Source organism: Allobosea minatitlanensis (genome assembly GCF_964020775.1).
This window is the reverse complement of sequence record NZ_OZ224509.1, coordinates 4,116,245-4,172,240: the sequence shown is the minus strand read 5'-3', so window position 1 is coordinate 4,172,240 and position 55,996 is coordinate 4,116,245. Positions and strand designations below refer to the sequence as shown.

The 55,996-nt window shown below is 65.9% G+C and carries 53 protein-coding genes and 1 pseudogene (2 of these 54 cut by a window edge); 27 read left to right on the top strand and 27 right to left on the bottom strand.

Annotated features, from left to right (window positions below):
* The 4 genes from ACWH43_RS20540 to ACWH43_RS20525 form a co-directional block, all read left to right on the top strand.
* A protein-coding gene (locus tag ACWH43_RS20540; RefSeq protein WP_158445289.1) for a carboxynorspermidine decarboxylase crosses the window boundary here: on the top strand, positions 1-301 show its 3' end. The gene continues 797 nt to the left of window position 1, outside the view; the window shows 301 of its 1,098 coding nt (coding positions 798-1,098); its start codon lies off the left edge, out of view; the stop codon is at positions 299-301.
* A 44-nt stretch (positions 302-345) separates the two neighbouring features.
* The gene (locus ACWH43_RS20535; protein ID WP_158448197.1) at positions 346-1,632 is read left to right on the top strand and encodes a saccharopine dehydrogenase family protein; all 1,287 of its coding nucleotides are present in this window, start codon (positions 346-348) and stop codon (positions 1,630-1,632) included.
* A gap of 949 nt (positions 1,633-2,581) precedes the next feature.
* Entirely contained in the window at positions 2,582-2,716 is a 135-nt protein-coding gene (locus ACWH43_RS20530) for a hypothetical protein (protein WP_260349102.1), read from the top strand.
* 106 nt (positions 2,717-2,822) lie between these two features.
* Entirely contained in the window at positions 2,823-3,212 is a 390-nt protein-coding gene (locus ACWH43_RS20525; protein ID WP_158445291.1) for a GreA/GreB family elongation factor, read from the top strand.
* Between the two features lie 180 nt (positions 3,213-3,392).
* On the opposite strand, the gene ACWH43_RS20520 is transcribed toward ACWH43_RS20525, so the two are convergent.
* Positions 3,393-4,586 carry a glycosyltransferase gene (locus ACWH43_RS20520; RefSeq protein ID WP_158445292.1) on the bottom strand — a complete coding sequence of 398 codons (1,194 nt, stop codon included), beginning with the start codon at positions 4,584-4,586 and terminating at the stop codon, positions 3,393-3,395.
* On the bottom strand, positions 4,535-5,137 hold the full coding sequence (locus ACWH43_RS20515; protein WP_260349104.1) for a MarR family transcriptional regulator: 603 nt from the start codon (positions 5,135-5,137) through the stop codon (positions 4,535-4,537). The genes ACWH43_RS20520 and ACWH43_RS20515 overlap by 52 nt, the downstream gene beginning before the upstream one ends.
* Before the next feature lie 338 nt (positions 5,138-5,475).
* Between ACWH43_RS20515 and ACWH43_RS20510 the strand changes: the two genes are divergently transcribed.
* The 3 genes from ACWH43_RS20510 to ACWH43_RS20500 all read left to right on the top strand — a co-directional run bounded on the left by ACWH43_RS20510 (position 5,476) and on the right by ACWH43_RS20500 (position 9,650).
* Positions 5,476-7,230, top strand: a complete 1,755-nt coding sequence (locus ACWH43_RS20510) for a type I secretion system permease/ATPase (protein WP_158445294.1) — start codon at positions 5,476-5,478, stop codon at positions 7,228-7,230.
* Positions 7,227-8,582, top strand: coding sequence for an HlyD family type I secretion periplasmic adaptor subunit (locus tag ACWH43_RS20505; RefSeq protein WP_158445295.1), 1,356 nt, complete (start codon positions 7,227-7,229; stop codon positions 8,580-8,582). Before ACWH43_RS20510 ends, ACWH43_RS20505 begins: the two co-directional genes overlap by 4 nt.
* 273 nt (positions 8,583-8,855) lie before the next feature.
* Positions 8,856-9,650: a calcium-binding protein gene (locus ACWH43_RS20500; protein WP_158445296.1), complete on the top strand. Its 795-nt coding sequence runs from the start codon at positions 8,856-8,858 to the stop codon at positions 9,648-9,650.
* On the opposite strand, the gene ACWH43_RS20495 is transcribed toward ACWH43_RS20500, so the two are convergent.
* Positions 9,632-9,805: a hypothetical protein gene (locus ACWH43_RS20495; RefSeq protein ID WP_260349106.1), complete on the bottom strand. Its 174-nt coding sequence runs from the start codon at positions 9,803-9,805 to the stop codon at positions 9,632-9,634. The two genes, ACWH43_RS20500 and ACWH43_RS20495, sit on opposite strands and share 19 nt — an antisense overlap.
* On the opposite strand from ACWH43_RS20495, the gene ACWH43_RS20490 reads away from it, so the two are divergent.
* The 11 genes and pseudogenes from ACWH43_RS20490 to ACWH43_RS20440 all read left to right on the top strand — a co-directional run.
* Positions 9,804-12,095 (top strand): glycosyltransferase, encoded by a 2,292-nt coding sequence (locus ACWH43_RS20490; RefSeq protein WP_158445297.1) that lies wholly within the window; start codon positions 9,804-9,806, stop codon positions 12,093-12,095. The two genes, ACWH43_RS20495 and ACWH43_RS20490, sit on opposite strands and share 2 nt — an antisense overlap.
* Positions 12,092-12,955: a class I SAM-dependent methyltransferase gene (locus ACWH43_RS20485; RefSeq protein WP_158445298.1), complete on the top strand. Its 864-nt coding sequence runs from the start codon at positions 12,092-12,094 to the stop codon at positions 12,953-12,955. The genes ACWH43_RS20490 and ACWH43_RS20485 overlap by 4 nt, the downstream gene beginning before the upstream one ends.
* The gene (locus ACWH43_RS20480; RefSeq protein WP_158445299.1) at positions 12,952-14,199 is read left to right on the top strand and encodes a glycosyltransferase family 4 protein; all 1,248 of its coding nucleotides are present in this window, start codon (positions 12,952-12,954) and stop codon (positions 14,197-14,199) included. The genes ACWH43_RS20485 and ACWH43_RS20480 overlap by 4 nt, the downstream gene beginning before the upstream one ends.
* The gene (locus tag ACWH43_RS20475) at positions 14,196-14,948 is read left to right on the top strand and encodes a hypothetical protein (RefSeq protein ID WP_158445300.1); all 753 of its coding nucleotides are present in this window, start codon (positions 14,196-14,198) and stop codon (positions 14,946-14,948) included. The genes ACWH43_RS20480 and ACWH43_RS20475 overlap by 4 nt, the downstream gene beginning before the upstream one ends.
* Before the next feature lie 4 nt (positions 14,949-14,952).
* On the top strand, positions 14,953-17,154 hold the full coding sequence (locus ACWH43_RS20470; RefSeq protein WP_158445301.1) for a glycosyltransferase family 2 protein: 2,202 nt from the start codon (positions 14,953-14,955) through the stop codon (positions 17,152-17,154).
* 2 nt (positions 17,155-17,156) lie between these two features.
* Positions 17,157-18,461 carry a glycosyltransferase family 4 protein gene (locus ACWH43_RS20465; protein WP_158445302.1) on the top strand — a complete coding sequence of 435 codons (1,305 nt, stop codon included), beginning with the start codon at positions 17,157-17,159 and terminating at the stop codon, positions 18,459-18,461.
* Between the two features lie 32 nt (positions 18,462-18,493).
* On the top strand, positions 18,494-19,672 hold the full coding sequence (locus ACWH43_RS20460) for a polysaccharide pyruvyl transferase family protein (RefSeq protein ID WP_158445303.1): 1,179 nt from the start codon (positions 18,494-18,496) through the stop codon (positions 19,670-19,672).
* Positions 19,669-20,850: a DUF4185 domain-containing protein gene (locus ACWH43_RS20455; protein WP_158445304.1), complete on the top strand. Its 1,182-nt coding sequence runs from the start codon at positions 19,669-19,671 to the stop codon at positions 20,848-20,850. Before ACWH43_RS20460 ends, ACWH43_RS20455 begins: the two co-directional genes overlap by 4 nt.
* Complete coding sequence (locus ACWH43_RS20450) at positions 20,847-22,307, top strand: polysaccharide pyruvyl transferase family protein (protein WP_158445305.1); 1,461 nt, start codon at positions 20,847-20,849, stop codon at positions 22,305-22,307. Before ACWH43_RS20455 ends, ACWH43_RS20450 begins: the two co-directional genes overlap by 4 nt.
* Before the next feature lie 125 nt (positions 22,308-22,432).
* Positions 22,433-23,467 carry a GSCFA domain-containing protein gene (locus tag ACWH43_RS20445; RefSeq protein WP_158445306.1) on the top strand — a complete coding sequence of 345 codons (1,035 nt, stop codon included), beginning with the start codon at positions 22,433-22,435 and terminating at the stop codon, positions 23,465-23,467.
* A gap of 217 nt (positions 23,468-23,684) precedes the next feature.
* Positions 23,685-23,815, top strand: a pseudogene (locus tag ACWH43_RS20440) (IS3 family transposase); the annotation flags it as partial.
* A 296-nt stretch (positions 23,816-24,111) separates the two neighbouring features.
* On the opposite strand, the gene ACWH43_RS20435 reads toward ACWH43_RS20440, so the two are convergent.
* Positions 24,112-24,825 carry a helix-turn-helix transcriptional regulator gene (locus tag ACWH43_RS20435; RefSeq protein ID WP_158445307.1) on the bottom strand — a complete coding sequence of 238 codons (714 nt, stop codon included), beginning with the start codon at positions 24,823-24,825 and terminating at the stop codon, positions 24,112-24,114.
* Positions 24,826-25,380: 555 nt separating this feature from the next.
* Here ACWH43_RS20435 and ACWH43_RS20430 point away from each other — a divergent pair.
* Together ACWH43_RS20430 and ACWH43_RS20425 are read left to right on the top strand one after the other, a co-directional pair.
* On the top strand, positions 25,381-25,917 hold the full coding sequence (locus tag ACWH43_RS20430) for a VOC family protein (protein WP_158445308.1): 537 nt from the start codon (positions 25,381-25,383) through the stop codon (positions 25,915-25,917).
* A 47-nt stretch (positions 25,918-25,964) separates the two neighbouring features.
* A complete protein-coding gene (locus ACWH43_RS20425) occupies positions 25,965-26,789 on the top strand; it encodes an NAD(P)H-binding protein (RefSeq protein ID WP_158445309.1) in 825 nt (274 codons plus the stop codon).
* Positions 26,790-26,975: 186 nt separating this feature from the next.
* Here ACWH43_RS20425 and ACWH43_RS20420 read toward each other — a convergent pair whose 3' ends face one another.
* The gene (locus ACWH43_RS20420) at positions 26,976-27,527 is read right to left on the bottom strand and encodes a TetR/AcrR family transcriptional regulator (protein WP_158445310.1); all 552 of its coding nucleotides are present in this window, start codon (positions 27,525-27,527) and stop codon (positions 26,976-26,978) included.
* Between the two features lie 77 nt (positions 27,528-27,604).
* On the opposite strand from ACWH43_RS20420, the gene ACWH43_RS20415 reads away from it, so the two are divergent.
* Positions 27,605-28,240, top strand: a complete 636-nt coding sequence (locus ACWH43_RS20415) for a DNA alkylation repair protein (protein WP_260349214.1) — start codon at positions 27,605-27,607, stop codon at positions 28,238-28,240.
* 864 nt (positions 28,241-29,104) lie between these two features.
* On the opposite strand, the gene ACWH43_RS20410 is transcribed toward ACWH43_RS20415, so the two are convergent.
* Complete coding sequence (locus ACWH43_RS20410; RefSeq protein WP_158445323.1) at positions 29,105-29,485, bottom strand: hypothetical protein; 381 nt, start codon at positions 29,483-29,485, stop codon at positions 29,105-29,107.
* Between the two features lie 95 nt (positions 29,486-29,580).
* Here ACWH43_RS20410 and ACWH43_RS20405 point away from each other — a divergent pair, with 95 nt between their 5' ends.
* Genes ACWH43_RS20405 through ACWH43_RS20395 form a run of 3 tightly spaced genes read left to right on the top strand, consistent with a single transcriptional unit; the run spans position 29,581 to position 32,974 of the window.
* On the top strand, positions 29,581-31,155 hold the full coding sequence (locus ACWH43_RS20405; protein ID WP_260349109.1) for a recombinase family protein: 1,575 nt from the start codon (positions 29,581-29,583) through the stop codon (positions 31,153-31,155).
* Entirely contained in the window at positions 31,155-32,057 is a 903-nt protein-coding gene (locus ACWH43_RS20400) for a plasmid partitioning protein RepB C-terminal domain-containing protein (RefSeq protein ID WP_260349110.1), read from the top strand. The genes ACWH43_RS20405 and ACWH43_RS20400 overlap by 1 nt, the downstream gene beginning before the upstream one ends.
* On the top strand, positions 32,057-32,974 hold the full coding sequence (locus ACWH43_RS20395; RefSeq protein ID WP_260349111.1) for a plasmid partitioning protein RepB C-terminal domain-containing protein: 918 nt from the start codon (positions 32,057-32,059) through the stop codon (positions 32,972-32,974). The genes ACWH43_RS20400 and ACWH43_RS20395 overlap by 1 nt, the downstream gene beginning before the upstream one ends.
* A 228-nt stretch (positions 32,975-33,202) precedes the next feature.
* Here the strand turns inward: ACWH43_RS20395 and ACWH43_RS20390 are convergent, their stop codons facing one another.
* The 6 genes from ACWH43_RS20390 to ACWH43_RS20365 all read right to left on the bottom strand — a co-directional run bounded on the left by ACWH43_RS20390 (position 33,203) and on the right by ACWH43_RS20365 (position 39,754).
* Positions 33,203-33,400 carry a hypothetical protein gene (locus ACWH43_RS20390; RefSeq protein ID WP_144341271.1) on the bottom strand — a complete coding sequence of 66 codons (198 nt, stop codon included), beginning with the start codon at positions 33,398-33,400 and terminating at the stop codon, positions 33,203-33,205.
* 23 nt (positions 33,401-33,423) lie between these two features.
* Positions 33,424-33,945, bottom strand: coding sequence for a TIGR02594 family protein (locus ACWH43_RS20385; protein WP_260349114.1), 522 nt, complete (start codon positions 33,943-33,945; stop codon positions 33,424-33,426).
* Positions 33,946-34,056: 111 nt separating this feature from the next.
* A complete protein-coding gene (locus ACWH43_RS20380; protein WP_144341272.1) occupies positions 34,057-34,398 on the bottom strand; it encodes a hypothetical protein in 342 nt (113 codons plus the stop codon).
* A 139-nt stretch (positions 34,399-34,537) separates the two neighbouring features.
* The gene (locus ACWH43_RS20375) at positions 34,538-35,236 is read right to left on the bottom strand and encodes a DUF2793 domain-containing protein (RefSeq protein ID WP_260349117.1); all 699 of its coding nucleotides are present in this window, start codon (positions 35,234-35,236) and stop codon (positions 34,538-34,540) included.
* 27 nt (positions 35,237-35,263) lie between these two features.
* Positions 35,264-39,115: a baseplate multidomain protein megatron gene (locus tag ACWH43_RS20370; RefSeq protein ID WP_448153610.1), complete on the bottom strand. Its 3,852-nt coding sequence runs from the start codon at positions 39,113-39,115 to the stop codon at positions 35,264-35,266.
* A gap of 3 nt (positions 39,116-39,118) precedes the next feature.
* Positions 39,119-39,754, bottom strand: coding sequence for a hypothetical protein (locus ACWH43_RS20365; protein WP_158445330.1), 636 nt, complete (start codon positions 39,752-39,754; stop codon positions 39,119-39,121).
* A gap of 245 nt (positions 39,755-39,999) precedes the next feature.
* Here ACWH43_RS20365 and ACWH43_RS20360 point away from each other — a divergent pair, with 245 nt between their 5' ends.
* Positions 40,000-40,803 (top strand): hypothetical protein, encoded by an 804-nt coding sequence (locus ACWH43_RS20360; RefSeq protein ID WP_158445331.1) that lies wholly within the window; start codon positions 40,000-40,002, stop codon positions 40,801-40,803.
* A gap of 178 nt (positions 40,804-40,981) precedes the next feature.
* Here ACWH43_RS20360 and ACWH43_RS20355 read toward each other — a convergent pair whose 3' ends face one another.
* From ACWH43_RS20355 to ACWH43_RS20310, 10 genes are all read right to left on the bottom strand, one after another.
* On the bottom strand, positions 40,982-41,428 hold the full coding sequence (locus ACWH43_RS20355; protein WP_260349119.1) for a peptidase P60: 447 nt from the start codon (positions 41,426-41,428) through the stop codon (positions 40,982-40,984).
* A complete protein-coding gene (locus ACWH43_RS20350) occupies positions 41,428-42,267 on the bottom strand; it encodes a DUF2163 domain-containing protein (protein ID WP_158445333.1) in 840 nt (279 codons plus the stop codon). The genes ACWH43_RS20355 and ACWH43_RS20350 overlap by 1 nt, the downstream gene beginning before the upstream one ends.
* Positions 42,268-42,277: 10 nt before the next feature.
* Positions 42,278-42,862, bottom strand: coding sequence for a DUF2460 domain-containing protein (locus ACWH43_RS20345; RefSeq protein ID WP_158445334.1), 585 nt, complete (start codon positions 42,860-42,862; stop codon positions 42,278-42,280).
* Positions 42,863-42,873: 11 nt separating this feature from the next.
* Complete coding sequence (locus ACWH43_RS20340; protein WP_260349120.1) at positions 42,874-46,269, bottom strand: phage tail length tape measure family protein; 3,396 nt, start codon at positions 46,267-46,269, stop codon at positions 42,874-42,876.
* Between the two features lie 23 nt (positions 46,270-46,292).
* Positions 46,293-46,439 carry a DUF7697 family protein gene (locus ACWH43_RS20335; RefSeq protein ID WP_260349121.1) on the bottom strand — a complete coding sequence of 49 codons (147 nt, stop codon included), beginning with the start codon at positions 46,437-46,439 and terminating at the stop codon, positions 46,293-46,295.
* 161 nt (positions 46,440-46,600) lie between these two features.
* Positions 46,601-46,957 carry a hypothetical protein gene (locus ACWH43_RS20330; protein WP_158445337.1) on the bottom strand — a complete coding sequence of 119 codons (357 nt, stop codon included), beginning with the start codon at positions 46,955-46,957 and terminating at the stop codon, positions 46,601-46,603.
* A gap of 10 nt (positions 46,958-46,967) precedes the next feature.
* On the bottom strand, positions 46,968-48,233 hold the full coding sequence (locus tag ACWH43_RS20325; protein WP_158445338.1) for a phage tail tube protein: 1,266 nt from the start codon (positions 48,231-48,233) through the stop codon (positions 46,968-46,970).
* Between the two features lie 62 nt (positions 48,234-48,295).
* Positions 48,296-48,730 carry a hypothetical protein gene (locus ACWH43_RS20320; protein WP_158445339.1) on the bottom strand — a complete coding sequence of 145 codons (435 nt, stop codon included), beginning with the start codon at positions 48,728-48,730 and terminating at the stop codon, positions 48,296-48,298.
* A complete protein-coding gene (locus ACWH43_RS20315; protein WP_158445340.1) occupies positions 48,727-49,359 on the bottom strand; it encodes a DUF6441 family protein in 633 nt (210 codons plus the stop codon). Before ACWH43_RS20315 ends, ACWH43_RS20320 begins: the two co-directional genes overlap by 4 nt.
* A 1-nt stretch (position 49,360) precedes the next feature.
* Positions 49,361-49,675 carry a head-tail joining protein gene (locus tag ACWH43_RS20310; protein ID WP_158445341.1) on the bottom strand — a complete coding sequence of 105 codons (315 nt, stop codon included), beginning with the start codon at positions 49,673-49,675 and terminating at the stop codon, positions 49,361-49,363.
* A gap of 60 nt (positions 49,676-49,735) precedes the next feature.
* Between ACWH43_RS20310 and ACWH43_RS20305 the strand changes: the two genes are divergently transcribed.
* A complete protein-coding gene (locus ACWH43_RS20305; protein WP_158445342.1) occupies positions 49,736-50,116 on the top strand; it encodes an MbcA/ParS/Xre antitoxin family protein in 381 nt (126 codons plus the stop codon).
* Positions 50,076-50,852, top strand: a complete 777-nt coding sequence (locus ACWH43_RS20300) for an RES family NAD+ phosphorylase (RefSeq protein WP_158445343.1) — start codon at positions 50,076-50,078, stop codon at positions 50,850-50,852. Before ACWH43_RS20305 ends, ACWH43_RS20300 begins: the two co-directional genes overlap by 41 nt.
* On the opposite strand, the gene ACWH43_RS20295 is transcribed toward ACWH43_RS20300, so the two are convergent.
* The 5 genes in view from ACWH43_RS20295 to ACWH43_RS20275 are tightly spaced (at most 45 nt apart) and all read right to left on the bottom strand, a layout consistent with a single transcriptional unit that may run on beyond the window.
* Positions 50,849-51,184, bottom strand: coding sequence for a DUF2190 family protein (locus tag ACWH43_RS20295; protein ID WP_158445344.1), 336 nt, complete (start codon positions 51,182-51,184; stop codon positions 50,849-50,851). The two genes, ACWH43_RS20300 and ACWH43_RS20295, sit on opposite strands and share 4 nt — an antisense overlap.
* Before the next feature lie 45 nt (positions 51,185-51,229).
* The gene (locus ACWH43_RS20290) at positions 51,230-53,266 is read right to left on the bottom strand and encodes a prohead protease/major capsid protein fusion protein (protein ID WP_448153608.1); all 2,037 of its coding nucleotides are present in this window, start codon (positions 53,264-53,266) and stop codon (positions 51,230-51,232) included.
* 17 nt (positions 53,267-53,283) lie between these two features.
* Positions 53,284-54,783 (bottom strand): phage portal protein, encoded by a 1,500-nt coding sequence (locus ACWH43_RS20285; protein ID WP_158445346.1) that lies wholly within the window; start codon positions 54,781-54,783, stop codon positions 53,284-53,286.
* The gene (locus tag ACWH43_RS20280) at positions 54,780-54,992 is read right to left on the bottom strand and encodes a phage head-tail joining protein (RefSeq protein ID WP_448153606.1); all 213 of its coding nucleotides are present in this window, start codon (positions 54,990-54,992) and stop codon (positions 54,780-54,782) included. Before ACWH43_RS20280 ends, ACWH43_RS20285 begins: the two co-directional genes overlap by 4 nt.
* Positions 54,993-55,004: 12 nt before the next feature.
* Positions 55,005-55,996: the end of a phage terminase large subunit family protein gene (locus ACWH43_RS20275; RefSeq protein WP_260349124.1), read on the bottom strand. It continues 1,015 nt past the right edge of the window; only the last 992 of its 2,007 coding nucleotides appear in the window; its start codon lies beyond the right edge, outside the window; it ends in the stop codon at positions 55,005-55,007.

Sequence of the window (55,996 nt, the reverse complement as noted above, 5' to 3'; positions counted from 1 at the left end):
TATGCTCGACCTGCTGATCTACCGGCAGCAGGCGCGCGTCGAGCCGGACGAGGGCGGGCACCGCTACATGATCTGCGGCAAATCGTGCCTGGCCGGCGACATCTTCGGCGAATTCGCCTTCGACCGCGAACTGGCGCCCGGCGACCGCATCTCGATCCAGGACGCGGCGGGCTACACCATGGTGAAGAAGAACTGGTTCAACGGCGTGCAGATGCCGTCCATCGTCCTGCGGGAGCTCGACGGCAGCCTGCGCCTCGTCCGCTCCTTTTCCTACCGGGACTACCGCGCGAGCCTGTCCTGAAACGCGGCCGAACATCCGAAAACCGAAAGGAGGCCCCAGCCAAAATGAAGAGAAATGTCCTGATTGTCGGCGCCGGCGGCGTAGGCCACGTCGTCGCCCACAAATGCGCGCAGAACAACGACGTTCTCGGCGACATCCACATCGCGTCGCGGACCCGGGCGAAGGCCGAGGCCATCGTCGATTCGGTCCACGCCAAGGGCAGCCTGAAGACGGGCGGGCGCCTGCTGGCGCACGGGCTCGACGCTCTCGACGTCGAGCGGACGGCCGCGCTGATCCGGGAGACGAAGAGCGCGATCGTCATCAATGTCGGCTCGGCCTTCCTCAACATGTCGGTGCTCTCGGCCTGCCTCGCCACCGGCGCCGCCTATATCGACACGGCGATCCACGAGGACCCGCTGAAGATCTGCGAGACGCCGCCCTGGTACGGCAATTACGAGTGGAAGCGGCAGGCCGAATGCGCCAGCGCCGGCGTCACCGCCATCCTCGGCGCGGGCTTCGACCCGGGCGTCGTCAACGCCTATGCCCGGCTGGCGCAGGACGATTATTTCGACAGGATCGACTCGATCGACATCGTCGACATCAATGCCGGCGACCATGGCCGCTACTTCGCCACCAATTTCGATCCCGAGATCAATTTCCGCGAGTTCACCGGCCAGGTCTGGTCCTGGCAGAAGGGCCGGTGGACCTCGAACAAGATGTTCGAGGTCGGCAAGGAATGGGACCTGCCCGTCGTCGGGAAGCGGACCGCCTATCTCACCGGCCATGACGAGATCCACTCGCTGTCGAAGAATCTCGACGTGCCGGATGTCCGCTTCTGGATGGGCTTCGGCGAGCGCTACATCACCGTCTTCAACGTGCTGAAGAATCTCGGCCTGCTCTCGGAGCAGCCGGTCAGGACGGCGGAGGGCCAGGAGGTGATCCCGCTCAAGGTGGTCAAGGCCGTGCTGCCCGACCCGTCCTCGCTCGCGCCGGGCTATGTCGGCAAGACCTGCATCGGCGATGTGGTCAAGGGCGTGAAGGACGGCAAGGCGCGCGAGGTCTTTATCTACAACGTCGCCGACCATGCCGAGGCCTTCGCCGAGGTCGGCAGCCAGGCGATCTCCTATACGGCGGGCGTCCCGGCCGTCGCCGCGGCGCTGCTCGTCGCCAACGGCGCGTGGGACGTGCGGAAGATGGTCAATGTCGAGGAGCTGGCGCCGAAGCCCTTCCTCGCCCTGCTCGACCGCATGGGCCTGCCGACGCGCATCAAGGACGCCGAGGGCGACCGGCGGCTGCGCTTCGCCGAGCCCGCCCGCGAGACCGCGCAGGCCGACCCGGTTCCGGCCGCCTGAGCGGCGCGGAACCCGCTTTCCGGGCCCGGGCCGCCAGCGAGGCGGCCCGGGCCTCGTCCAGCGCCCGGCTCTGCCGGGCCCTTTCGTTCGGGGATGCATCCTTGCGCCTCCCGTCGACGGACGGCGGCGATGCGATCGCGCACGTCCCGCCGGTCGGAGATGGAAGAAGCCCGCCGGAACGGGGCTTCTCAGGGGCGGTTGGCGTGACCCTCGGCCGGCCTGGCGCCGGGCGGATGCGCCGCGCCGATATCGCCGGACAGGCATGGGTATCGGGCCGCGCCCAGCCGCTGCCTGACGGGGTCGACCGGGCCCGCGCACCAGGGGCAGCGGGCGGCGGCGCGGGGCACGGGGCGACGGCAGCTTGCGCAGACCAATCTGGAACGGCCGGCCATGGAATCTCCTCCTGCGCCGGCAAGGCGGCGCCAAAATCACGATCGGATGGGCTCGTGACCCGGAGAGGGCCGTCGGCAGTATTGTCAGGCCGGCGGGAATCCTCTCCGGGTAAAGACATGTGCCTTCCGGATCGTTCTCGGCGTGAGATTCCAGGTTGAATTTGGCATGGTTCCGATATGGGCCGAGAAAAGCTATTTTCAACCAAGTCCGGTAGAGTGTTGCGGATTTGACTTTCCGTATAATTCATCGAAATATCATTAGGTCATGATTGGAATTCTTCTTCCGGCGGGTGTCTTGTGCACCGCCTGCCAGCTCGCACGGCAGTAGCCCTGGTTCGGCGCGCCGCCTGACGGCAGGTCGGGGGCGCCCGGGCCAGGGTAACTGCGCCGGCGCGAGCCTGCGCCGCCATGCGATGGGCGACATGTCGTGCGGATGTCGTTCGCCCGCAGGCGAAGGCTCGGGCCATTCCAGCAGATCGGAGGCTGTCCAGGGTGCCGTGCCGTGGCCGGGGCGGCCATGCGCGCTGCCGGCGGCCTCCCAGCGGGAAGACCAGATCATGAGCAAGAAGAAGCGCAACGGAAACAGGGAAGCGAAGAAGCCGAAGCAGCCGAAGCTTCCGCCGCAGGCCGCGACCTCGGTCGCCGACCTCGGCAAGCAGCAGGGCCTGCCGAACAGGCGGGTCGGGCGCTAGCCTTCGGGCCGAAGCGGCCCTGTGACGTGCCGGCGGGCCGCGCCCGCCGGCGACTTCGTGGCGAGAGCCGGCGCTCGCCCTCGGGAAAGCCGGCGGGATAGCGAGAGTGGACCTTCCAGAGATCACGATCACCGATCAGGACCTCGCGGTGCTGAGGCGCGTCGTCCGCGAGGCGGTGGCGGATGGCCGTTACGCCGCGGCCTCGCGCCTCGGCAACGAGTTGCACCGCGCGCGGATCGTGCCGGCCGGGACCGCGCCGGCGGGCTGCCTCGCCCTGAACCGCGCGGGGCGCTATCTGGAGGAGCGTAGCGGCGCGGTGCGCGACGTCGTCCTGGTTTCCGGCCGCGGGCGTTCCTCGTCCGGGCTGGTCTCCGTTCTCAGCCGGGTCGGAACGGCGCTCATCGGCCTGTCGGAAGGCCAGGCGATGGGCTGGCCGGACCCGCGCGGGAAGCCGCGGGTGATCCGGCTCCTGAAGGTCGAGCCCGGGGCGGGCTGACGCCTGTTCGGCTTGCGAGACTACGCTCTTTACGCGGGGGGCGCCGAGACGGTTCCGATCCGCGTCGGCGGGAGTCGGCAAGGGCGCTTGACGGGGCAGAGCGATATCCTGGTGCGCGGGCACGGGCTGGTGAATGAGGGGGCTTTCCCGCCGAGGGAGCCGACGGTCCCGAGCAAGCCCCTATTGCGCGAGCCTTCGGATCCAGCCGAGCTGGCGGTCGAGGCAGCGCTCGCGCTCGTAGCCGGCACGGACCGTCTCGCGGGCGGCGCGGCGCAGCGGCGCCGTCAGGGGCGGGTGCTGAAACGCCTCCGCGATTCGCTGCGCCAGCAGGGCCGGGTCGTCGAACGGAGTCAGGAGGCCGTTGAGGCCGTCCCGGATCACTTCCTTCACCGGCGGCGTGTCCGAGCCGACCACCAGGCAGCCGCTGGCCATGGCTTCCAGCAGCGACCAGGAGAGGACGAAGGGCACCGTCAGATAGACATGCGCCGCCGAGACCCGGAACAGGTCGATCAGGCGCTCATGGGGCAACCACGGGATATGGACGACACGGTCGGCCAGCCCGGTCTCCGCCAGCATCGCCTCGCGCCACGGCATGCCGTCCTCGCGCGGGCGTCCATAGCCGGCGCCGTCGCCGCCGACGGCGACGAAGATCAGCTCGGGATGGCGCCCGGCCAGCAGGGCCGCGGCCCGCATGAACTGCGGATAGCCGCGATAGGGATCGAGATCGCGCGCCGCGAAGGTAACGACGGGCATGCCCGGCGTCAGCTCGCGGCCGTCCGGCAGGGTGAAGCGGGCCCGAGAATCGGGCCGGCAGAGCGCCGTGTCGATGCCGTCATGACAGACGGCGATGCGCTGGCGATAGGCGGCGGGATATTGCTGGCGTTGCCAGCGGGTCGGTGCATAGGCGGCGTCGAGCGTATCGAGGGTGAGAAGCTGCGCGGCGTTGCGCATGCGGATGCGCTGCCGCTCCGAAAGGGGGATCGGCGCCGTCGCGCCGAAGTCGAGGTCCGCCCCGGAGCTGCGGTAGTAATATTCGCAATAGCCGAGCAGGGCGGCGTCCGGCAGGGCGTCGCGCGCGAAGAGAAGCCCGCCCCAGCCGGTATGTCCGATCACCACATCGGGCGGATCGCTCGCCGCGAGCGCGGTCATCAGCCCGGCGACGGCCTCGCCGGTCCGCAGGTGATAATCCGTGGCGGCGAGCGCCGGGTGCTGGGCCGGAGCCGCGCCGACCGTGTAGGCGAGCTGGCGCAGGCCCGGCTGCTCCGGCGCGGGGCGTTCGCTGATCAGCGTGACCTCGTCGCCCTGGGCGACGAGGCTCGCGATCAGAGCAGCGAATTGACCAGATCCTGAACGATGAACGAATAGGATATGCATGAGGCCAGCAGGACGCCGCCATAGCGGAGGGAATCGTTCCACCACTGCTCGAGCCGGCGCAGGGTTTCATGGGTGGTCAGGAAATCGGCGCCGACGCCGTTCTCGGCGCGCGGGCCGAACGGATGGGCCTCATCCAGCAGCCGCAGCCTCTCGCACAGCATCTGTCCTTTGAGCGAGAGAGAGATTCGCGCCAGCCGCCTGTCGCGCGGAGAGGCCCCGCGTTCGAGATAGCCGCTCTCGACGAGCTGCTTGAGGTTGTAGGAGGCGTTGGAGCCTCCGTAATGCCCGCGATCGAGAAGATCGCGCACGGCGATCTCGCCCTGTCCGATGGTGAGCAGAATCATCACCTGTGCCGGTGAAATGTCCTCGATGCCGAGCTTGCCCAGTTCGAGGCGCAGATAATCGAGGAACCGCCGACTGACCCGCTCGATGACGCGGGCGAGGTCGAAGGCCGAAACTCTTCGCTCCGCCCCATCCTCCACTTCGCCATCGCCGTTCGGCCTGTCATGGCCATTCAAGGATCTGCCTGAAAATTGCTCGCCGCCATGCAATTTGAAGTGCATTCCTTACCCCGCCTGATTGAAGTTTGAACAATCCATCCCTTTTTCTTCCCTTCCCCTATGGAGCCTATAGGCAAAGCACATGCCATGCCGATTCGATGAGCAATAAGAATCTGCAATTTGGAAATGGGTGTGAACTGGTTCAAAATTCAAAATATCGCACAATAATGCCGCATTTTCTGTCGCCTGACTCGGCAAGGTAGAGATCTAATCTGTCATAATCTTGACACCACTCCCGTATCTCGTTTGCGGATGCTGACGCATGGGTGACGCAGGGTGATGACGACATCGCCTTCTCTGCCCGACAACCTTCGCTTCCGGAGATATGCATGAAGGCGGTGAGGCCGGCTCCCGATATCCTGATCAGGGACCTGCAGAGATCGTTCGTCGGCGGGCTGGGCTACGCCGCCCTGCTGAGCCTGTGCGTGAATTTGCTGCTGCTGACGGTCCCGCTCTTCATGATGCAGGTCCAGGACAGGGTCACGGTCAGCCACAGCTACGACACGCTGACGATGCTGCTGGTCATCGCCGTCGGGGCGCTGGCGCTCTACGGCACGATCGAGTTCATCCGCTCGCTGACCTTCCAGGCCATGGCGAGCATCTTCGCGCGCCGGCTCAACCTGCCGGCTCTGCAGGCGGCGGTGAGCGCCTCGCTGGAACTGGGTTCGGGCCAGGCGACGCAGGCGATCCGGGACCTCAACGACATCCGGTTCTTCATCGCGAGCTCGGCGATCGCGACGCCGCTCGAGGCGGCCTGGTCCCCGGTCTTCCTCGCCGTGCTGTTCCTGCTCCATCCCGTCTACGGGCTGGTCGGGCTGGCTTCGCTGATCATCCTGCTGCTGCTCGGCGTGCTGTCGGACATGCTGACGCGGCGGGTGCTGAAGGAGGCCAACGAGGCCGGCGTCGCCAGCATCAACGAGGTCGGCGCCAGCCTTCGCCATGCCGAGACGATCGAGGCGATGGGCATGCTGCCGGCGCTGGCGCGGCGCTGGCGCGGCCAGCAGCTCGCGATGATCGAGCAGCTCGACATGGGCACGCGCCGCGGCAAGCTGATCGCGGCGGTGACGCGCTCGTCGCGAATGACGATGCAGCTCTCGGTCTATGCGACCGGCGCGCTCCTGATCATCCGCAACGAGGTCACCGCGGGCACGCTGATGGCGGCGAGCATCCTGCTCGGCCGCTTGCTGGCGCCGTTCGATTCGATGATCACGGATTGGCGGCAATGGGTCCTCGCCGCGGCGGCCTGGAAGCGCGTGCGCGAGCTCGTCCTGTCGCGCAGCTCGCAGCGCCAGACGGTGCCGACGCCGCCCTGCCAGGGCGATCTCGTCGTCGATCGCGCGCTCTTCGCTCCGCCCGGCTCGGAGCAGACCGTGATCAAGGGTGTCTCCTTCTCGCTGGAGCCCGGCGAGGTGCTCGGTGTCGTCGGGCCGTCGGGCGCGGGCAAGTCGACGCTCGCCCGGCTCCTCGTCGGCGTGCTCAAGCCGAATGCCGGCGGCGTCTATCTCGACGGCCACAGCACCTATCTCTGGGAGCGCGGCTCCTTCGGCGCCATGGTCGGCTACCTGCCGCAATCGGTCTCGCTGCTGAACGGCACGATCGCCGAGAACATCGCGCGCATGCAGGACCCCGATCCGCACGCCATCCTCGAGGCGGCACGCATCGCCGGCGTGCACGAGCTCATCGGCCGGTTGCCGCTCGGCTACGACACCAGCGTCGCCGACAGCGATTTCAGGCTCTCCGGCGGCCAGCGGCAGCGCATCGGCCTGGCGCGCGCGCTTTACGGCATGCCGCGCCTGATCGTGCTCGACGAGCCGAACGCCAATCTCGACGCCGAGGGCGAGCAGAGCCTGATCCGCGCCGTGATGGCCGCGCGCGAGAGCGGCGCGATCGTCGTCCTGATCGCGCATCGGCCGTCGGTGATGCAGGTGGTTGACAAGCTGCTCGTCCTGCGCGACGGCCGCGTCCAGCAATTCGGGCCGCGGGCAGCGATCGCGGGCATGATCTCGCCGAGCGGGCGCGTGGAGATCGAGCCGGCGGCGGCGGCGCCCGCCGCGGCACCGGCTGTTCGGGGAGCGACGGCATGACCGGGCGTTCATTGATCAAGCGCCCCGAACGCGCCCTGGTGGCGGTGCCGCCGCTGGACGAGTCGGATGAGCGCGTGCCGAGCCTGCGCAGCCTCGTGCTGGCGGGCGTGGCGGCGATCGGGGTCGGCTTCGGCGGCTTCGGCGCCTGGGCCATGACCGCAAGGCTGGACAATGCCGCCGTCGCGAGCGGCGTCGTCGCCGTCGACAGCAAGCGCAAGACGGTCAGCCATCTCGAGGGCGGCATCCTGAAGACCCTGCTGAAGGGGGAGGGCGAGCGGGTTTCCAAGGGCGAACCGCTGCTGCGGCTGGAGGACGCCCGGGCCCGGGCCGAATTGCAGCAATTGCAAGCGAAGCGCGTCGGCCTGGTGGCCAAGCTCGCCCGCCTGAGGGCCGAGCAGACGAAGGCCGCGGAAGTCGATTTCCCCGACGATATCGAGCGCGCCGAAACGCCGGTGACGCGCGAGGTCCTGCGGGCCGAGCGCACGCTGTTCAGGTCGCGCGCGGAGGTCCACGAGGGCAAGATCCAGATCCAGCAACGGGTCATCGAGCAGTATCAGGCCGAGGCCGAGGCGCTGAAGGCGCAGATCGACGCGACCAACCGGCAGCGCTCGCTGATCGACGAGGAGGTCAGGATCTTCGCCGACCTCTATGAGAAGCGCTATACCAAGCGCAGCCAGCTCGTCGAACTGCAGACCAGGCAGAGCGAGCTCGCCGGCCGGGCCGGCGAATACGCCGCCCGCAAGGCCAAGGCCGAGCAGGCCGTGGCCGGCGCCAATCTCGAGATCCTGTCGATCAGCCTCGACCGGCAGAACGAGATCGCCAGGGATATCCAGGAAACCCAGCTCGCCCTGTCGGAGGTCACCGAGCGCATCGTCCAGGCCGAGGACGTGCTGCGCCGGCTGGTGGTGACCTCCCCTCAGGAAGGCATCGTCGCCAATATCCGCATGCGCACCGCCGGCAGCGCCATCGCGGCGGGTGAGGCGATCCTCGATATCGTGCCGGAGAACGAGCCGCTGATCGTCGAGGCCAAGGTCGATCCGCGGGACATCGACGCGGTCCGCGTCGGCGCCGCGACCCGGGTGCGGCTGACGGCGTTCAATTCGCGGCTGCTGCCGCCGCTGGAGGCCAAGGTGAGCTATGTCGCGCCCGACCAGCTCGTCGACGAGAAGACCGGCGCCGCCTATTTCGTCGTGCGCGCCGAGATCGACCCGCAGAGCCTGCGCGACCACAAGGTCGCGCTGCATGCCGGCATGACCGCGGAGGTGATGATCGTCAACGGCGCGCGCCGGGCGATCGACTATCTGATCTCGCCCTTCACCGACAGCTTCAACCGCGCTTTCCGCGAGGATTGAGGCGGCGCGGCGGCCTGCGGGGCGTTATTTCAAATTTGGAAGTATATTTGCGCAAATAAGGAAGGTTTTTCTGAGTAAAAATCATAGATTTATCCATGATGCATCGCAAAATGGTCACAATAAATTTGTTGATGCACTGCACGCTTTGCGTAATCCTCAGGATGTCGAGCGGCGATATGATGGAATTATGTCGCCGGAACAGTATCCGGATACGAAGATCCGCGGCTGGTCCGCCGGTAGATCCGGGATCATCAACTACTTAGGAGGCGCCGAATGGCAACGATCGAAGGAAGTGCATTCGACGACCATTTGATTGGTACGCGTTTCAGCGATGTCATTCTCGCCGGCGACGGCCATGACATCGTGCATGGCGGCGACGGGGTCGACTCCCTGTTCGGCGAAGGCGGAAACGATCTGCTCTATGGCGACGGCGGCGACGATGCGCTGTTCGGCGGCGAGGGCAACGACATCCTCTTCGGCGGGCGGGGGGACGATTTCCTCTCCGGCGACGAGGGCAACGATGCCCTTTTCGGCGGCGAGGGCGACGACGTCCTCTCCGGCGGGCAGGGTGACGACACCCTCCTCGGCGGCGCCGGCAACGACATCCTCCAGGGTGGTGCTGGCGACGACCTTCTGCAGGGCGGTGCCGGCAACGACATCCTGCAGGGTGGCGCGGGTAACGATATCCTGCAGGGCGGCGCGGGCAACGACATCCTTCAGGGTGGAGCGGGCGACGATCTGCTCCAGGGCGGCGCGGGCGACGACCTGCTGTTCGGCGGCGCCGGGGACGACATCCTGCAGGGCGGTGCCGGCCACGACACCTTCGTCTTCGCGGGTGGCGGCGGCAACGACGTGGTGCTCGATTTCGAAGCCGGCGCGGACATCCTGCAGATCGCCTCGGACATCAACGGCACCGGCGTCCACTCGGCGGAGGACGTGGCGGCCCGCGCGACCACGGTCGGCGGCAACACCGTCATCGACCTCGGCCATGGCGACACCGTGACTCTCGTGGGTGTGAGCGCCGACGACGTCCAGGCCGACCCGCACTCCTACTTCTCGGTCGCCTGATCGGCCTGACGCGACTCGCCGCCCGGCCGCGGCTCCTGGCCGGACGGCGGCAGGCGCGTCCCGACGACGTCCCGGAGCGCCGGCTTCTCCGCGAGATGGATCTCCATCTCCCGCCGGCGCTCCGGGCCCCTTCCGTGCCGCAGGAACGTCTTCATGCTTTCACTCGCGCCCGTCGCCGCGGCCGTGGCCGCTCCGACCCAGCTCGAACTGCACCGTCTCGGCGGATCGGTCTTCCTGCTGTGCTGGACGCTCGAAGCCTCGCCTTTCGGGAAGCCCTCGATCGCGTTGACGGGCGGCGGCCGCCGCCTCGCCGCCGCCTCGATCTCGCTGGGCCTGCGCGACGGGCGGGAACGCCTTGCGGTGGCGTTCCGGGCCGCGGGGCAGGGCAACATCGCCGCGACCCTGTCCGGTCATGGGCCGCAGGGCGAGGTGACCGCGGCCTTCGATCCGGCGCTCGTCCACGGCCTCGCCGATCCCAAGGAGATCCTGAAGGACCTCGCGCCGCAGGCGCGGCTTGTCCTGGCCAACGCGCTGCTGCGGGCCTGGCCGCCCCTGTTCGGCCTCTCGACGGCGCCGAACTACCTGTCCTTCCTGCGCCAGTTCCTGCTGCTGCTGTTTCCGAAGCCCGTGGCGATGCAGCCCAGCGCGGTGCTGGTCGAAGGGCAGTGGCTGTGCGAGGCCATCGTGCCCGGCGATTTCACGGGCCTTCAGACGGTCTCCCGTCTCGATGGCGCCGGCCTCGTGCGCCTCGACCTCCCGTCGCGCGTCGGCATCGCCGACAGGACGGGCAAGCGCGAGCTTCACCTCGTGATGGAAGAGCCGCCCGTGCGCGGCGGCGGGCTGCTGATCCTGCAGAGCGAGCGTTCGCTCGTGGTCCGGTCCCTGCCGGGGCGGCAGGCGGCGCCGTCGCTCGGCCGCTGGTGGGCCGGCAAGGCCGCGAGCCGCGACGGCCTGCGCAACTGGGTCGTCGAGCAGCTCGCGGGCTTGTCCGAACAGGGCCGCCTGCTCGCTGTCGAGATGCAGCGGCGCGTGCCGCTGGCGGTTCAGCATGTCCGCCGCAACGACGATCTCCCCGCCGCCGAGCTCGATCTCGCGGTCTGCAACGGCGCGGGCCTGCTGATCGGCGGCTGGCTGCGCGATCCCGACGAGCTTCTGGAAGAGGTGCTGCTGCATCGCGGGGCGGGCGAGCCGATCGCCATGCTGTCGCGGCTCCAGCGCTTCCCGGTCAGACTGCCAACGGGCGAGGAAGGCGAGACGCGCGCCGCGACGGGCTTCGCCGCTTTCGCCTCGGACTATGCCGCCGGCGCGCCGGTGCTGCAGCCGCGCTGCGAGATCAAGCTGCGGTCCGGCACGACGCTGACGCTGCGCCCGCCGGTCCAGCCGGCCGACCCGGCCACGATCCGCGCTCGGGCGCTGTCGGCGATCCCGCCGCAATATCTCACCGCCGCGATGCTGGAGGAGACGCTGGCGCCGATCCTCGCTGCCTGCCAGGACGAGCTCGGCGAGACCCGGCCGGAGCCGACGGTCAAGCGCTTCGGGCCGATCGCGGCCCGGCCGAAGGCCTCCGTCGTCATCCCGCTCTACCGCGTCTACGACTTCCTGCGCGTGCAGGTCGCGGCCTTCGCCGGCGATCCTTGGTTCGTCGAGAATGCCGAGCTGATCTATGTGCTCGATTCGCCGGAGCACGAGGCCGAGGTGGCGCATCTCCTCGGGGGCTTGCATCTCGCCTATGGGCTGCCGATGCAGCTCGTGGCGATGGGGCGCAATGGCGGCTTCTCGGCCGCGTGCAACGCCGGCGCGCTCAGGGCGCGCGGCGAGGCGCTGGCGCTGGTCAATTCCGACGTCATCCCCGCCGGCAATGGCTGGCTGCCGGCGCTGATCGGCAAGCTCGACCGGCAAAGGCGCGTCGGCGCCGTCGGGCCGAAGCTGCTCTATGACGACGGCTCGCTGCAGCATGCCGGGCTGTTCTTCAAGCGCGACAGCAAGGGCATCTGGCTCAACCATCACTACTTCAAGGGCATGCCCGGGAGCTACGGGCCGGCCAATGTCGAGCGGCCCGTGCCCGGCGTCACCGGCGCCTGCATCGTCATGCCGCGCGAGCTCTTCGACGAGCTTGGCGGCTTCGACGAGAGCTATGTGATCGGCGATTACGAGGACAGCGACCTGTGCCTCAAGGTGCGGCGCGCCGGCTTCGGCATCGTCTATGCGCCGAGCGTCGCGCTCTATCATCTCGAACGGCAATCGATCTCGCGCAGCGCCGACTACACGCGCGGCGCCGCCTCCCAGCACAATGCCTGGCTGCAGACGCGGCGCTGGGATGCGCAGATCGAGGCGCTGATGCTGGCCTTCGAAAGCTCGGCGGCGGAGCCCGCTCTGCCCGAGCCGGTGCCGAGCGCACCCGACCTCGTTCCCCGCTTCACCTTCAGGAGAGCGACCGCGGCATGACGGCAATGACGGCCTTGAGAGAGATCGCGGCTGAGCCGGCTCCGGCGGAGATATCCGCCGGGCCCGAGCTCGACTGGCTGCTGGCCTCGCTGCAGAGCAACCGCTTCATGCCGCATCCGCCGCCGGATTCGATCTTCGTCGGCGACGGCGATTATCGCGCGATCGGCGCCGAGTTCCTCGGCCATTTCGTCCGGATCGGCCGGCTGAAGCCGCATGAGCGCGTCTTCGACATCGGCTGCGGCATTGGCCGCATGGCGGTGCCGCTGACGCAGTATCTCGACCCCGAGCGCGGCAGCTATGACGGCGTCGATCCCGTGACGGAGGGCATCCTCTGGTGCGCCCAGACGATCACGCCGGCCTATCCGCGCTTCCGCTTCCAGCGGCTCGACATCGCCCATCCGCTCTACAATCCGCAGGGCTCCCTGCCGGGCATCGAGGTTCGCTTCGGCTTCGGCAATGGCAGCTTCGATTTCGTGACGATGACCTCGGTCGCGACGCATCTGCCACCCGAGGAGCTGGTGGTCTATCTGCAGGAGTCTTCGCGGCTTCTGGCGCCGGGCGGGCGCCTCTTCCTCACCGCCTTCGCCATCGACGGCGCGGAGACCGGCCAGGAGCGCCTCTCCTTCAAGCGCTGGCAGGACGGACCGGGCTGGTACGCCATCGACGAGGCGCCGCTCGCCGCCGCCGGGATCGACAGCCGCTTCCTGGTGGAACAGGCGATGCAGGCCGGGCTCGCCGTCGAGGCGCTGCGGCCGGGGCATTGGCGCGGCATCAGCGCGGCGCATTACCAGGACCTGCTGATCGCGACGAAGCCGGGAGGCAAGGAACCGGGAGGCAAGGAACCGGGAGGCAGGGCATGAGCCGCCGCATCCTCGTCGTCGCGCACAATCATCCCGCGCTGCATCCGGGCGGCACCGAGATCTTCGCCCATGATCTCGCGGGGGCCTATCGCGAGCAGGGTTGCGAGGTGCTGTTCCTCGGCGCGACCAACGCGATGCATCGCGAGCCGCATCCCGGCACGGCGCTGCAATCCGTCGGCGACGACGTGCTGCTCTGGAGCGCGCATTACGACCGCTTCCACATGAGCCAGATCGATCATTACGGCACGCTGCAGGACCTCGGCTCGCTGCTGGAGGAGTTCCGGCCGGAGGTGATCCACGTTCATCACCTGGTGCTGATCGGCGCGGAGTTCCTGACGCTGGCGCGCCGGCTGCTGCCGCAGGCGGCGATCGTGATGACGCTGCACGACTATTACCCGATCTGCCACCATGATGGGCTGATGGTGCGGCCGGGCGACCGGCAGCGCTGCATGGGCTCCTCGCCCGCCGCCTGCCATGGCTGCTTCCCCGAGATCGGCTCCGACCGCTTCCTGCTGCGCGAGCGCTTCATCAAGACGCATCTCGCCGCCGTCGACCGCTTCGTCGCGCCGAGCCGTTTCCTGCGCCAGCGCTATGTCGATTGGGGCCTGCCGGCGGAGCGGGTCGAGGTCATCGCCAATGCCCGCCCGGCCCAGGAGGCCGCACCGCACCGCCCGGCCACGGGCCGGCGCGCCAGCTTCGGCTATTTCGGCAATCTCAACCCCTGGAAGGGCGTGCTGCCGCTGCTGCAGGCGGCCAGGATCCTGCAAGCGTCCGGAGAGGAAGGCTTCAGCCTGCGCATCCATGGCGGCGCGCCGTTCCAGAGCGAGGCCTTCACCAGCGCGCTCGATGCCGCGCTCGCCGATACTGCGGGGGTCGTCAGTCCTTGCGGGCCTTACGCCCGCGACGAAGTCCCGGCGCTGATGGCCGAGATCGACTGGGTGGTGATGCCCTCGATCTGGTGGGAGAACGCCCCGCTCGTCATCCAGGAAGCCTTCCAGCATCGCCGTCCGCCGATCGTCAGCGCCATCGGCGGCATGGCCGAGATGGTGCGCGACGGGATCGACGGGCTGCATGTCCGGCCGGGCGACCCGGCTGCGCTCGCCCGCACCCTGCGCCGGGCGATGGAGGAGGCCGGGCTCTGGCAGCGCCTCGTCCACGGCATTGCCGAGCAGCCTTCGCTCGCTGAATGCGCCGGCCGCCACCTCGCCCTCTTCGACAGCCTCAAGCTCGCGGAGGCCGCATGACCACTGCTGAATATCAGGACAACGAAGCCCGCCTTCCGAACGTCAATCCGGCACGGCTGAACGGCCGGATCGACGCCCTCGACGGCAATCGCCTGCATGGCTGGATCTGGGACGAAGCCCGCCCCGACCAGGCCGTCACGGTCAGGCTCTATTGCGACGGCAGGCTTGCGGCTGAGACCGCGGCCGATCAAAGCCGCATCGATCTGCGCCGCAACGGCATCGGCGACGGCAAGCATGCCTTCTCGATGGAACTCGACGAGGCGCTGGTCGCGGCCCGCAACCGCCTCAGGGTCGTCGGCGTCTCGCCCGAGACCGGGGCGGAGCTGGAATTGCGCCTGCCGGCTCCGGACGAGCTCGCGGCCGAGGCCGCGATCGCCGTGCCGCTGGCGCGCTTCTTCGACAAGGTCGAGGTGCTGATCGCGCTCAACCGGCGCGGCCAGCTCGCCCAGAAGGAGCTCAACGAGAAGCTCGACCGCATCGCGGCGCGGCTCGAGGAGAACCATGCGCTGGCCGAGGCGACCAAGGCCGAGGCCGAGAGCCAGAGCGAGATCATGCGCCGCATCGCCGAGCTGGACGTGTTCCAGCTCCGCTTCGACGGCACGCTGCGCGGCTTCGACGAGCGCCTGCAAGCGATCCGCAAGGAGGCGCGGGCGCCGCTGCGGCAGGTCACGGTCATCCTCGGCTTCCTGTCGGCGCTCGCCGCCGCGATGTCCTTCGTCACGCTGGCCGTGACGCTGTGGGGAGGCTGAGGCGATGAGCGAGGTCATCGTTCCCGAGAGGACGGCCGTCGCCCCGGCGCCGACCGTGGCCTGGACGCCGCTCGGCGAGAACGCCATCCTCGTCCGCAGCGCCTGCGATGCCATTCCGGCCAAGGTGCCGGTCGCGGTCGACGGCAATCCGCGCAATCGGGCGCAGACCATGGTGCTGAGCTGGCGCCGGCCCGGGGCCGAGACGTCTTTGGCCACAGGCTTCCTCTGCCTGGCGCCGGCGCCCAGCGTCGATGCGAGCGGTAGCGGCGCGTTGCTGATCGGCCGGCCGGGCCGGCCGTTGCGCCTGATCCTGGCGGCGAAGCCGCAGCCGTTGCAGGCCTTCCTCTCCGATCTCGCCGACGATGCCGGCCAGGCCTTTCCGAGCGTGGTCGACGGGCTGCTCGAAGTGCTGCTGACCGGCGCGCCCAATCCGCGCCGCCTGCGGGCGGTGGCGATGCTGTTGCAGACCGTCGCGCGGCCCGGCGGCTTCGTCGAGGTGATGGGGGCGCTCGGCGAAACGACGGGGCCGGGCGAGGGTATCTTCCTGCAGGGCTGGACCTCCCATTTCGCCGCGGGGCGGGTCAAGCTCCTGATCTCGCATGGCGGCCTGTCGCCGGCCCATCTCGAAACCGGGACTTTCGAGCGCGACGATCTCGGCGACGGGGCGCGCGGCTTCTTCGGCCTGCTGGAGGACTGCCATGTGCAGCGTCCGGGCGAGATCGAGCGCCTCTATTTCCGCGGCAATGACGGCTGGCGGGCGCTCGAGGTCTATGAGCGCTACGTCCTGCTCGAGCCGATCACCGTGCCGGGCCATCTGCGCGACGGGTTGCAGCGCGGCACCGCGCCTCAGGCGACGGCAGACAAGCTCAGGCGGGCCTCGCAGCGCTTCGACGGGCGCGACACGGTCTGCCTGCTGGAAGAGCCGGTGCGCGCCGGCATCGACTCGGTGACGGTGATCGAGGGTACCGGCGTGCTGATCATCGGCTGGCTGTTCGATCCCGAGCGCCGGGTCGGCGGCGTCACGCTGTGTAGCGGCAGCCGGTCCTGCGCGGTCGACCGGCTCTGGACGCGGGTGCAGCGCGCCGATGTGACGGCGGCCTTCATGGAGGATCCGCGCTTCGGCCCGGCGCTCGCCTCGCGGCGCAACAATCACGGCTTCATCGTCTTCGCCCCGAAGCTCGTGCCCGAAGCGGGCCAGCCGCTCTATCTCACCTTCGAGGTGCAGGGGAGCGGCCCGGCCTTCCTGCCGCTCGAACCCAATCGCGCCCCGGCGCGGAGCGCGCTGGAACGCGTGCTCGGCCTGCTCGATCCGCGCTCCTCGACCGCCAACGCCGTGGTCGAGCGCCAGATCGCGCCGGCATTGCAGGCGGCCGAGATCGCGCCGCCGCGCGCGGCCGAGACCCTCGATGTCGGTCCTTTCGATCCCGAGGCGCCGCTCGGCCTCGTGGTCGGGCTCGACCATCGCCACCGGGAATTGTCGGCGCTGTTCGCCCTGCTCGCGATGGACCCGGAAGCCCGGCCCCTGCCGATCGTGCTCGCCGCCCCGTCGGAGAGTTTCGACCGCGTCGGTGCGGAAGCGCGCCGGCTTGCGCGCTTCTACGGGCTGTCGGTGCGCCTGGTCGCCGTGGAAGGCGTCGAGGATGCCTGCGACGCGCTGGAAGCCGGCGTGCGCGCCTGCCGCTTCCAGACGGTCGCGCTGCTCTCAGGGGCCGCGCAGATCCGGATGCCGGGCTGGCTCGGCCGGCTGGAGCGGGCCTACCGGGCGCGGGGCGGCCAATGCGTCGCCAGCCCGACGCTGCTCTTCGAGGACGATTCGATCCGCTGGGCCGGCGCCTGGCTGGAAGGCGAGGGCGCGAACCGGCGTATCGCCAACCGCTTCGTCGGCTATCCGCTCGATGCGGTCGGCAATCTCGGCCCGATGGAGGTCGCGGCTGGCGCCAGCGAATGCTGCGTCTTGTCGCGCGCCGCCTTCATCGAGGTCGGCGGCTTCGCGCGCAACTATTTCACCACGGCGGAGAAAGGGCTCGATCTCTGCCTCAAGCTCAGGATGGCGGGCTCGCCCTCGCTCTGGGTGCCCGATGTCGAGGTCTATGCGGTCGATGACGGCGAGACGGCGACGCCGCATGCCGGCGCGCTCGCCCAGCTCGCCGACCGGACCAGCTTCGACCGGCGCTGGGCGCTCGCCATCTCCAATATGAAAGGCTGAGGATGCGGGTTCTCGTGATATCGCACGGCCATCCCTCGCTCTCGCTCGGCGGGGCGGAGGTGGCGTCCTACAACCTGCACAAGGGGTTGCAGGCCGGCGAAGGCGTGGATTCTCACTATCTCGCCCGCGTCGGCGCGCCGACGCCGCGCCATGCCGGCACGGCGCTGATGAGCCTGCGCCAGCGCGGCGGCGAGCTGCTCTACTATGCCGAGGATTACGACCACTTCCTGATCTCCAACCGGGCGACGGAGGAGATCGAGCGCGATTTCGTGCGCGTGCTGCACGATCTCAAGCCCGATGTGGTGCATTTCCACCATTTCATCGGGCTCGGGCTCGAATGCCTGTTCGCGGTGCGCGATGCGCTGCCGGACGCGCTGATCGTGGTGACCTTCCACGAATATCTCTCGATCTGCCACCATCACGGGCAGATGGTGAAGACCGGCGCCTTCAAGCTCTGCTACCGGGCCTCGCCGACCGACTGCAACGCCTGCTTCCCCGAGATCGCGCCGGCGCGCTTCCTGGCGCGCGAGACCTTCATCAAGGGCATGCTCGGGCTTGCCGACCACTTCGTCTCGCCGAGCCGCTTCCTGGCCGACCGCTATATCGACTGGGGCCTCGCCGAGGAGCGCTTCTCGGTGATCGAGAACGGCATCGACGTCGCCGCTCCGGCCCCGCCGCGCCCGCTGCCGGAGGGCAAGACGCGGCGCTCGCGCTTCGCCTATTTCGGCCAGCTCACGCCCTATAAGGGCGCCGACGTGCTGATCGATGCGGTGACGCGCATCCCGGATTCGGTCTGGGACGATGATGCGATCCTCTTGGTCTATGGCGGCAATCTCGAACGCCAGCCGCAGGCCTATCAGGACAAGTTCGCCGCGCTGGTCGAGAGCGCCGGGCGCCGGGTGCGCTTCTGCGGCCCCTTCCAGAACCACGAGATGCCGAACCTGATGCGCTCGGTCGACTGGGTGGTGATGCCCTCGGTCTGGTGGGAGAACTCGCCGATCGTGATCCAGGAGGCGTTCTTCCACGGCCGCCCGATCCTGGCGAGCCAGCTCGGCGGCATGGCCGAGAAGATCACCGACGAGGTCGACGGCCTGCATTTCCGTGCCGGCAGCCCGGAGGACCTGGTCGATTGCATGACCCGTGCCCTGACCGAGCCCGGGCTCTGGGACCGGCTGCGCGGCGGCATCAAGCGGCCGCTGAGCCATCGTGAATGTGCGCAGACGCATCTGGAACTCTACCGCCGGCTCATCGCCGAACGCAGCCGTCCTCAGCCGGCGCAGCGCGATCCGGCCGCGATGATCGCCTGAAACCATAACGAGAAACAGGGGAGATCCCGTCCATGGCCCGCATCCTCGTCATCAGCCCGTCCGGGGAGGTCTACGACCACGACAATGTGCGCTGGTACGACTACGCCAATCTCGCCGCCCATATCGATCACTATCACAATATCGGCGACGCCTTCGTCTTCGATTCCTCGCTGAAGCTGCTCAATTTCGAGAAGCTCGACGAATTGCCGATCGACCGTGTCGACCCGGCGGCGATCGACCGGCTCAATGCCGAATACGACTACGTCTTCCTGCGTGGCTCGAACTATGTCCATGCGGAGATGGACTGGGCCCAGGCCCCCGACGTGCTGCGCCGGCTCAGGATTCCGGTCATCGCCTTCGGCATCGGCGCGCAGGCGCCGGTCAGCGGCAAGCTGGAGCTGAGCGAGGCGACCAAGACGGTCCTCAGGCTGATCGCGGATTCGACCGCCTCGCTCGGCGTGCGCGGCGCCTATTCGGCCGAGGTGCTGAACGATCTCGGCATCAGGAATGTCCGCATCATCGGTTGCCCGACCGCCTTCCGGAACAACGATCCCAACCTCGCGATCCGCCTGCCGCCGCTCGACCGGGTCAGGAAGGTCGGCGTCACGCTGCGGCGCGAGGTCTCCAAGACCTATGCGCAGGACATCAAGCGCTACCTCACCTTCCACCGCGATCTGGTGAAGGCGATGGCGGACCGCTTCGAGGTCACGCTGATGTCGCAGGGCGAGGCCGAGGAGAAGAAGCTCGCCCTCGGCACGCCCGAGCAGAAGGCTGCGGCGATGGCTGCGCTCAGGGACAACGCCTGGGCGGACAACTGGTATCTCGATGAGCAGGTCGCTGGGCTCTACCAGGGCCGGATGTTCTATTCCGACGTCGTCGCGGAATATGAGCGGCTGGTGCGCGGGCTCGATCTGGTGCTCGGCTACCGGCTGCACGGCAATCTGATGGCGCTCGCCAACGGCACGCCGGCGATCTACTTCACCTATGACAGCCGCACCGTCGAATTCGCCGACACCTTCAGGATTCCGAGCGTCGACGTCTTCTCCGGACAGGATTTCAGGCTGGAGGAGTACTGGGACCAGTCCCGCTTCGACCGCTTCAACGCGGCCTACGCCCAGGTCTACGGGCAGATGCGCGACTTCCTCGTCGAGAACGGCGTCGACAACAAGATGATGCCGCCGGCGACGCAACCGCAGCGGAAGGTGGCATGAGCGGCGCCCGCACAATGCGCGCGGCATCGTGGGCGGCGTTCCTGCTGCTGGCGCCTCTGGCCGCATGGGCGCAGGCACCGGGCTACCGGCTCGAGGTCGCGCCCGGCGCCCAGGAGGAGACGGTGGTCTCCTGGGCGCGCGAGCGTTGCGAGGAGTGGGATCTGCCGGACGCGCCGCTGCGCGCCTTCCGCGACGACAAGGGCGAGGTCGTCGCCTTCGCCAGCCATTATCGCAGCCGTCCGCTGATCGGCGCTGACCTGTCCTCCATCCGCAAGAGCTGCGCCGTCTCTTTCGAGGCGAAGAACAGCGCCGATCCGAGCGCGTTCAGCGACAAGAGCTGGATCGCCGCGACCTGGACCGGTGACGGGCGCCATGTCGAGGCGCTGATCCATGCCGAGTACCATGCCGACAAGCATCCCGGCGCCTGCCGCTTCAAGGACGCGATGAGCTGCTGGTACAACGTCGTCACCGCCGCCCGCTCGGACGATGGCGGACGCAGCTTCAGGACCGACGAGCCGCGTCCGCTCGTCGCCGCGCCGCCCTACCGGCAGGATGTCGATCAGGGCCGGCATCGCGGCTTCTTCAACCCCTCGAACATCGTCGAGAAGGACGGTGCCTGGTATGCGCTGATCGCGACGACCGGCGGCGAGGGCCAGAAGAGCGGCGTCTGCCTGTTCCGGTCGACGGACATCAAGGACCCCACGGCCTGGCGCGCCTTCGACGGGCAGGATTTCACGATTCCCGCGGTCGATCCCTATCGCGACGATCTCAGCCAGGCGCGGCCGTGCCGGACGCTCAGGGAGCTGCCGACCACGGTCGGCTCGGTCACCCGGCACGAGGCGAGCGGACGATGGGTCGCGCTCTTCCATCTCGGCCCGGACCCGCGCCGGAACATCGCGGGCGGCCGCGTCGCCTATAGCTGGTCCGACGATCTGATCCACTGGTCGCCGCTGCAGACGCTCCTCGTGCATCCGACCATGTGGAGCAAGGATTGCAGCGACCAGGTTCGCTACGGCTACGGCGCCATGGCCGACCCGCAATCGCGCTCGCGCAATTTCGAGACGACCGGGGACACGGCCTATCTGTTCATGGCGCGAATGCACGTCACCGGCTGCAAGCTCGGCCCCGACCGCGACCTGGTCCGCCTGAAACTGCGCTTCGTCAAGGAGGGCTCATGAACGCGCCCGTGCTCTCGCCTGCCTCCGCCGCTTTGCTGGAGAGCGCCACCCGAATCCTGCGCGCGACCACAAGCGAGATCGTCGTTTCCGTCGGCCGCCGGCCGGATGGAAGCTGGCCGGCGCTCAGGCTGATGCTCGACGGGCAGGATTTTGCCACGATCCAGCCCGGCGCGATCGTCACCGGCGAAGCGCCTGTCGCCGAGCTGGCGATTCCGCTGCCGCGTCTGCCCGAGGGGCGCCTGCGCTCGATCGCGGTGGCCGATGCCGCCACGGGCACGCTCGCTCCCGGCTCGGGCCTGCGTCCGATTCCGACCGAAGCCAAGCTGCGCGCGCTGGTGATTTATCCGGCGGGCGAGGTCTACGACCACGACAAGGTGCGCTGGTACCGCGCGCCGATGGAGAAGCTGCTCAGCGAGTATTTCAACATCGGCGACATGATCGTCTACGATTCGACGCTGAAGCTCCTGCGCTATGCGCATCTGGAGCCGATGAAGATCATGGCGCCGACGGATGCCGACATCGCGCGCTATGCCAGCGAGTTCGATTTCATCTTCGTGCGCGGCTCCAACTTCATCCATGAGAACATGGAGTGGTTTCGCGCCGTCGAGGTGCTGGAGAAGGTGAAGCTGCCGGTCTATGCCATCGGCGTCGGAGCCCAGGCGAGCCGGAACCGCAGGATCGAGCTGCCCGAGGCTTCCAGGCGCTTCTGGTCGATCGTGGCCGAGCGCTCGGCCGCCATCGGCGTGCGCGGTGCCTTCAGCGCCGAGACGCTCCGGCAGAACGGCATCCGCAATGTCGAGGTGGTCGGCTGTCCCTCGATCTTCCGCACCCGCAATCGCGACCTCCAGATCCGCGTGCCCGACCAGCGCGAGATCCGCAAGGTCGCGTTCAGCCTGCGCCGCGAGGCCGACAAGAGCTATACCGCCGATCCGGAAGCCTATCTGCGCAACCAGAAGGCCGCGCTGCTCAAGGTCGATGCCCAGAGCGAGATGGTGATGTCCTCGCATGGCGAGCAGGAGGAGAAGGCTTTCTTCCTGCGCGATGCCGCGGCCAAGGAAAAGGCGGTTTCCGAATTCGTCCGGACCGGCTGGTGGAGCGGGCCGGACGATGCCGCGATGCGCCGCATCTACGAGAAGCAATTGTTTTCCTTCTTCGACGTCGAGCATTACGACGCCTTCGCCCGCTCGCAGGATCTCGCCGTCGGCTATCGCGTCCATGGCGTGCTGCCGGCGGTCGCGCATGGCGTGCCGGGCGTGCTCGTCGCCTATGACACGCGCAGCCAGGAACTGGCCGAGACGCTGAAGATTCCGGTCGTGCCGGAAGCGGCCCTGGCCGAGGGCGGCTGGCGCGCGGTGTATCGGGAGGCGGCGCTCGGCAGCCTCGTGAAGAGCTACGCCGCGTCCTACGACCGGATGCGCGATTTCCTCGACCGGAACGGCATTCCCCACCGGATGTGAGGGCGGGGCGGGATCACGGTCGAACTGCCCCCGCCCGATGAACCGCCTTCGCAGGCTGGGGAGGGCGCAGGGCCCCGAACTCAAGACTGCAAGCCTATCGGTTCTCAACCCATCAGGAGACGATCATGAAGATCGAATACGATGCAGGCACGGCGCTTTCGATCATGCGCGGCAACCCCGTGCGCGGCTGGACCTCGGGCAAGCCGGAGAAGATGGCCAAGGAGCGCCTGACCACGGGCGGCTATCTCGCCATCGAGCACAAGCCGAAATTCAGGATCGATCCCTCCTGGCCGATCTTCACCATGGGCTCGTGCTTCGCGCGCGAGGTCGAGAACATCCTGATGATGCGCGGCCTGCAACTGCTGCTCAACGGACACGGGGTTCCGGCCGAGCATTTCGAGACCTGGAACGAGGAAACCGGCCGTGGCGGCGGTGCCGATCGCGGCCAGCTCAGCCGGGGCGCGCTGAACAAATATTCGGTGCGCTCGATGACGCATGAACTCAAGCGCGCCCTGCTCGGCGAGAGCTATCCGGACGAAGGGCTGATCGAGCTGGCCCCCGGGCAATGGTTCGATCCGCAGGCCAGCGGGCTCCGGCTGCTCGACCGCGAGAACGCCCTCGCCAACCGCAAGCGTCTCGCCGCGGCGACCGCGCAGATCAGGCAGGCGCGCGTCTGCTTCTTCACGCTCGGCCTGACCGAGACCTGGCTCGATGCCGAAACGGGCATCGCCATGAATGCGCATCCCGGGCCGAGCTGGCTGCAGCGCATGCCGGAGCGCTTCCGCTTCGTCGACTACGGCTATGACGCGACGCTCGCCGACATGGAGGAGATCATCGGGCTGATCCGGGAGCATTGCCACCCGGAGATGCGCTTCGTCGTCACCGTCTCGCCGGTGCCGTTCGGCGCGACCTTCAAGGACGCCGACGTCATCGTCGCCAACAGCGCCTCGAAATCGGTGCTGCGGGCGGTCGCCGAGGAGCTGTTCCGGCGCCACGATTTCGTCGACTACTTCCCGAGCTACGAGATCGTGCTCAACTCGCCGCGGGCCATCGCCTTCCAGGACGACCAGCTCCACATCGCCCGCGATATGGTCGCGCATGTGATGACGACCTTCCAGAACGCCTATCTGGCGCCGCAGGAGCAGTCGCAGGCCGCCTGACCCGTAGTGTTCGCGCTGGGGATTTAGGGTGTGTTGAGAACAGGGGTTCGACGTCGCCCGCTGCACGGCCGAACGCCTGATGGCCGAGCTCGGCCTGTAAGGTGTCATTCGCGGCAAGCCGATCCGCACGACCGTCCGGAACAAGGCCGCGCCGCGCCCGCCGGATCATGTCAACCGGGTGTCCGACGCGCCGGCGCCGAACAGGCTCCGGGTCTCGGAATTCGCGACGCTGACCTGGCCGATTGGTTTCATCATCGCCGGCTGCTGGAGCCTATCGGCAACAGCCCGCCGGCCGAAGCTGCGGAACGCTATTTTGCGATGCTGGACGAGCCGGCCATCGCAGCCTGACTCAAACCAAACCGCCTCCGGCGAAACCGGGGCGGTTCATAATCTCCAACCTGCGACACGGTCTGCTACCGTACCATGTTCGATTTGCAACGCTTCGATCAATCCGATGAGCGGCGGGAACGGGATCGGAAGCCGACCGTGGACGAAATCTATGCGCCGGGGTTGCGTCGCGGTTTCGGACCGACGCAGAGGGAAAGATCACCGCCGCGATTTTCTCCCCAATCAGCGCGTCATGCGCTTGCGCAATCCGTTGCGGCCGTCGCGGCCTCGACGAGGAATTTCAGTTTGATGATCTTTCAGTGCATTCTCATGGTCGACCAATCGCCATTCCGCACCCCCAATTCTGCCTGCCACAGACGACGTAAAGTGTCGCCTTCACCCTGAAAACGTTCGGTGGTTGGCGAACAGGATCGAACTCGATCGGTCCGGAAGCGGCGGAAGGCGCCCCTCAACTCGCACCAGGCGACGATCATGTGGGCTTCGACGTCATACACAAGCGCTATGGGCATGATCAGTCTGGACGTTGCCTCACCTTCGGCATCTGAATAGTTGAGGAACAGTTTCCGCTCCTCGCGAATGGCCCGCCGGACGATGGTCACATCCACGCCCATGACCGGGGAGGGGCCATTCGGCGTCGCGTAAAGACTGTCGGCAACAAGCGGACCACGAACAGATTGCGGGATCACGTCCCGAATCTTCTCCAGGATCGTTTCGGCCGCGATGTTCAAGCCTGCGTCGCCCGTCCGCTGCAAGAGGCACAGAGCGACGACAAGAGCTTCAACCTCCTCGATGGAAAACATGAGCGGCGGCAAGTCGAACCCCGGTTCGATCAAGTAACCGACTCCAGCTTCGCCTCTGATCGGCACGCCCATCGCCTGAAGCGATGCAACGTCGCGGTAGATCGTCCGCTTGCAGACCTCAAGTTGCTCGGCGAGCCCCGCCGCCGTGCGCGGGCGCCGTGCCCCTCGCAGCGCCTGGATAAGTTCGAAAAGGCGGCTCGTTCTTCTCATGGCAGACCTCTTAAGGCAATTCGCATGAGATTGCTGACAGGGTCATGTCAGCAGTCGACGAGTATCTAGTATCTACTTGTTTCAACGTGGAGAAATACAGGTGATCGGAAGCTGCCGCAGTGGTCATCACATGATCGATTCGGGCATCCCGGCCATGATCCCGTTCGGATCCCGCCCCAACTCCGGTGGCTGCATCCGGGCCGCTGCTGGGTATCCTCGGCGTCGGCATCGGCTCGCCGAGCTGCAGCCTGGCCATCGCCGTGTGCGAGCAGAACGGGATGTTCTGGACCATCCACCCGACGCTACCGTTCCATCTGACAATCCTGTCGGGATGCTGCTTTCTCTGGATGACGGCCCTGCGTGGGTGCGCGTGCTCCCAAAGTTCAAGCCACTCATGCGGTGAGCGCCGGACGTGACCTCCTCGCCGCTCACAGCACCATCTCAAACGTCGCCTTCGGATTCCTCGCTGCCATCGCGACCGCCGTCCTCGGCCTCTTCCTCGGGTTCCGCGCCCTCTGAACCAGCACCAACCAGTCGCCACCGAAAGGACCAATCATGACCACCGTGCCCGCCCATCCTGCCGGATCGAACACCGTCAATCCGTTCATCATGACCCACGACGCGAGTGCGCTGATCGCGTTCGTCACCGATGTTTTTGGTGCCGTCAATGTGCCCGAGGCGCATACCGTCGACACCGATGGGCTAATCCTGCACTCCGAGCTGCTCATCGGCGACTCGATGATCACGATCGCGGACCGCAAGCCCGACTGGCCCTTCACCCCCGCATTCACGCGGGTCTATGTCGATGATGTCCCGGCGACCCTCGCGCGCGCGGAACAATTGGGTGCCCGCATCGTCACGCAGCCGACGGAGTTCTTCGGGGACGTCCTCTCGCGCTTCCAGGATCCGCAGGGCAATCTGTGGTGGGTCTATCGCCATGATCCTGTCGCGGGCACGCAGGACTGGGAGCAGATGGATGGGGCAGCCAACGCCGGCAACAGTTGGGAGTCGTTCACGAGTCCTGAGCTGGAGTACATCCACTCAACCCTTGTCGACGCGATGGCAGCACTCAAGGACCCACGGGCGTCATAGGCCCCTGTGAACCGCGCGAGCCAGACGCCACCGACAGGACAACGCACATGCGGGTTCTCGTCACCGGAGCGACCGGCAACGTCGGACGACACCTCGTCGCCCAGCTCCATGAAGCCGGCCACGAGGTCCGTGCCCTCACGCGCAACCCGGCAAATGCCGGGTTGCCCGCTGGAGTCGAAGCGGTCGCAGGCAACCTGATTGACACGGGTACGCTCGAAGACGCTTTCCGCAGCGTCGACGCCATTCATCTTATCACCTTCGGAGGCGGCGGTTACGACGACCTCACAAATGGCCCCGAAATCGTGGCACTCGCCGAACGCAGCGGCATCCGGCGTGCGACCGTGCTGGGCGGCTGGTCCCCGACGGGTATCGAAAGCGCGCTCACGTCCAGCAAGCTCGTCTGGACGATCCTGCAACCCAAGGAGTTCATGGGCAACGCCCTGGAATGGGCGAATGAGATTCACGCCGCCAACACGGTGTCGATGCTTGCCACCTTCCGCAGCGCCGTCGTCCACGAAGCCGACATCGCCAGCGTCGCCGTCTGCGCGCTGACCGAAGACGGACATGGTGGAAGGAGCTATGTGCTCACCGGGCCGGAGGCGCTGACGCCCGAGGAACGAACCCGGATTCTTGCAAAAGCCACGGGCCGGGACATCACCTTCGTGAAGCTCACGGAAGACGGCGAACGCGAAAGGTTGCGAGGCTACGGCTACGACGATGACTACGTGGAGTTCGGCATCCAGCTCGCGACCAAGCCGCCCGCTGAGGCCGGCGTCGTGCTGCCTACCGTTGAGATTGTCACGGGGCGTCGCGCTCGTACCTTCGCCCTCTGGGCGCAGGAGAACGTCGAGCAGTTCCTCTCCGTACGCTGAGGCATTGGTCTCGAAAAAACTGCCGATGACAACCATGGAACAGATCATGAGCTCCATGTCGCCTCCTGAACGACTGGAAACGGCAGATCCGCTTGTCGCGTACCTTGCGGTTCGATGAGCAATATGGGCGCGGCCTGGCCGAACACGGCGAAGCGGCTCGCTGGCTCAGCAGCAGGCCGGGCGTGATCAACTCTCGCGCGAGCGGAGGAGGTCTCGCAGGTCGCTCTCGAACTGGGCGAAGTCTTCGGGTTCGGGCGCGAAAATACGTTGCAGAAGGAACCCGTAACTCAGGGAATGGACCAGCGATGCGCTGCCCGGGCCCACGATGGCCGCAATAGAGTCGCGGAGCATCGCGTTCGATCTCGCGACTCCTTTCCGCGCCTCCTCGTCGTCTCCAACGGTTCTCAGGTAGTCCGTGAGCAGCATGATTTCGTCGTGGAAATCGCCACTCAACGAACGGACCCCGGCCAGGATTGCACCAACGGCGGCATCGGGACTTGTCTCTTCCACAGGAGGGGCCGCGAAAGCGTTCGCCATGCGCGCCACGGCAAGCTGACCGGCCGCCTCGAACAGGGCTCGCTTGCTTGGAAAGTAGTGGTAGAGGGCGCTTTTCGACACACCCAGCTCCTCGGCGATCTCGCGCATACCGAGCGCGCTGTAACCCCGGCGGAGGAACAGCCGGGCCGCTTGCTCGGCCAGTTCGTGACGCAGTCTGGCATGATCGACGACCTTGGGCATGGCACCTTCATATCGACCGTGTGGTCGAAAAACAATTGACGTCGCCGTTCGACAGGATTATTTCGACCAGTCGGACGATAAAGCGAGGCCGTCATGGCGAAAGTTCTCGTCATAGGAGCCACCGGCTATCTTGGCTCGCCAAGAAGACCGGCCGCGATCACGGCCGCGCGCTCAGACTCTGGAAAACGGGCACCCGCGACGTGCGCGTACTTGCCATCTATACGGCCGATCCCCGGCAGCTAACGCCGGAGGAGGCCCGGCGCTGGGCTGACGACTTCGATTCCTGGGAGATTGTCGATACCGCTGCCGACCTGTTCTTGGAAGCCGGGCTTGACCAACTCATCCCGGAGTTCGCGGAGGATGATCGCGAGTTCGTTCGCCGCACGGCCTTCGCGATGATCGCGGGAATGGCGGTCCATCGCAAGACGGAGCCGGACGCCACGCTGCTGGGCTTGCTGCGGTTGATCGAGCGCCATTCGGGCGACGGGCGCAACTTCGTCAGGAAGGCGGTCAACTGGGCGCTGCGCAATATCGGCAAGCGAAACCTTGACTGCCACGGGCCGGCGCTGGCTCTGGCCGAGAGGCTAGCTATGTCCGCCGACAAGACGGCGCGCTGGATCGGCAAGGATGCCGTTCGCGAGTTGACCACCGAAAAGACGCTGGAGCGGCTACGGCGAAAGATTGGCAGCATCGCCGGTGGAGGAAAAAAATGAAGCCATTCTCGGCATGCGCGTTCACGCCGGGCGACAGCCAAGAGTGGTCCATCTGCCTACATCGAACGTCGGCTTCAGGCATTGGCGTTTGGCGCCGTTATGACCGAGATGGGGTCGCTTGCTGCCGTCGCTGATCTTCAAGATATATTCGGCTGTAGGGTAGAATCGGCGGTTCTCGGCACCGCTTGGTGCGAGCGTGGTGATCGGCGGCAATATCGCGCCATAGAGGGCAATCGGCGGTTATGGCGGAGGATAGGAAACTGGATGCGGACGTTCTGCTCGCAACAGGCCGAACTACAGCGCAAGGCCACGCGCTCCCAGATCAGACCCACGGATTCTCGAAAACGACGCTTGCTACGAGAGAGATTGCACGCCTCGCATTTGTCTCGTGATCTGAACGTGAGCAGTAATGGTCGTCGATTAATATCTTTGGCCCTCTAGAAGGCTTGAAATGAACCAGAGCATTGCGCTCCCGTCGCAACCATTCAAGGTCACCTGCAAAGTCAGAATTGGCAAAGGCCGCCTGCATGCTCCGTCGAACTCCTCACCAATTTCTGCTTCTCGAAGGTGAGCATCGACTATAGTGCACGACAAAATAATCGCGCTGATGAATGCGCCCGCACAGAAAACGGATTGCAGATCCACAAGCAGTGCAGTTGCGTGCTCGCCAACAACGTATGCGCCACCGCGTCGCTCAGTATCGAACTCCGCATCAAACCACGCGCGCCGGGCCTCCCACGTCGCGCTATTCGGATATTCGATCTGATCCATGCTCATCTGGCCAAGCCGTCTATTTGATTTTTAGAGTATACGGTCAAGGCAATATACGAGCAATTGTTCGGACATGGCCTTGACCACTATTCGTCACATGGTCCTGCCGTTCATCTGCCTGATGGTTGCCAGGAGATCCTCAGCAGCATATTCGAGATGGGCAAGTTTGACGGCGGCGATCAGATCGGAGCGTCCGGCCATGCTCAGGAAGGCATGAAGCACCTCATCGGAGTTCCGGGCAAGAGCGACGAGATGCTCGCCGCTCGGACCGTAGCGCCCAGAGAACCAGTTCTTCGCAGTTCGTTCGTTGGCTCCGGTCCAAGCTGCTGCTGTTTTCACGGCCGCATGGGTTGAACCCAGCGACCGCTTCAACGCAACCGCAATTTCGACGGCGAATCGCGTCTCACTCGACTGCGACCCACCACCATTCGCTCCATTGCCCGGAAAGGACTTGCCCTTTTTCGGAAACGACATTCCACGCTCCTTCGCCTTAAATAGGCGAAGAGCATTGATCTGGAGGCGTTGCAGGAACGACGAGTTACGCCCGATTGTCGCGTGAGGATGGAAGATTGAAAGGGCAGCTCTCAAAGCCAAGACACCAGGTCACTGACGATGTCGGCAACGATATTGCCGCCGTCGCTTACGTGCGCATGTCGACAGACCATCAGAAATACTCGACGGAGAATCAGCTTGACGTCATCAGGAAGTATGCTGTTGCTCGCGGTCTGAAGATTTTGCACGTCTTCGAGGACTCTGGTCGAAGTGGTCTTCGCCTCGATGGCCGAGAAGCTCTGCAAAGCCTGATGGCCGAGGTCACATCCGGTCACGCCGGATTCTCGGCCATACTTGTCTACGATGTGAGTCGCTGGGGCCGCTTCCAGGACGCGGATGAAGGCGCCTATCATGAGCACATCTGCTCCCGCGCTGGCATTCGGGTTCACTATTGCGGGGAGCAATTCGAGAACGACGGCAGCATCGGTTCCAACCTGCTGAAAACCGTCAAGCGCGTCATGGCTGGCGAGTACAGCCGCGAACTTTCAGTCAAGGTATTTGCAGGCCAATGCCGCTTGGTCGAACTCGGGTTTCGTCAGGGCGGCACACCAGGCTATGGCCTGCGCCGTGTGCTGATCGACGAGCACGGCAACACCAAGGGCGAGCTGGGGCGTGGCGATCGAAAAAGCCTTCAGACCGATCGTGTCGTGCTCATCCCAGGACCGACGGAAGAGGTCGACACCGTCCAGCGGATGTATCACCTGTTCGTGCATGAAGGGCGATCCGAGAGAGAAATCGCGGCTGCACTGAACGCAGACGGGATCGCAACGGACTTCGGCCGGCTGTGGACGCGGGCAGCGGTCCACCAAGTCCTGACCAATGAAAAATACATCGGCAACAACGTCTACAACAAGGTCTCGTTCAAGCTGAAGCAGCGGCGCGTCGTCAATCCGAGAGAGATGTGGATCCGGGCTGAAGGCGCGTATTCCCCTGTCGTCGATCAGGCTCTCTTCGAGCGAGCACGCGCGATCATCGACGCGCGCAGCCGGCACTATTCCGATGAAGAACTGCTAGCGATGCTGCGTGCCCTGCTCGAAGAATACGGCAGCCTGTCGGGCATCGTGATTGACGAGCATGACGAGATGCCGTCGTCGAGCGCGTATCGGTATCGCTTCGGCAGTTTGTTGCGGGCCTACGAGTTGATCGGCTACGAGCCCGATCGCGACTATCGCTACATCGAAGTCAACCGCGCCCTGCGCGACGCGCATCCACAGGTCGTCGCGGACGTCATGGCCGGAATTGCCGCGGCAGGCGGACGGTCCGAGCGAGATCCCATCAGCGATCTGATCCGCGTGAATGACGAATTCACGGCTTCGGTTGTCATCGCCCGCTGCTTCGAAACCCCAACAGGATCGTTGCGATGGCGAATCCGGCTCGACGTCGGTCTCGTCCCGGACATTACGATTGCCGTCAGGATGAACGAGGTGAACAAGGTTCCCCTCGACTACTACGTTCTGCCGGGCATCGACATGAGCCTGCCGCGCCTTCGTCTGGCCCATCAGAATGGGTTGGCGCTCGATGCCTATCGCTTTGAAACGCTCGATTTCTTCTATGCGCTGGCCGGGCGGGCCTATTTTTCGGAGGCCGCTTGATGCAAGGCAATATCGTCAACGGGAGCCAGAAGCAGGTAACCCTCATCCCGACCGAGCGGGTGCGCGTGCTGAACCCCCGCGTGCGCAATCGGCGCAACTTCGAGGAGATCGTCGACAATATCGCCAAAGTCGGATTGAAGCGGCCCATCACGGTTAGCAGACGACCAGGAACCGATCCGACGGAATATGACCTCGTGTGCGGTCAGGGACGGTTGGAAGCATTCATCCAGCTCAAGCAGAGCGAAATCCCGGCCATCATCATCAACGCCAGCGAGGATGAATGCCTGGTGATGAGCCTGGTCGAGAATTGCGCCCGTCGTCAGCATCGGGCGATCGATCTCATGCAGGAAATCGGAACCCTGCGCCGCCGCGGCTACAACGACCGCCAGATCGCCGAAAAGATCGGCGTCAGCCCGGAATACGTGAACATGATCGCCGGGCTGCTGGAGCGTGGTGAAGAGCGTCTGGTCTCGGCGGTGGAAACGGGGCTCTTACCGCTCAATCTCGCCATTGAAATCTCGCGCACCGACGACGACGGCGCGCAGCGCGCTCTGATGGACGCCTATACCGAGAAGAAGCTGCGGGGCAAGAAACTCGCGGCCGTCCGTCGGCTGTTGCAGCAGCGCAAGCGCCGTGGGCGCCATGTCGACGAAACCCCGTTCGGCCGCAAGGTCCAGCGACCACTGACGAGCGATGCGCTTGTCCGAGTCTATCGGCAGGAAGCCGACCGCCAGAAACTGATGATCAAGAAGGCGGAGGTTACGCAGAACCGACTTCTGTTTGTGGTGGAGGCGTTCCGTGCTCTGCGCGAGGACGAGCACTTCCTGACGCTTCTGCGCGCAGAGGGACTGGATTCCATGCCGGCTTGGCTGGAGAGCCGGCTGGTCGCGGGGGCGAGCTGATGAAACGCGAGCCGCGTCGCCCATCCGACACCGTGAAGATCGCCTTCGAAGAAGACTTCGTCGTCCTACCGATTAGCGCGATCCTGCCGGTTCACACGCTGCGCAAGACGGTGAAGGCGAGCCAGAAATACCGGCAGATCACCGCATCGGTGCGTGAGGTCGGCTTGGTCGAGCCGCCGGTGGTGGCCCGCGACAAAAGTAAATCCGGAACCTTCCTGCTGCTCGATGGGCATTTGCGGATCGAGATTCTAAAGGACCTCGGCATAACCGAAGTCGAATGCCTCATTTCAACGGACGATGAGGCGTTCACTTACAATAAGCGGATCAGCCGGCTCGCGGCCGTTCAGGAACACAAGATGATCCGGCGTGCGATCGAACGCGGCGTGCCCGAGGAGAAGATTGCCAAGGCGCTCGATATCAATGTCCAGAGCGTGCAGCGCAAGGTGCGGCTGCTGGACGGGATTTGTGAGGAGGCCGTTGCGCTCCTGAAAGACAAGCCGTGCCCCATCGGCGTCTTCGAGACATTGCGGAAGATGAAAACGCTCCGCCAGATCGAGGCCGCCGAGCTTCTCGTCAACGCCAACAACTACTCGGTCGCCTACATCTCGGCGATTCTGGCCGGCACCCCGCAGTCCCAGCTCATCGACGCGAGCAAATCGAAACGCCTCAAGGGTCTGACGCCGGAGGCCATGGCTCGAATGGAGAGCGAACTCAGTCGGTTGCAGGAAGCGATAACCTCGATCCAGGACTCCTACGGGAAGGACCACCTGCAGCTCACCGTCGTCAAAGGATATCTCGCAAAGCTGCTCGGGAACGGTCGCATCGTCCGCTACCTGATGACGCATCGCCCCGAGTTTGTCGGGGAGTTTCAGACTATTGCAGAAATGACGTCGACCTTGCCGGCCGAATTGTCCTGACCGCCGGTCTTGGCGACGACGATGGGGACCCGGACCCGATAAGCGCGGGGACCGCGGGAGAAGCCGCACGGTGGGGCGGATCAAGCGCGGTGGTGGGAATGGCGGCGAACCCGTTCGGAGCCCACAAGGCCGGCTGAGTTTTCGCCGGCCGGATGCCGGTTTGCACCGGCATTTCGATGCAGAGTGGGGCGTGCCGGACCAGGGATTATCGGCACGCCCCTTTTTCGCTCACTTGGGTGCGCTCCCGACGCCGGCACGCAGAGTGCCGAGGCCGAGCGCGGCGAGGATCTGAGTAAGCCAATCGGAGCCGACATCGACGCCAGGCACGTCGATGCCGAGCCCCTTCTCGACGATCACGACAAGGATCAGCGTCGCGGCGATGATGTAGGTGCGGTAGCCCGCGCCGAACTGCAGGATGGCGTTCATGGGTGGTCTCCAATGAAAGATGATCAAGCCTCGTTGACCGAGAGGCTGCCGGAAGAGCCGAGGACGATGGGGCGCACGTTCACTGGCCGGGCCAGGTAGGCGGGCCGGCGCACGGCAACGAGGCGCTGCTTGGAGAGACGGGAGATCGTCACGCGGTCGGACTGGTTTCCGCCGAGGACATGGAAGGCCGAGGTGTCATGGCCGACATAGAGGCCGACATGTCCTCCACCGCTGCGCTTGAAGACGAGGACATCGCCGAGTGCTGCCGCGCTTTTCGGGATCGCTTTGCCGAACGCGGTCCAGGCGAGCGCCGACAGGTAGAGTTTCGGCGGATTGCGTTCCGGCCGGCGTTCGACATTCGCCCGATGGGCGGTCACCGCCATGAACAGCCCGCACCAGGGGATCGCATCGGCGTCGTAGAAGCCGCCATAGTCTCGGCCGAGCCCTGCCGCCTGAAGCTCACGCTGCCAGCCGAGAATGCGCGGATTGTCCGCGTTGCCCGGCACCTCCATGACACCGAATTCTTTCAGGGCTTCGACCAGCATGCGCGGTCCCGGCTCGCTCGCGAGCCAGCGGTAGTCTTTGGGCAACATCGGGATCTCCAAACAAAAAAACCCGCCGGAGGGCGGGCTGGGTGGCGGGGATGGGTTGGAAGGTCAGGCGTGCTTCCGCTCGTCCTCATGGTTTTCGAGGCGGTCGATGCGCTCACGAAACTCGCCAAGCGTCGCCTTCATCTGGGCGATGTCGGTTCTGGCCTCGGCGACGACCTTGCGGCCGGCGATGTCGTTCGAGACGTCCACCTTGATCTCTGCGATCTCGCGGGCGTTCGCGGCGAAGCTCGCGTCGATCAGGGCAAACCGGCCGGAGAGCCACCAGGCGATCCTGACGAGGAACACGATCAGGATCAGAAGCTCGGCGATGATACTGCCTGCGACCATCCAGGTGATCGTGATGGCTTCGGGCGCGACGGTGACAGCCGCCGCAGGGACTGCGGACATGGTGACTCCTCTCAGGGTTTCGGGTTGGCGAACGCTGGCGCACACGTCGCCGACGGGCGCGAAGGGCGGGCGGAGCGCGGTATCCCCCGCAGGCGTGTGCGGTCGCGCCCACGGTCGCCTGTCGCGCGACTGTGGCCGGTCAGGCGTTGGGGGCCGTGAAGGCGAGCGCGTAGAGGACGAGGCGCACCTTGCCGCCGGTAAAGTTGCCGCCGGCGGCGGTCACACGGACGGGCGTGTCAGCGTAGAAAGCGGTTGGACCGATCACACCGATATTGGTTGAGCCCAGCGCGATCCCGAGCGAGCCGCCGAACTGGCTGGTGTTGCCGGCGACGCCGACCGAATAGGACGTCGCTCCAGTGATGGCCTGCGTGGTCCGCGACGCGACGGCGAGAACAATCATCCGATCGGCGATCACGACGGTGGTCGCATCGATGTAGGCGCCCGAGAGGGTAAGCTCTTGTTCGAGCGCGACGAGGCGAGTCGCCCCACCATTCGGCGTGCCGACGATCCGATCACGCCAGGCGCCGTCGGACCAGGTGAGCGTCAATCGCTCATCCTCGACATGGATCGTCCAACCGGCGTTGGGGATGAGGAAGGTCCAGGCTCCCGAAAGCCAGACCGCGATCTGCCCGGCCTTGCTCGCCCAAAGACCCGTCGGGCTTGCCCCGATGATCCAGCGCTCGCCCTCATTTGGACTGGCGGGTGGCGCGGAGAGGCTGCGGGTCTTCACCGCCGGCATGACGAGGGCATCAAGCAGTGCGAGCCCTTCATTGACGGTGACGTGCTTCTGCGCCTGGTCGGCCGCGAGCTGCGGCAGACCAAGATTGGTCGTCGGCATTGTCGTTCCTTCGGTTGGGAGATGAGGTCAGAGCGTGCTTGTGATTTCGGCACTTCCGCCCGGACCGAAGACGCGCGAGACCTGCGCCACGCGCCATTTGAGCGTTGCCGGCTGCGCCCCGAAATCCGCGACCTGCTGGGCCGCCGTGTAGAGAAGGTTCGCGCTCGTCACCCGCGTCGCCCGGAGCACGGTCGATCCGTTGAGGATCGCAACGTCGTATTCCTCGGCCTCTTCGCCGAGTGGAACCTCGGCAAACCAGGAATCGCCGCCGATGCGGCTGCGCCGGATCCAAGAGAGGCGCACATCGCCTCCGGTTTCGCGGCTGGCCCTCAGATGAACCGGCGTGAATGGCTTCAGGCCGCGTCCGCCATTGGCGAAGGGCAGCGACAGCGCATGATCGCCGGCGGGCCCTTCCGGCACGGGCGCCCCCTTGTAGGCGATCGTCAACCCGAGCCGCGAAACCGAGAACGTGGGGCGCACCTGCCGGGCGGGGTCGAGCATGATGAAGCGCGATCCGGCCGGATGGGTGACGACCTCGCCCTCGGTGCCGCGCTGGCCGCGCAGGAGGCGCGAGAGGCGATAGCGCCCGGCGGCAATCAACTCGGCAGTCGCGAACTGGACGATCTCGTTGCCGATCAGCGCCGCGTTCGATCCCGCCAGCACCCGCTCGTCGGGCAGAGATTGCAGTGCGCCGTGGTCGAGCTGAACCTCGACGCTGTTCCCGCGATCCCAAGTCCAGACCGGCCCGGAAGACAGAGTGGTCACCGTCGCCCCCATGGTCGAGGCAAGCGTCGCGACGGTCGCCGAAACATAATCGAGACCATCGGCTGTCGGCTGAAAGAGGCTTGCGCCCCGGAACCGACCGCCGCCGAGCGGACATGCCGCCATGTAGAAGGACGGCGATGATGCCTCGTGCGCATCGATGAGGATGGGCATATCGAGAAGGTCGATGCGCACGGGCGAGACCGGCTCGGGAGCGGCAGGCGGCAAGCTGCCCGATCCTGTTGGGACCGAGACGAAGTCCGGGTTGCCGCCATCGGTCGCCTGGCCGCGCACCAGCACGAGACCGGGCTTGCCATAGGTGACCGAAGTCACACGGTATCGCCGCAGCACGCCGTCGACCGGCACCTCGACGACGTTGGTCGGGTCGATCTTGAGCCCTCGGGTGGGCAGGCGAAGATCGATCGCCTCGCGCCCCTGCCACATCTCGCGCAACGCCCGCTGCCCGATGGTTTGCGCCTGCTCGACCGAAAGCACGACCGGCAAGGAGAAGGTCGTCACGCTGTCGGAGTGGCCGACCTGCTTGCGGATGGTAACGGTCGAGGACTGATAGTCGCGTCCCTCGTCGATGTGGACGATATCGACGGCGATCGGCAGCTCGGTATCCTGCGTGCGCTCGATTTTCACCCGTGAGCGATCGCTATCGCTGTCGGAGGCGCCAAGATCTTCAGCATCGATCGCTACGATGCCACTTCCGCCGCGCTTGACGAAGACGAGCTTGCCGTCGCGCTCGACACAATCGAAGAAGTAGGCCGTCTGAAGCACCGCGATCATGTCGCGGATCGATTTGCGTTCGGTCACCACATAGCCGACGACCTCGTCATCAAGCGCCGAGGCATCGAACTCGGATGCAAGCAACCCCGCACGCAGGCATAGATCGCCGACGATGTCGGAGAGGCGCATGTTGCCAATCTTTCCGTTGATCCAGTGACCGAGCCGGTAGTTCGCCCCGTCGCTCCAGACATTCGATAGCGTCGGGAACCATGGATAGGGCCGCGCGTCCCAACACCAGACGAAGCGTCTGGCCAGCATCGGTCCACCATAGGCGGGCGAGACCGGGTTGTTGGCCGGGTCGCGCCAGTATTCCTCCGTCGCCTCGAGCGCGGCGCGTTGGACGACACGGTCGACCGCGCCCGTCGAATAGTACGGCGCGAAGCTCTCGACCGATTTCGGGTCGATGAAGACGTTCGGCTGGTTGGTGGCGCAGTTCACCGTCGGAAAGCCGATCTCCGTGAACCAGATCGGCTTGGCGCGCGGCGTCCAATCCGTCGGCGACCCAGTCGGGACGCCGGCGACCCTTGGGATGTGAGTGTTCTCCCACCACCAGCGCAGCGCCTTGATCGCCCAGAAGGGCTCAGAGATCGGCGACCGGATCGGCGCAAGCCCACGCCGGTCGAGATCGCGGTCGGAGGGGCTCGCATAGTAGTAGTCGACGAGTTCACCGCCCTGCCAGCCAGCCTTGATCGCTTCCTTGTCCTGGACAGCGCACGGCGCGTCGGTCAGCGGGAAATAGGCGTCGATCCCGACGACATCGATACTCGGATCGGCCCAGAGTTCATCGAGCGGGAAATCGACATCGCCGCCGCCACGGTCGTGATAGCGATATTCCGACCAGTCGGCGCAATAGGTCACCTTGCAGGCAGAGCCGAGACGGCTCTTTGCCTCTGCGGCGATCTGCTTCCAATAGGCCACGGCTGGATAAGCTCCGCCGGCGTCCCGGATGCGATTGAGGGCGACCATTTCCGAACCGATCGCAAAGCCATCGATACCGCCTGCCTGCTCGCAGAGCGTCATTCCGTGCCGGATGAGCCGCAGATATCCATCGGCACGGGTGAAGAAGCCGGGCACGTCCGCGGCGGCGCCGGTGATGCGCCCGCGCCACGGAAAAGGCGCCGGATCGGGCGGCGGGATGTCCATCAGGATGAACGGGTAGAACAGAACCTTCAGGCCGCGCGCCTTCAGATCCTGAATCGCGCGCACAACGGCACCGTCGGCGATTGTCCCGCCATAATAGAGGCCGAGCGAACCGTCAGGATAGGTATAGGACGAGACCATCGGCCAATGCGGCAGGTCGGAGATCCCACCATCCATGCCGAAGAGTGGACGGCCGATGCCGGCGACGCTCCAGACATAAGGGCGGCTCTCCGGCACCTGATCGGCATAGACGCCCGTCTCGCATTCCGGGCGCAACGAACAGGTCGCGACATCGAGCGACGTGCCAAACCAAGCATAGACCAGCGAGATCCATTCGACGTTCGGCAGTTCGCGCTGCAGATTGTCGATCGCGACCGAGAAGTCGGCGCGCTTCTGGCCGGCATGGGCGTTGATCGCCGCCTTGAAGCCGCTGCCCGCACCATGCCGGTTCGAGAACACGACGTCCGGATCGTAGGCAAACTCGCCCGATGCCGGGATGAGGCATACGCTCTCGACGAGATGGCGCGCATCCGAGGTGCCAGCGGGCGATCCGCGAAACACCTCGATCTCGAAGTTCGGAAAGCGGTTGCCATAGGCGGTGAGATAGAGATTTTCGAGAACGACATAGGCCGTGCCACGGAACGCCGGCGTGCGGTCCGAGCCTTCGACCGCCTGGATCAGCGGATCGGGGCTTTGCGTCTGGTCGCCATAGTAGATGCGGACCTCGTCGACATCATCGGAATCGATCGGCTTGCCGTCGACCCAGATGCGGTAGACCGAGGTCAAGGGCCCTTCGCCGAGACCGAGCGCCACATCGGCGTAGTAGTGGTAGCTGGTCGTGACGACGGTCTGCGATCCGCCGCCACCACCTTTGCCGCCGCCACCGACCGTTTCGGTGGTCGTGCGTACCTCCTCACGAATGCCGCGTGCCCAGATGATGTTGGCCGGGATCCGCCCTCGGCCATAGACATTCGGCCGGGCCAGTCCATAGGCCGATCCCGAGAGCCGGACATTGGTGACCTTGCCTTCTTCCCGCGTCTGACGGTTGGTCTGTGGGCCGAACAGCTGCTGGTCGAGGATGCCACCAATCGTCGCGCCAAAAAGCGCGCCGAGACCCTGGCCGAAGGCTCCACCCACCGCCTGGCCGAGCGCGCCGCCCGCCAAGGTGAGCACGAGCTGGGCCATGGATCAGGTCACCACTTCGAAAGAGAGCTGGGGAAGCCGATTGCCGTAAGGCGTGATGTGCAAGCGTTCGAGGACGATATAGGCGAGCCCGCGATAGGCCGGGGTGTTCGCGACACCCTCGACGGCTTGGATCAGGGGATCCGGTCCCTGTGAACCGGAACCGGTGTAGACGCGCATGTCGGATACATGGGCTGGATCGAGTGCATTGCCATCCGCAAAGGCGCGCGGCACCGAGGCGATCGGCCCCTGGCAGAGCCCGACCGCCACGTCGCAATAATAGTGGTATTCCACGGTCGTTGTCGTCGTGCTGCCACTGCCGCCCCCCTTGCCACCGCCGCCGACCGTCTCGGTCGTGGTGCGCGTTTCTTCCTCGAAACCACGCATCCAGATGATGTTCGAGGAAAGGCGCCCCTTGCCGTAAAGCGCCGGAATCACGCTGCCATAACTCGACGACTGGACGCGCAGATCCTGCAGTCGCGCGCCGTAGATCGTTTGATCGGGCGTGCCTGAACCGAAGATCTGCTGGTCGACCATACCTCCGACATAACCGCCGATCGCGCCGCCAATGGCGCCACCGATGCCGGGCAGCAGCAGATTGCCGAGGACGTAGCCGCCGATGGTGAGGACGATGCGGGCCATTATTCACTTCGACCTTTGAGTGGTCAGCCTGGACAGGCATCGTCCGGAAATTGACCGAAAGCTGTTTCTCATGAGACGCGCTTTCAAAGGCACGATTGCGCTATCACCTGCGTCGAAGCTGCGGCCCTCGAGATCCTCACCACCGCCGACGCCGCAGCGTGGCAGGTATTCGTGATCGTCGTGGCGCGATGCTATCTTCGTCGTCACCTGGGCGGTGGCGTTGATGGCAACAAAACGGGGCGGCGATGGACGAGATCGATGATCACGACGGGCCCATGCCGCGCGAGCCTGAGGAGATCGAGACGCACGAACTTGATCAGGCCCTGCGCGCACTGAAGCTGCTCGGCGACGATCCCTACCTCGGCATGCAGGCCACGAACGTCGCGCTCGTTGACGGCTTCCTCATGCAGATGGAGAGCGAGGCCCGCGCCTACCGCTCCGCTGACGGGGGCATCGACATCGGCCACGCGATGCTGCTGAACGCGCTCAGCCAGCAGTGGCTCTTCGCCGTCTACGAGCTCCTGCGAACGTGGCGCGAGCGCGCCAAGGACGTTCTGAAGTGGAAGGCCAGTGGCGGCCTCGAACTCAAAGCGGCCGCACTGGAGGAGAAGGGTAAGCCGAGCGACCTGAACCTCGGACGGGACGCCTTCGCCCGCGTGCTCCGTTGCATCATCGCGGACCCAGCGATCACGAAAGAAATCGAAGACGACTTGGCGCGCACGCACGTGCTGTTCCGACAGCTCGAATTTCTGCGCGTGGCCCTCGCCAAGCATGAAGTTTCAGGTCGCCCGAAGCTGTTCGCCCGGGCACCCGGCTACGCCCGGATCGACATGTGGACGGGCTCGATGTCCTATGAACTCTCGAACGACTTCGCGATCTTGGACGAGGTCACACGCCGCTCATTTAGCGACGGCATCCGGGCGCTCGCGACGGATCGGACCGTCCCGACCAAGGAGAGCCTTGCCAGCTACGACGCGTTCATGGCCATGAAGCCGGGTGACGTGCCGGACTTTACGGCGCCGCCGGGTCCCCCCGCCCCAGATAGATAGTGCCGTCATCCAGCGGCAGCGCGTCGGACAACCTCTACCGGTCACCGTCGACGAAGCCGTAGGGCACCCGCCTCGGCTGTTGCGCAGTCCGACGTGTGCACAGCTAGTCGACGCCTCGGCCGCGATGGCTTGAAGCCTAGCTGCTAAGGCTAACCAAGTGGGCATTCCAGACGTCAGCTCAGGACGCCTGGCTGTCCTCCTTGATCCCGGGCAGCCGGAACGCATGCCTCAGCTTTGGCTGCCACCCGTCCGAGAATGCATGCTCGACGACGCGTCCGGCTTCCTGGTAGCAATGGATCAGCCCGCCTTCGGGCGTGAGAAGCGCGCAGTGGTGTGCTGGGCCCTTGCCGGCACCGAAGAGCAGGATGTCGGAGGGGATAGCGTCTGCAGGGTCGATCTCCTCGGCGACCGCCTTGAAGCCGAGATACATGCGCGGCTCGGCCCGGTAGAGATGCCAAGTCGGCGTGTAGTCGAGCGGAATATCGACTTTGCCGAGGAACGGCTCTGCCACTCCCCGGATGAAGCCGATGCAGTCGCATCCCACCCCTTTGACCGAGGCCTGATGATGCCAGGGCGTGCCGAGCCATGTTCGGGCCTCGGCGATAACGTCGTCGCGGGTGAACATCAGTCACGCACCGGATAGCTGAAAACCTTGTCGTTGCCGGGGATGTGCGGCTCGCCCCGGAAGTTCAGGACGTTGGAGAAGCGGCTGTGGCAGGTCTCAATGGTCTTGTCACACCCGGCGACGAGGCGGACCTGATCCCCGATGGCAATCGGTCGGGACATCGGTGTGAAGAGCGTCACCGACTGCCCGATCTGGGACAGGATCTCGGTCGCTGCCCCGGCATTGGCGCCGGTGAGGAAGGTGCAGATGCCGAACGTGTAGAAGCCTGACGAGCGCGCCGTCGGTACAGTAAACGTGTCGCCGGACGCGACCGCCGAGATGGTGAGCGTCTCGGTGAGCGGCACGAGGTCCACGGTGCATTCGGCCGATCCGAGATCGGTGCGGCAGAGCCGCGAATAGAGCTGGCCGGAGGTCTGCTGGAGCCGATTGGCGATGCCCCGCACTTCGGCTGAAAAGCGTTGATCCGCGCGCTTCACTTCGCCGAGCCAGCCGCGACGCAACAGGACATGCCCTTGCGCGAGATCGGCCCAGTTGACCAGCATGATGTCGATGCGCGCGCCATCGAAGCGTCCCGCCGTCAGGTCCTCGGGCTTCAGGGCGTCATCGTCGAGGAAACCGTCGACATCGAGGTTGTCGACGGAGAGGTCGGCGCCGGACTTGATCGCGGAGGGCAGAAAGCCGGTCGAGGCGACGTAGTTGAGGCCGAGATAGGCGATGTCCTGATCGTGGTCCGTAAAGCCGCGCACCCAGCCGTCGGCGCGTTCGAGACGCCAGAGGCAGGCAAGCGTCGTGACCTCGCCGTCGAGATGAGCGGCAAGGCTGGAACTCATGGTCTTCATGGGGAATGACTCAGGTCCTGATTTCGACGATCGGGATCGACGATATCTGCTGAAGGTGGAAGGCGGTCGCGACCACTGGCAGGTGATCGGTGTCGAAGCGGCACGGCACATCGAAGCGGAAGTCCGCATAGGGCGTGGCTCCAGGCGCGGACGGGAACGTCACCCTGCCGGTCAAGTGATCGACGGTAACGCCGATGGGCGAGCCGCTAACCCGCACGATCACCGAGCCGACTTCGGGCTTGGTGATGAGACGGACGTCCTCGCCCGGTCCGCTCGGATAGCGTCGCACCAGCTGCCAGATAAGCGAGTTGGCGGTCGCGAGCATCGCCTGTCCCGCCGCTTCGAAATCCGTCCAGTCACGGAACCGAAAGCCATAGGCGCGGCCCTTGCGAGCACGGAAGAAGGCGATCACCTCGGCCATCTGCTCGCGGGTGCGGATGCCGGTGCCGATGTCATAGCGGGCGCGAGCGGCCTGCCAGTTGATGTTGCGCTGTTCGAAGCCGGAGGCGACCGCGATGATGTCGGTCGAGTATTCCGGCCCGCCGGTCGCGCCGCGCGCGATCGCATCGGGAAACCGCACATCGTGAAAGCCCATCGGAACATCCGTCAGAGATTGCGCCGCGATCGTTCGATCGCCGCCGCCATCTCAGCGGTGATCTGCGATTGCGCGCGCCGGAAGGAAGAGGCGTCCGGCGTCGAGACGTTGAAGGTCAGCATGATCGGCGAGGACGATCCTCCGCGACCGCGCTCATAATCCGCGGCCTCAGCCCGGTTCAGGACCCTTTCACCGCGCTGAAGGATTGCCGGCATCTCGTCAGGCTTGAGATAACCGCCGCTGTGAAGCCGCGGCGCGCCGGCGAAAGCGAGAGCCGGCATCATGCGCATGGTCCCGCCGGCCCCGACGAGACCACCTTCGTGAAAGAGGCCAGCGAAAATCTGGCCGAAGAAGCCGCCAGCATTCGAGAGCGTCGGCAAATTGCCGCCGAACAGGAAGTTCTTGAGCGGATTGAGGACCGCGAGCTTGATGATCTCGCGGCTGATGTCCTGCAACGCCGAGCGTCCGGCATCTGCCCAGGACTTCCAGTCGGTCTTGCCCTGCGCCAGCACATCGCCGAAGCGGTCGAGCGCCGAGCCGACCGCGTTTTCGAGGCCGCGATAGGCCGCATCCTGCTTCTGCAGCTCCTGCGTCAGGCGCTCGACGCGACCGGCATTCTCGACGATCTTCCGACCTTCCTCGGAGGCGAGATCGATGCCGCGCGAGCGCAGGCCCTGTTCGGCGCGGATTTGGGCTATCACCAGACCGCGCTCAGAGGCACTGCGGCCGACAAGCTCGATCTGTTTCTCGAGAAGCTTGATCTCGTCTTGCTGGTCTAGGATCGCCTGACGTCCGGCAAGCGTTCGCATCAGTTCCTCGATCCGCCGTGCGCCCGAGAGTGCCGCCTGTCCTTCCGGGCTGTCCTTGTCGATCCCAGCGCGGCGAAGCGCCTGGATTTCGCGAAGAACGGCAAGCTCGTCGCCACGCTTGGCGACTGAGGCCCCGACGAGCGCCACCTGGCGTTCGAGAAGAGCGATCTCTTCGCGCTGCTCGACAAGGCGCTCCTGGCCGCGCAGGCTTCGGCCGAGGCTCTCGATCTGGCCCGCCGCTTCGACATAGGTGCGTCCTTCGGCGGAAGCGATGTCGATGCCGCGCTGGCGCAGCTCCTGCTCGGCGCGCAGGATCGCCAACGCGCTCGAACGGGCGGCGACGCTCGCATTGACGAGCCCGACTTGCCGCTGCAGCAGTTCGATCTCGCGCCGCTTGTCCTCGATCGCCGAGAGCGCCTGCCCGCGAGCCTCCTCCGCGTTGAGGCGTCCATAGGCTTCACGCAGGCGCTCGATGATCTGCGTCAGCGTCGCGCGCGCATCGCCTTCCGCCAAGGCCTGCGCCGTAATGAGCGGCCGCAGGGCCTGTTCGAGCTGAAGCTGCTGCTGGGCGCGCGACGATGTGATCGTGCCCGAGGCGACGAGATCGTTGACCCGACGGCGCGCATCCGCCTCGAGGCTCAGATCCTGAACCTGTTTGGCGGCCGTCGCCGCGGTTTCGGCGATCCGCTCGCGTAGGGCCTGGCGGGCGCGGGTTTCGGCGTCGATTCCGTCGCGCGCCTGATCGATCAGCCCTTGCCGTCGGGCCTCAGCCGTCTCGGCGGCAGTCGCGCCTTCGAGGTAGGCCCGAGCGAGCGCCAGCGTCGCCCGGATCGTGACTTCGGTGACATTCGACTGCGACCGCAGCGCTTCGGCGGCAATATCCGAGCGGCTGCGGAACGCCTCCGCAGCGACTGCGGCAGTTCCAAGGCCGTCGCGATAGCGGTCGAGTTCGGTCCGGACGCGGGCGTAGGCCTGTTCGACCTGCCCGACATCGGCGAGCTTGGCGCCTGCCTGCGGGTCGGAGAGCGCCGCTCGCAGCGCGGCTTCCTGCTCGCGCAGACGCAGGAGATCGCGATAACCCGGCGTGAGATCCCGCGCGGTTTCTCCAGCGCGGACTGAAAGCTCGTTCGCTCGGGCATCTGCGGCGATCTCGCGGGCGCGGCGCTGCTGTTCGTCCAGCTGCCGTTCGAGTTCTGCAATGCGCTGCTCGACCTGCGGCAGCATGAGGGGCACGAAGCCCGCGCTGTTCGCATTCTCCTGAAGCCTGGCGCGTTGCCAGCGCAGGAGATCGAGTTCTTCCTCGGGCCTCCGACCATCGACCGCCCGATCGACGGCGCGTCCGATGGCGTCCCAGGCGTTCGAAGCTTGGCGCCTGACATAGTCCCAGGCGCGACCGAAGGCATTGGTCGCCTGTTCGGCATTGGCGAGCGCCGGCACGAGGGCGTTCAGAAGAACGCGCTGCGCCTCCGTCCGGTTGTTCTGCTCAACCAGCGTGCGGATATAGGTCCGCGTGCGGTCGTCGAGGAAGGCGAGACGCTGATTGAGTTCGTCAGCGCCGCGGACGGGATCGGCGAGCGCCCCCGCCAGTTGCTCGGCGCCCTGCTTCGTCTCGACGCCGAGGGTGACCGCCAAATTCCGAGCGATGCTGATCGCCCGGCCCATTTCCTCCGCGCCGATCTTGCCGGTGCGGAGGAACGCGACCTCCATCTCGCGTGCTGACGAGACGGATACCCGGCCAACGTCCGAGGCTGTCCGGGCGATCCGTTCGAGTTCGGTGCTGGTCGAGCCCGAAGCACGACCAACGCCCGCGAGAGCCGTGGCGACGGCACGGGTCGAGGCATCGTTGGCGATCCAGGCGGCAGTGAGCCCGGCCGCAGCCACCGTGACGCCGGCGATCACGCCACCGACCACGCCGATCGCCGACCCCAGCGTTGCCAGCGTCCCCCGCAGGCCGCCAAAAGCCTGCGTCACCTGACCACCCTGCTGGAGCAGGATGGTCATCGGCGAGATGCCGGAGCCGAGCGAGGCGACGACATCATTGAACGTATATTGCAGCGTCAGGAGCTGCTGGCGCGACAGCGCGCTTGTGCCACCTACACCCCTGAGCGCCTTTTCCGTCGCCTCAAAACGCTGGCGGGCGAGCGTCTGCGCCGCCGCGTGCTCGGCGCTGGTGATGGCGCCGCGCTTGGCAAGCGCCGCATATTCTCCGAGTTCGCGGTTGAGCCGGTCCTGCGCGGTACCCAACGGGTCGAGTTCCGCCCGGAGCGCCGCCGCCCGACGGGCGAAGCTGTCAGCCTCGCGCGCCGCTTCCTCGAAGACGGCTGCCGAATCCCGCGCCGATTTCGGGACGGCAGTATCGACGCCGAGCACCGTGTTGAAGCGCTGCTGCGAAGCATCGGCCGCAGCAGCGAGTTTCGCGGTTTCCGCAAGGCGCTTCAGCCGGGCGGCCTGGCGGTCGATGGCAGCGCCAGCCTGATCGGTCGAGCGTTCGACCTGGCTGAATGCCGCCTGTCCGGCTCCGGCGACTTCCTCGAACCCACGCTTGACCTCCGCTTTGCCTTCGAGCCCGAGGCGGATCGAGACATTGGTGGTGGACATGGAGGTGGATCGGCTTTCCGGGCTCAGGCACCGTCGGTCCCGCGCCGGTAGGCGGCGGCGACGATCGGTTCGATTTCGGGCAAGATGTCAGCAAGGAGCGCGGTGCCGGCCCCCATCGCCTGCGCGAGCGCCAGGATCGCGGCGAAGTCGAGCGCATAGGCCGTTCCCATCACCGCTCGGATCTGTCCAGTCGAGCGACGGATCACTTCCCAGGCAAGAAGCCCGTCGCCAGTCTGCGGCGCATTGATCTCATAGGGGCAATCAAGGCACCGGCTCGGACACGCCGAGCAATAGCTTTCGCCCCCGTCGAAGTGCCATGTGGCGAGGGCGATCAGACGTTTTTTTCATCGAACCCGGTGAGAGCCGGCCCGACATAGAGCCGGTCGAAGGCGTCAAAAGCCGGCCAATGGTCCATGAGCTGATCGATGCGCTCCGGCGTCGGCTTCACCGGGGTGCCGTCCTTGTCGCCGACACCGTCCCAACTCACGATTGCGTGCCGCGCGAGCGCACGGGTGAAGGCCTCACCCGCCGCGATGGTGGCATCGTCATCCGCTGCGCGCAGCACCTCGGCGGCTGCGGCGCGCGCCAGCAGCATCGCGGCGACGGTGATCGGACGCACGGTGACGCGAACGCCCGACAGGAGGTCGAGATCGACAGGCGTTTCCGAAATGACATCGAGCTTGAGCATGGGTTTTCCTTCAGTATGAGGCGACATCGTTGATGAGGACGCAGGTTGCGGTCTGGTTGAGAGTCGGGTCCCTGGCCGACTGGAACGCGAAGGGGATCTGGATGCCGCCCGGGCCTTGGATCTGGCGATCACCGCGCGGCAGAAACACGCGATGCAGCGTCCAGGTGAGCGACGCGCTCGGACCCGCCGTCCAGCCGAAGGAGAGTTCACAGGGCGTCCGATTGGTCGCCTGATCGACGAGCGTGGTGTCGGAGAAACGGGTGGTGATCGTGCCCGTCGCGGCGATGATGCCGGGGTCGGCATCGGCGATGCGCCCGTCCGAGCGGATGACTTCGACCCGTTCGAGATTGTTGGAATAGGCGAGCTCGGCTGAGACGATATTGCCGAGTGCAACGCCGTTGCGCTTCACCTCGCCCTGAAATTGCGAGAAGCGATCGAGCACCAGGCTCGTGGGCGTTCCAGCTTGCGTGCTCGTTGCGACGCTCTCTCCCTGTGCAATGAGATTGATCGTTGCCGAGAGAAGGCCGGAGCGTTGTGCCTGGACCTGGAACCGATTGACCCGCGCGCCGTAGGTCATGCCGAAGAAGGGCACGTCGGGAAGTTGCATCTCGATTGCCATTGACGGCAGGGATTGCGCTCCCGAGACGAAGGTATGGCTGTTGGCGCCGCCGGCGAGGGTCGCGCCCGACGGCGTGCCGTTCGACGCCGCCTGCGTGGCAAGCGTATAGGCATTGCCGGCAGCTCCGATCGTGTCGTGGGTGATGGTGAGCGTCGTGCCGCCCGTCTGGGCGTAGGTTGCCGCGGCGATCTGCGAGACTGCTGAGGCGTTCAGAGCGGTCACGAGGTTCGTCAGGGTCGCTGCGAGATTGGCGCCGATCTGGCTCTCGTTCCCGCTCGGAGCGGAGCTGACGAAGGTCCACGCGATGCCGTTCAGCGTGATCGTCGAACTATTGGCGGGTTGGGCTGAGAACACGATCGAACCGCTGGCTGCGACCACAGCAGCACTCGTGGGTGGCCCCATGAGGCCGCGCAGCCAGAAGCCGATATTGCGCTGGTCGACCGGGACGACGACGTCGCCCTCGTTGTTGATGACGTCGTAGGCCGGCTGCTGCGGCTCCCGCCCGAAGCCGAGAAGATCGCTCTCGATCAGGCTTTGCTCTTCGCCGAGATTAGCCGAGACGAAGGGGAGCTTGCGGTAGCCGGAGGCCGGAGGGACTCCGTAGGTCGATTCGAACACGGCCGCGAGGCCGGCGTTCGCGCCGCGTGCGCGCGCCATGTCGATGCTCCTTGATGTGAATGGTCAGAATTGCTGGTCCGCCTGCGCAGATCGATCCGCGTTCAGCCCAGCGGGTCTGAAGTCGCGTAGATGGCGAGGATCGAGAATTCGGCGATGCGCCCCGGCAGTGCGCCGAGCGTCTCCACATCGTCGGTCACTGGCGCTTCTGCTTCGATCCAGTCGCAGAGCCCCCCGAGCGTGCGGTCGCTCACGAACGACGCCCCGATGGCCCCGAGCATCTGGTCGATGACCGCCTCACGAGGCAGCGTTGCGCTCTCATAGGCCGCGATCTCCACGGGCACGCGGTGGCTATAGAGATAAGTGAGTGGTGACAGCGTCACCTCCGGCTCGCCGGGATCGCCATCGCGGACGACGACGAGACCGCCGGGGCCGATCCGTTCCGCCTTGGCGAGATTGCGCTTCACCTCCGCGCCGGGTAGCGCCCCGACGATCCGGGCGGTGACGGCCTTCAGGACCGCTTCGCGTTTCGAGGTCATGACGTTCGCCAATGTCGGGCGATGAGGGACGGCACGCGCCCGGCCCATACCCGCGCCGCAGCGTCGATATCGAGGCGCTTGCGCAGGGAGACCTGCGGGACGAGCAGGAAGATCACAGCCGTTGCCTGCCCCGTCTTTCGCCGGTTAGGCGCGGCGCGACCCTTGCTGTTGATGCGGGCATTGTCCGCAACGAGCAGCGAAGGGCGACCGCGACGATAAACGAAGCGCAATCGCATGCCGGTCCTGCGTTCCCAGCCGCCCGGCGTGATGCGTGCCGATCTGCCATTGGCTCCAATGCCACGCGGCCCGGCCGCAGCCGTCGGGATGGCAAGCCAGAAGCCGTTCTTCGAGCGGATCACCACCCCACGATCGAAGGCGTCGATCAGCTTGGGCGCGTTCGACCAGACGAAGGCGGCGGCCTCCATGCTCGCTCCGGTATCGGGATAGGTTTTCCCGCGCCACGTCCGCGACAGTCGCTCGCCGAGCCGGGCCGACATGACGTCCTGACGCAGCGCGTCCTTGAGCCCAGTCGTCGCGTCGCGCATCCCGGATGTGACGGCACTTTCGATGGCCTGTTCGGTGCCCGCGAGCGCCTTGCCGAGATCAGGCATCTGGATTGTCAGTCGCATCTCACAGTTCGACCATTTCGCAGGCCCAGATCATGCCGAGCCGGTCAATCATGGGCGTTCCGATCACCTTGAAGGTCGAAGCGCCGATTTCGACCAGGTCGCCTTCGGCTGGCGCCAATATGTCGGATTTCCGGACATCCAGGACGACCGTCGGCAGCACGACGCGGGTGTCACCGAAGCTGTCGCTGGCATCCGGCGCCTTCGGGATGACTGGCACGGCAACCTCTGACCCGATCCCTCCGGCCTTCCAATGCGCTGTCTCAGTAAGGTTGGGGTCGGTAAACAGGGTGTCGATGGCGGCACGGAACGCCTCCACGGGATTTTCCTTTCGTTAGCAAGTTTCTTTGTATATTATTCCTGTAGAAAGGAAGCGCCCATGCCCCCCCTTCAGTCCGCTGCCGCTCGCCCCGAAGCCGGGGCCGTTGTCACGAAGGCCGTTCTTCGCGCCGCAGATCAGTTGGGCGTGACCGCCCGGATCCTCGCCACCGTCATCGGCGTCAGCGAGGCAACGGTGTCGCGCATGAAGCGCGGCGACTTCGGGCTCGATCCCGGCACGAAGCCGTTCGAGCTTGCGGTGCTCTTCGTACGCCTGTTCCGGTCGCTCGATGCGATCGCCGGCGGCGACGAGAAGGTCGCCGCAAGCTGGCTTGCCAACCCCAATACCGTCCTCGACGCCCGGCCGATCGAGAAGGTGCAAACCGTGAGCGGGCTCGTCGATGTCATCGACTATCTGGACGCGCGTCGCGCTCTCGTCTGAGCTCCGTCACTTCCATGGCGCGTGCTGGCGGCTAGTCGAAGCCCAGCATCGCGTCTCGACGCTGAAGCTGACCGATACGTTAGCCGAGCAGGAGTTGTTGGAAGACCTGATCGAGGACACCAAGCCGGCAATCCCTCCGGAGTGCCGCCACCTCGATTTTCTGCTGGCGACGCCGTTCCGCTATGGCGCCGTCTATCCAAACGGCTCCCGCTTCCGGCGCGCCGGGCGCACGCTCGGCGTCTACTATGCGGCTGAGAACCCTTCGACCGCTGTGGCCGAGATGGCGTTCTATAGACTCCTGTTCTTCGCTGAGTCGCCTGACACTCCCTGGCCGTCTGATGCGGCGGAATACACTGCCTTTTCCGCCGACATAGGGACCGCCCGGTTGCTGGATTTGACACGAGAACCGCTGTCCGCCGACCAGAAGCTCTGGACCGATCTTATCGACTACACAGGATGTCAGGCTTTCGCCGACGCCGCCAGAACGGCCGATGCGGATGCGATTTGTTACCAGTCGGTGCGCGATCCGGCGAAGGGCAGCAATCTGGCCATCCTCATGTGCCGTGCCTTTGCGAAGCCCGCCCCAGTCGATCGCCAGACTTGGCGCATACGTTTGAGTGCCTCCGGCGTTCAGGCACTTTGCGAGTTTCCTCGCCAAGCGCTGGAATTTCCGCGCGATGCGTTTGCTGCCGACCCGCGTATCGCCGCCTTGAACTGGGAGCGGCGCAACATTTAGACGGTGCCGTTCAGCCGAACGCGCCCGATGGTTTCACCGGCGCCGCTGCCGACAGCCTCGATCGCTGCACCGATCAACGTATTGGTGCTGACGGTCTTTGTGACTTCCTTGGCGGTGTTGTCCCAATAGACCTTGTCGCCGACGGACCAGGCTTGGCTCGCGGTCTTCTTCAGATCGAAGACGCCGACAAAGTGTGCCTCGACCAGTTCGCCAAGTGCGGCGGAAGCGGTCGCAACACCGAAGATGGAGCCGACGAGGAGACCGTCGCCGGACGCGACGGCATAAGGCGCGGCGAGCGTGATCGTGCGCCCAGGCTGGACATAGTTCTTCATGGCTTCTGTTCCTTGAGTGGAAAGGCGTTGACGATCGCAACCGGATCAGGCGCCGGGATTGCGATAGAGGCCGCGCCAGTCGATCGCCTTCGCGCCAAAGTCGAGACGGCACTTGATCTCGACGCCGTCGACATCGAAGCCGTTGCGGGTTTCGATATAGGCGCCCTGCTGACCTTCGAGATAGGCGTATTCGATCGTGTCGATCTGCGCCGGGTTCGCGGCGAGATACCAAGCGGTGGCGCTTGCCGCGTCGAGCCGGGGCTCGGCAATAGGGGTGAGCGTCCGGATGGATTGCGGCACGACATCGCCGGTCTTCGCCGGGACGAGGTTTTGCGCGATGATCTGCTCGGCGGCGAGTTCGAGCGCGGCCGGCACCAGCACATAAGCCGGGCGCACGTTGAGAACGGTCTTCTTGTCGAGGCCGGTCTGTTTGGCCATGGCCGTCCGACCGTCCCCAATGGCGGCAACGCTGAGCGCTGAGGCCGGGGAAGCGAGGTTCTTATGGGTCGCGTGGAAGAGCGCGACACCATCCGCCATGTTGGCGTTTGCGGTAACGATGCCCCACACGACGTCGCTTTCGAGCGTTGCGATCGCCGTGCCGTACATGGCGGGGATGCGGGTGAAGGCGTCGAGATCGTCGTTGATGAGGACCTGGCGGGTGATGGCGACGACACGGCCATAAGTTTCGATGCGATAGCTCTCCTTCGACTCCGCAATGGTGCCGCGCTTGAATTCGCCACCTTCATCGACCTTCAACAGCTGGGGCGCTTCACCGATCTGGACGCGGTTCATCGCCTTGAAGTCGGTGGCGAGGACCTGCCGGCAGAAAGGCATGAACGTGCGCGGATAGACCTCGTAGGCCTGGCGCAACGTCTTGTTGGTTACTGCCGAGAGGATCTCGGGAAAGTCCGAAGCCGAATGCAGCGCGCGCGTTGCGATCTCGTCCCGCGAGAGACCGCGCACATTGACGCCAGCCGAACTCAGCTGCTCGCGGGCGAGTTCGAGCAGCGTCATGCCGCGATATTCCCTCGCCGGATCCGTCAAAGGGAAGAGCGTCGGGGCATAGCGGTGGAGGAGCGCGTTGGCGACCGCTTCGCGGCGGGTCACCCGCTCGTCGCGGCCACCGAGCGGCACGCTAACCTGAGAGGCCACGCGCACCTTGTCTGCTTCCGCTGCCACCTTGTGGAGAATGGCGGTGCGTGCTGCATCGATGGCGACGCCGCGTTTCACCAGATCCTCGGCGAAGCCTCGATCCAGCGAGAGCCGCCCGGCAAGGTCGTAGATGGTGGCGACACGTTCACGCTCGGTGTCCCGTGCGCGCGTGGCGATAGCCTCCGCATCCGGCGCAGGCGTGGTCTTGTCCAAGGTGCGGGTGGCTTCGGCGCCACCGCTCTCGGCGGTCGCAGTATCGGTGGTTTCAATCTCGTCCATCGGGACATGCTCCTTGCGTTGAAGGGTGGAAGCGCGGATGGGTGTTGACGGGGGCGGCGCCGGGTCTGTGCGGGCATTGGCGACATTGGCCCGCGCGATCACGCAGGGGATCAGCGGCGTTCCGTCCGTGGTGTCGTGCAAGCGGAAGCCTGCTGCCGGATCGGCGCCGATCGGCACGGCGGAGATCTCGAACGGTGTCCAGTCGACAGCACGCCAAAGCTCCGGGGCTCCGGCCTGCTTGGTCACCTCGAAGCGATGGACCTGATAGCCAATCGAGACCGCTCGGATGTGCCCGGCCTCGACGTCCCGCCATACGGCCTCGGCGTCCTCGCGCTCTGAAAACCGCACGCGGGCAAGGCCGCGGCCGTTCTCGATCCTGGCGCTGCCGGGCACGACCGAACCGATCACGCTGTCGAGCGCCGAAGCGTCATGGACCTTCAGAAGAGGCGCACCGCCATTGAGGCGATCAAGCCGAACCGATTGCGGGTCCATGGCGAGTTCTTCGTCGAAGGGATCGCTGAAGAACGGATGCCGGCGGACGCGCGCGCCGGTCGACCAGATGACTTCGATGGTGCGCGCCTCCCGGTCGATTGAGGACGGCAAGAGGTCCGCCGCACGCATGAGCGGCGGCAGGTCGATGTGACGGTTCATGTCGATGTCCTTGGAAATCAGGCGTCCGATGGGTCGGTCGATGCCGCCTGCATGACGCCGGTCTTGGTGACGCGGCGTGGATCGCTGTCGAGCACGAGCCCGAGCGTATCGATCTTGGCGTTCATGGCCGCGATTTCGGCGAGCACGGCATCGGGGTTGTGGCCTTGGCGGGAGATCGCTTGCGCGAGCGTCATGGTGCCGGAGCGCAGGGCCAGAAGATCGGCCGTGGCATCCTTCAACGGGTCTACCGCCTCGAAGCGCGGCGGCGACCACTCGACCGCAATATCGAGGCGCGGCAGCTTGCCGGCAGCCCAGGCCGCCTCACAGAACCAGATCCAGAGCGGCTGGCACAGGCCGGGAATGACGATCTGCCACTGGATCGCGTCGATCAGCCGGCGGAACTCGACGAGCCCCGCCCGGATCGAGGAATAATTGACCTGAGAGAGATCCCCGGTCAGCAGCTCATAGGGCATGCGGAAGCCAGCCGCGATGATGTGCAATTGGCTGCGCAGCCATTCCCCGGTTCCGGCCGTCGTCGCCGGCTGATTGAAGCGGATGTCCTTGCCGCCGCGCGCGTAGGCGATCAGCCCTGGTTCGAACTGCTCGACCCGTTGGCCGTCGGCGTCGACGACTGCCGGCGCAATGCCCTGGTCGGCTTCATCCGCGCCGAGCACGATGCCGACGACGCAGGCTTCGGTTTTCTTTCGGACGAGCTCGGCTTGCGTCCAATCGTCGAGATCGCGCAAAGCCCGCATGACCGGCGTCCCCCACGGAACGCCGCGCACCTGCGTGCGCTGCTTCTCGTAAAGATGCAGGACATCGCGCGCTGGCACTGCGGCACTGTCGAAACGGCGGCGCATCGAGACGATCGCGTCGCCGGGATGCTGGGCGTAAAGCCAATAGGCGCGACGGCGACCGATCGCATCGAACTCGATGCCCTGCAACTGCCGACCGCCGTCCGCGAGATCGCCGTTGCGGGTGGCGTCGAGAAGATCGGCCTCGATCACCTGAACCTGCAACGGCAGCGGCAGCCCGTCCGCGGCGCGTCGGGGACGACGACGCAGCAGCACTTCGCCCGCTTCGATCATTTCGCGCACGGCAAGCGTCTGCACGCCAAGGATGTCAAGTTGCCCGTCGGCATCGGCGAGCGGCGACCAGGTCTCCCAAAGCCGATTAACGGTCTCGTCGAGCTTGGCGTCGCCAGTCGCAGCACGCGGAATGATGCCGCTGCCGACGATGTTGTTGACCAGCACGGACACGGCTTTCGCTGCGTGCGGATTGTTGCGCACGAGATCGCGCATCCGGTCTCGCAACAGACCGCTGGCCGCGGAGATCTCCGCGTCGGCTGACGTGCCCGGCGCTTTCCAGCCGTCCGTGCGGCGCCCTCTGGCGGCGCCGTCATAGCCTCGCCGGCCGGTCGCCAGAGCCTCGAAACTGCGCCGGGCAATAGCGCGCCGGACGCCGGCCTCCGGGGAGGCCCACGCCACGAGGCGATCGATCAGCGTCACCCCGCTCATCGATCGCCCCGACCGAACCCGGCAAAGCCCGCGATCGGGCGTGCCGGGCCGCCCAACGTTGCCGCGATCTCGCTTTCGATGGTGCGGATTCGCTTCAGAAGATCGTCGGCCGAGCCATACTCGATCGTTTTGCCGTCATAGCTCACCCGCAGCGTGCCGGTGGCATAGGCGCGCTTCAGCGCGTCGAGTTCCGCTGTGGTCCACGCCATGTTCGTTTGCCTTCAAAGCCATTTCTTGCGGGGGCCGAGCCAGTCGCTCGACCGCTTCGCCGCAGGCGCGGGCGGCCGAGCGAGAAGCCCGGCCGGGTGGTCGACCTCGGCGGCGTCATCACCCTGCGAGGGGCCGATCTGGTCCTCGAGGTCGCGCCATTTTTCTTCCGTCCAGCGATCGGCGCCGACGATCCAGGCAGCGGCCCGCGCATAGACACGGCAGTCGAGGGCCTCGTTGCGCTCGCGCATCTTCTGCCATTCGAGCTTCTGGAAACCGCGCTTGGTCGTGACGGTGATGAGATGCTCGGCGACGAGCTGCTTCACCCATTCGGTGTCGACGCCGTGCGGCAGGTGGATGGCGCCCGGTGGATCGACCACGCCTTCGGCGCGCTCTTCGTCCGTCGGTCGGGAAAGCCGCAGGAAGCGATAGGTTTCCGATTTGAAGGTCGAGACCGCGACGGTCCAGAGCCGTGCGCCGCGACGAATCTTGCGCCCGCCTTCGGTCGCGTCGACGAAGGTCGGACCAGTGACCGGGCTCACGCGGTTGAAGCCGTCGACGCCCTTGATCGCCGCGACCTGCGTGGCACCTTGGGCGCGTGCCCAGGCATAGACCGCCGCGGTCTCGAAGCCGGTGTCGACGGCAAGCCTCACGATCCCGAGCCTCGGCCCGTGCGCATGGGGCCAAGTGCGACCGAGAAGTTCGGTGATCGCAGCCCAGGCTTCGGCGGAGTCCGGGCCGCCGGGGATCACGACATGATCGACGAGCCAACTCGTCAAACCGCGCCCCCAGGCCCAGACCGAAACTTCGATGCGGTCCTTCTGCAGGTCAGCGCCGGCAGTCAGGAACAGCCCACCACTCGGGACGATTCCGAAGCGGTGTGCGCCACGCCGCTCGTAGAGGCGTTGCCAATCGGGCGCCTCGCCGGTCTCGATCCAGGTTTCGCCAAGAACGCCATTCTTGAAGCTGCGCTTGGCTTCGTCGCTCCCCTGCGCGGCTTCCCACA

Bases quoted from the DNA above. Each gene is read 5' to 3' on its own strand.
- ACWH43_RS20495 (WP_260349106.1), bottom strand. From the start codon at position 9,805: ATGAAGACGTTCCTGCGGCACGGAAGGGGCCCGGAGCGCCGGCGGGAG.
- ACWH43_RS20325 (WP_158445338.1), bottom strand. From the start codon at position 48,233: ATGGCGCGCGCACGCGGCGCGAACGCCGGCCTCGCGGCCGTGTTCGAA.
- ACWH43_RS20300 (WP_158445343.1), top strand. From the start codon at position 50,076: ATGTCATCGACTATCTGGACGCGCGTCGCGCTCTCGTCTGAGCTCCGT.
- ACWH43_RS20295 (WP_158445344.1), bottom strand. From the start codon at position 51,184: ATGAAGAACTATGTCCAGCCTGGGCGCACGATCACGCTCGCCGCGCCT.
- ACWH43_RS20395 (WP_260349111.1), top strand. From the start codon at position 32,057: ATGAAACGCGAGCCGCGTCGCCCATCCGACACCGTGAAGATCGCCTTC.
- ACWH43_RS20420 (WP_158445310.1), bottom strand. From the start codon at position 27,527: ATGCCCAAGGTCGTCGATCATGCCAGACTGCGTCACGAACTGGCCGAG.
- ACWH43_RS20340 (WP_260349120.1), bottom strand. From the start codon at position 46,269: ATGTCCACCACCAATGTCTCGATCCGCCTCGGGCTCGAAGGCAAAGCG.
- ACWH43_RS20355 (WP_260349119.1), bottom strand. From the start codon at position 41,428: ATGTTCACCCGCGACGACGTTATCGCCGAGGCCCGAACATGGCTCGGC.
- ACWH43_RS20445 (WP_158445306.1), top strand. From the start codon at position 22,433: ATGAAGATCGAATACGATGCAGGCACGGCGCTTTCGATCATGCGCGGC.
- ACWH43_RS20285 (WP_158445346.1), bottom strand. From the start codon at position 54,783: ATGAGCGGGGTGACGCTGATCGATCGCCTCGTGGCGTGGGCCTCCCCG.
- ACWH43_RS20315 (WP_158445340.1), bottom strand. From the start codon at position 49,359: ATGCGACTGACAATCCAGATGCCTGATCTCGGCAAGGCGCTCGCGGGC.
- ACWH43_RS20530 (WP_260349102.1), top strand. From the start codon at position 2,582: ATGAGCAAGAAGAAGCGCAACGGAAACAGGGAAGCGAAGAAGCCGAAG.
- ACWH43_RS20535 (WP_158448197.1), top strand. From the start codon at position 346: ATGAAGAGAAATGTCCTGATTGTCGGCGCCGGCGGCGTAGGCCACGTC.
- ACWH43_RS20480 (WP_158445299.1), top strand. From the start codon at position 12,952: ATGAGCCGCCGCATCCTCGTCGTCGCGCACAATCATCCCGCGCTGCAT.
- ACWH43_RS20280 (WP_448153606.1), bottom strand. From the start codon at position 54,992: ATGGCGTGGACCACAGCGGAACTCGACGCGCTGAAGCGCGCCTATGCC.
- ACWH43_RS20305 (WP_158445342.1), top strand. From the start codon at position 49,736: ATGCCCCCCCTTCAGTCCGCTGCCGCTCGCCCCGAAGCCGGGGCCGTT.
- ACWH43_RS20460 (WP_158445303.1), top strand. From the start codon at position 18,494: ATGGCCCGCATCCTCGTCATCAGCCCGTCCGGGGAGGTCTACGACCAC.
- ACWH43_RS20350 (WP_158445333.1), bottom strand. From the start codon at position 42,267: ATGAAGACCATGAGTTCCAGCCTTGCCGCTCATCTCGACGGCGAGGTC.
- ACWH43_RS20320 (WP_158445339.1), bottom strand. From the start codon at position 48,730: ATGACCTCGAAACGCGAAGCGGTCCTGAAGGCCGTCACCGCCCGGATC.
- ACWH43_RS20390 (WP_144341271.1), bottom strand. From the start codon at position 33,400: ATGAACGCCATCCTGCAGTTCGGCGCGGGCTACCGCACCTACATCATC.
- ACWH43_RS20500 (WP_158445296.1), top strand. From the start codon at position 8,856: ATGGCAACGATCGAAGGAAGTGCATTCGACGACCATTTGATTGGTACG.
- ACWH43_RS20485 (WP_158445298.1), top strand. From the start codon at position 12,092: ATGACGGCAATGACGGCCTTGAGAGAGATCGCGGCTGAGCCGGCTCCG.
- ACWH43_RS20510 (WP_158445294.1), top strand. From the start codon at position 5,476: ATGAAGGCGGTGAGGCCGGCTCCCGATATCCTGATCAGGGACCTGCAG.
- ACWH43_RS20435 (WP_158445307.1), bottom strand. From the start codon at position 24,825: ATGAGAAGAACGAGCCGCCTTTTCGAACTTATCCAGGCGCTGCGAGGG.
- ACWH43_RS20380 (WP_144341272.1), bottom strand. From the start codon at position 34,398: ATGTCCGCAGTCCCTGCGGCGGCTGTCACCGTCGCGCCCGAAGCCATC.
- ACWH43_RS20430 (WP_158445308.1), top strand. From the start codon at position 25,381: ATGACCACCGTGCCCGCCCATCCTGCCGGATCGAACACCGTCAATCCG.
- ACWH43_RS20490 (WP_158445297.1), top strand. From the start codon at position 9,804: ATGCTTTCACTCGCGCCCGTCGCCGCGGCCGTGGCCGCTCCGACCCAG.
- ACWH43_RS20410 (WP_158445323.1), bottom strand. From the start codon at position 29,485: ATGTCGTTTCCGAAAAAGGGCAAGTCCTTTCCGGGCAATGGAGCGAAT.
- ACWH43_RS20360 (WP_158445331.1), top strand. From the start codon at position 40,000: ATGGACGAGATCGATGATCACGACGGGCCCATGCCGCGCGAGCCTGAG.
- ACWH43_RS20475 (WP_158445300.1), top strand. From the start codon at position 14,196: ATGACCACTGCTGAATATCAGGACAACGAAGCCCGCCTTCCGAACGTC.
- ACWH43_RS20290 (WP_448153608.1), bottom strand. From the start codon at position 53,266: ATGAACCGTCACATCGACCTGCCGCCGCTCATGCGTGCGGCGGACCTC.
- ACWH43_RS20520 (WP_158445292.1), bottom strand. From the start codon at position 4,586: ATGCATATCCTATTCGTTCATCGTTCAGGATCTGGTCAATTCGCTGCT.
- ACWH43_RS20455 (WP_158445304.1), top strand. From the start codon at position 19,669: ATGAGCGGCGCCCGCACAATGCGCGCGGCATCGTGGGCGGCGTTCCTG.
- ACWH43_RS20330 (WP_158445337.1), bottom strand. From the start codon at position 46,957: ATGCTCAAGCTCGATGTCATTTCGGAAACGCCTGTCGATCTCGACCTC.
- ACWH43_RS20365 (WP_158445330.1), bottom strand. From the start codon at position 39,754: ATGGCCCGCATCGTCCTCACCATCGGCGGCTACGTCCTCGGCAATCTG.
- ACWH43_RS20425 (WP_158445309.1), top strand. From the start codon at position 25,965: ATGCGGGTTCTCGTCACCGGAGCGACCGGCAACGTCGGACGACACCTC.
- ACWH43_RS20385 (WP_260349114.1), bottom strand. From the start codon at position 33,945: ATGCTGGTCGAAGCCCTGAAAGAATTCGGTGTCATGGAGGTGCCGGGC.
- ACWH43_RS20465 (WP_158445302.1), top strand. From the start codon at position 17,157: ATGCGGGTTCTCGTGATATCGCACGGCCATCCCTCGCTCTCGCTCGGC.
- ACWH43_RS20335 (WP_260349121.1), bottom strand. From the start codon at position 46,439: ATGGGAACGGCCTATGCGCTCGACTTCGCCGCGATCCTGGCGCTCGCG.
- ACWH43_RS20345 (WP_158445334.1), bottom strand. From the start codon at position 42,862: ATGGGCTTTCACGATGTGCGGTTTCCCGATGCGATCGCGCGCGGCGCG.
- ACWH43_RS20450 (WP_158445305.1), top strand. From the start codon at position 20,847: ATGAACGCGCCCGTGCTCTCGCCTGCCTCCGCCGCTTTGCTGGAGAGC.
- ACWH43_RS20505 (WP_158445295.1), top strand. From the start codon at position 7,227: ATGACCGGGCGTTCATTGATCAAGCGCCCCGAACGCGCCCTGGTGGCG.
- ACWH43_RS20400 (WP_260349110.1), top strand. From the start codon at position 31,155: ATGCAAGGCAATATCGTCAACGGGAGCCAGAAGCAGGTAACCCTCATC.
- ACWH43_RS20370 (WP_448153610.1), bottom strand. From the start codon at position 39,115: ATGGCCCAGCTCGTGCTCACCTTGGCGGGCGGCGCGCTCGGCCAGGCG.
- ACWH43_RS20375 (WP_260349117.1), bottom strand. From the start codon at position 35,236: ATGCCGACGACCAATCTTGGTCTGCCGCAGCTCGCGGCCGACCAGGCG.
- ACWH43_RS20470 (WP_158445301.1), top strand. From the start codon at position 14,953: ATGAGCGAGGTCATCGTTCCCGAGAGGACGGCCGTCGCCCCGGCGCCG.